The organism is Streptomyces fumanus, assembly GCF_014655295.1.
GTDB lineage: Bacteria > Actinomycetota > Actinomycetes > Streptomycetales > Streptomycetaceae > Streptomyces > Streptomyces fumanus.
The window spans coordinates 171,062-226,992 of sequence record NZ_BNBI01000003.1; the positions used below are offsets into that span (position 1 = coordinate 171,062).

At 73.6% G+C, this 55,931-nt stretch carries 51 protein-coding genes (1 of these 51 cut by a window edge); 25 read left to right on the forward strand and 26 right to left on the reverse strand.

The genetic code is table 11. From position 1 onward, the window contains the following. Nucleotides 1-66 precede the first annotated feature (66 nt). From IE316_RS07920 to IE316_RS07935, 4 genes are all read left to right on the forward strand, one after another. Nucleotides 67-828, forward strand: coding sequence for a ZIP family metal transporter (locus IE316_RS07920; protein WP_190203432.1), 762 nt, complete (start codon nt 67-69; stop codon nt 826-828). A gap of 194 nt (nt 829-1,022) precedes the next feature. Then, entirely contained in the window at nt 1,023-2,297 is a 1,275-nt protein-coding gene (locus tag IE316_RS07925; protein WP_190203433.1) for a carboxylesterase family protein, read from the forward strand. A 433-nt stretch (nt 2,298-2,730) separates the two neighbouring features. Then, on the forward strand, nt 2,731-3,543 hold the full coding sequence (locus IE316_RS07930) for an SAM-dependent methyltransferase (protein WP_190203434.1): 813 nt from the start codon (nt 2,731-2,733) through the stop codon (nt 3,541-3,543). A 40-nt stretch (nt 3,544-3,583) separates the two neighbouring features. Further along, entirely contained in the window at nt 3,584-6,268 is a 2,685-nt protein-coding gene (locus IE316_RS07935) for a non-ribosomal peptide synthetase (protein ID WP_190203435.1), read from the forward strand. A 42-nt stretch (nt 6,269-6,310) separates the two neighbouring features. Here IE316_RS07935 and IE316_RS07940 read toward each other — a convergent pair whose 3' ends face one another. Continuing rightward, nucleotides 6,311-7,867 carry a hypothetical protein gene (locus IE316_RS07940; RefSeq protein ID WP_190203436.1) on the reverse strand — a complete coding sequence of 519 codons (1,557 nt, stop codon included), beginning with the start codon at nt 7,865-7,867 and terminating at the stop codon, nt 6,311-6,313. Between the two features lie 574 nt (nt 7,868-8,441). Between IE316_RS07940 and IE316_RS07945 the strand changes: the two genes are divergently transcribed. After that, nucleotides 8,442-9,815, forward strand: a complete 1,374-nt coding sequence (locus IE316_RS07945) for a cellulase family glycosylhydrolase (protein WP_190203437.1) — start codon at nt 8,442-8,444, stop codon at nt 9,813-9,815. A gap of 161 nt (nt 9,816-9,976) precedes the next feature. Here the strand turns inward: IE316_RS07945 and IE316_RS07950 are convergent, their stop codons facing one another. Both IE316_RS07950 and IE316_RS07955 read right to left on the reverse strand, forming a co-directional pair. Then, nucleotides 9,977-10,717 (reverse strand): dienelactone hydrolase family protein, encoded by a 741-nt coding sequence (locus tag IE316_RS07950; RefSeq protein ID WP_190203438.1) that lies wholly within the window; start codon nt 10,715-10,717, stop codon nt 9,977-9,979. Between the two features lie 171 nt (nt 10,718-10,888). Continuing rightward, on the reverse strand, nt 10,889-11,317 hold the full coding sequence (locus tag IE316_RS07955; protein ID WP_190203439.1) for a RidA family protein: 429 nt from the start codon (nt 11,315-11,317) through the stop codon (nt 10,889-10,891). A gap of 101 nt (nt 11,318-11,418) precedes the next feature. Between IE316_RS07955 and IE316_RS07960 the strand changes: the two genes are divergently transcribed. Continuing rightward, a complete protein-coding gene (locus IE316_RS07960) occupies nt 11,419-11,802 on the forward strand; it encodes a winged helix-turn-helix transcriptional regulator (protein WP_190203440.1) in 384 nt (127 codons plus the stop codon). Nucleotides 11,803-11,836: 34 nt separating this feature from the next. Here IE316_RS07960 and IE316_RS07965 read toward each other — a convergent pair whose 3' ends face one another. The 5 genes from IE316_RS07965 to IE316_RS07985 form a co-directional block, all read right to left on the reverse strand. After that, entirely contained in the window at nt 11,837-13,048 is a 1,212-nt protein-coding gene (locus IE316_RS07965; protein ID WP_229910266.1) for a PP2C family protein-serine/threonine phosphatase, read from the reverse strand. A 124-nt stretch (nt 13,049-13,172) separates the two neighbouring features. Further along, the gene (locus IE316_RS07970; protein WP_229910267.1) at nt 13,173-13,460 is read right to left on the reverse strand and encodes a hypothetical protein; all 288 of its coding nucleotides are present in this window, start codon (nt 13,458-13,460) and stop codon (nt 13,173-13,175) included. Further along, a complete protein-coding gene (locus IE316_RS07975) occupies nt 13,460-13,897 on the reverse strand; it encodes a hypothetical protein (protein ID WP_190203443.1) in 438 nt (145 codons plus the stop codon). The genes IE316_RS07970 and IE316_RS07975 overlap by 1 nt, the downstream gene beginning before the upstream one ends. 374 nt (nt 13,898-14,271) lie before the next feature. Further along, the gene (locus tag IE316_RS07980) at nt 14,272-15,693 is read right to left on the reverse strand and encodes a non-reducing end alpha-L-arabinofuranosidase family hydrolase (protein WP_190203444.1); all 1,422 of its coding nucleotides are present in this window, start codon (nt 15,691-15,693) and stop codon (nt 14,272-14,274) included. Nucleotides 15,694-15,756: 63 nt separating this feature from the next. Continuing rightward, nucleotides 15,757-17,400 (reverse strand): glycoside hydrolase family 43 protein, encoded by a 1,644-nt coding sequence (locus tag IE316_RS07985; RefSeq protein WP_190203740.1) that lies wholly within the window; start codon nt 17,398-17,400, stop codon nt 15,757-15,759. Between the two features lie 392 nt (nt 17,401-17,792). On the opposite strand from IE316_RS07985, the gene IE316_RS07990 reads away from it, so the two are divergent. Next, nucleotides 17,793-19,439 (forward strand): glycoside hydrolase family 27 protein, encoded by a 1,647-nt coding sequence (locus IE316_RS07990; protein WP_190203445.1) that lies wholly within the window; start codon nt 17,793-17,795, stop codon nt 19,437-19,439. 43 nt (nt 19,440-19,482) lie between these two features. Here the strand turns inward: IE316_RS07990 and IE316_RS07995 are convergent, their stop codons facing one another. Further along, nucleotides 19,483-20,382 (reverse strand): restriction endonuclease, encoded by a 900-nt coding sequence (locus IE316_RS07995; RefSeq protein WP_190203446.1) that lies wholly within the window; start codon nt 20,380-20,382, stop codon nt 19,483-19,485. Between the two features lie 152 nt (nt 20,383-20,534). Further along, nucleotides 20,535-21,509, reverse strand: coding sequence for a GlxA family transcriptional regulator (locus IE316_RS08000; protein ID WP_190203447.1), 975 nt, complete (start codon nt 21,507-21,509; stop codon nt 20,535-20,537). 135 nt (nt 21,510-21,644) lie between these two features. Between IE316_RS08000 and IE316_RS08005 the strand changes: the two genes are divergently transcribed. Together IE316_RS08005 and IE316_RS08010 are read left to right on the forward strand one after the other, a co-directional pair. Beyond that, nucleotides 21,645-22,283: an HD domain-containing protein gene (locus IE316_RS08005; protein WP_190203448.1), complete on the forward strand. Its 639-nt coding sequence runs from the start codon at nt 21,645-21,647 to the stop codon at nt 22,281-22,283. Between the two features lie 40 nt (nt 22,284-22,323). After that, nucleotides 22,324-23,244, forward strand: coding sequence for an NADP-dependent oxidoreductase (locus tag IE316_RS08010; RefSeq protein WP_190203449.1), 921 nt, complete (start codon nt 22,324-22,326; stop codon nt 23,242-23,244). Between the two features lie 24 nt (nt 23,245-23,268). On the opposite strand, the gene IE316_RS08015 is transcribed toward IE316_RS08010, so the two are convergent. Further along, entirely contained in the window at nt 23,269-23,916 is a 648-nt protein-coding gene (locus IE316_RS08015; protein WP_190203450.1) for an HD domain-containing protein, read from the reverse strand. A 192-nt stretch (nt 23,917-24,108) separates the two neighbouring features. Then, nucleotides 24,109-24,492: a winged helix-turn-helix transcriptional regulator gene (locus tag IE316_RS08020; RefSeq protein ID WP_190203451.1), complete on the reverse strand. Its 384-nt coding sequence runs from the start codon at nt 24,490-24,492 to the stop codon at nt 24,109-24,111. Between the two features lie 122 nt (nt 24,493-24,614). Between IE316_RS08020 and IE316_RS08025 the strand changes: the two genes are divergently transcribed. Continuing rightward, nucleotides 24,615-25,451 (forward strand): enoyl-CoA hydratase/isomerase family protein, encoded by an 837-nt coding sequence (locus IE316_RS08025; protein WP_190203452.1) that lies wholly within the window; start codon nt 24,615-24,617, stop codon nt 25,449-25,451. Between the two features lie 96 nt (nt 25,452-25,547). Continuing rightward, nucleotides 25,548-26,096: a putative immunity protein gene (locus IE316_RS08030; RefSeq protein WP_190203453.1), complete on the forward strand. Its 549-nt coding sequence runs from the start codon at nt 25,548-25,550 to the stop codon at nt 26,094-26,096. 111 nt (nt 26,097-26,207) lie between these two features. On the opposite strand, the gene IE316_RS08035 is transcribed toward IE316_RS08030, so the two are convergent. Continuing rightward, nucleotides 26,208-26,657 carry a spore-associated protein gene (locus IE316_RS08035; protein WP_190203454.1) on the reverse strand — a complete coding sequence of 150 codons (450 nt, stop codon included), beginning with the start codon at nt 26,655-26,657 and terminating at the stop codon, nt 26,208-26,210. 108 nt (nt 26,658-26,765) lie between these two features. Next, nucleotides 26,766-27,164 carry a VOC family protein gene (locus IE316_RS08040; protein ID WP_190203455.1) on the reverse strand — a complete coding sequence of 133 codons (399 nt, stop codon included), beginning with the start codon at nt 27,162-27,164 and terminating at the stop codon, nt 26,766-26,768. A gap of 95 nt (nt 27,165-27,259) precedes the next feature. Between IE316_RS08040 and IE316_RS08045 the strand changes: the two genes are divergently transcribed. Next, on the forward strand, nt 27,260-28,234 hold the full coding sequence (locus IE316_RS08045; RefSeq protein ID WP_190203456.1) for a helix-turn-helix transcriptional regulator: 975 nt from the start codon (nt 27,260-27,262) through the stop codon (nt 28,232-28,234). A gap of 49 nt (nt 28,235-28,283) precedes the next feature. Here IE316_RS08045 and IE316_RS08050 read toward each other — a convergent pair whose 3' ends face one another. Further along, on the reverse strand, nt 28,284-29,246 hold the full coding sequence (locus IE316_RS08050; RefSeq protein WP_190203457.1) for a zinc-binding dehydrogenase: 963 nt from the start codon (nt 29,244-29,246) through the stop codon (nt 28,284-28,286). Nucleotides 29,247-29,343: 97 nt separating this feature from the next. Here IE316_RS08050 and IE316_RS08055 point away from each other — a divergent pair, with 97 nt between their 5' ends. The 3 genes from IE316_RS08055 to IE316_RS08065 all read left to right on the forward strand — a co-directional run bounded on the left by IE316_RS08055 (nt 29,344) and on the right by IE316_RS08065 (nt 32,107). Next, the gene (locus IE316_RS08055) at nt 29,344-29,988 is read left to right on the forward strand and encodes a TetR/AcrR family transcriptional regulator (protein WP_190203458.1); all 645 of its coding nucleotides are present in this window, start codon (nt 29,344-29,346) and stop codon (nt 29,986-29,988) included. Between the two features lie 117 nt (nt 29,989-30,105). Next, a complete protein-coding gene (locus IE316_RS08060; protein ID WP_190203459.1) occupies nt 30,106-31,293 on the forward strand; it encodes a winged helix DNA-binding domain-containing protein in 1,188 nt (395 codons plus the stop codon). A gap of 10 nt (nt 31,294-31,303) precedes the next feature. Beyond that, entirely contained in the window at nt 31,304-32,107 is an 804-nt protein-coding gene (locus IE316_RS08065; protein ID WP_190203460.1) for an SAM-dependent methyltransferase, read from the forward strand. A 32-nt stretch (nt 32,108-32,139) separates the two neighbouring features. Here IE316_RS08065 and IE316_RS08070 read toward each other — a convergent pair whose 3' ends face one another. The 6 genes from IE316_RS08070 to IE316_RS08095 form a co-directional block, all read right to left on the reverse strand. Next, nucleotides 32,140-33,867, reverse strand: coding sequence for a PP2C family protein-serine/threonine phosphatase (locus tag IE316_RS08070; protein ID WP_190203461.1), 1,728 nt, complete (start codon nt 33,865-33,867; stop codon nt 32,140-32,142). After that, on the reverse strand, nt 33,864-34,898 hold the full coding sequence (locus IE316_RS08075; protein ID WP_190203462.1) for an ATP-binding protein: 1,035 nt from the start codon (nt 34,896-34,898) through the stop codon (nt 33,864-33,866). The genes IE316_RS08070 and IE316_RS08075 overlap by 4 nt, the downstream gene beginning before the upstream one ends. After that, nucleotides 34,898-35,341: an ATP-binding protein gene (locus IE316_RS08080; protein WP_190203463.1), complete on the reverse strand. Its 444-nt coding sequence runs from the start codon at nt 35,339-35,341 to the stop codon at nt 34,898-34,900. The genes IE316_RS08075 and IE316_RS08080 overlap by 1 nt, the downstream gene beginning before the upstream one ends. Then, a complete protein-coding gene (locus IE316_RS08085; protein ID WP_190203464.1) occupies nt 35,341-35,751 on the reverse strand; it encodes an STAS domain-containing protein in 411 nt (136 codons plus the stop codon). Before IE316_RS08085 ends, IE316_RS08080 begins: the two co-directional genes overlap by 1 nt. Next, nucleotides 35,748-36,647, reverse strand: a complete 900-nt coding sequence (locus IE316_RS08090) for an STAS domain-containing protein (protein ID WP_190203465.1) — start codon at nt 36,645-36,647, stop codon at nt 35,748-35,750. The genes IE316_RS08085 and IE316_RS08090 overlap by 4 nt, the downstream gene beginning before the upstream one ends. Nucleotides 36,648-36,799: 152 nt before the next feature. Continuing rightward, nucleotides 36,800-37,948: a PP2C family protein-serine/threonine phosphatase gene (locus IE316_RS08095; protein WP_229910268.1), complete on the reverse strand. Its 1,149-nt coding sequence runs from the start codon at nt 37,946-37,948 to the stop codon at nt 36,800-36,802. 162 nt (nt 37,949-38,110) lie between these two features. On the opposite strand from IE316_RS08095, the gene IE316_RS08100 reads away from it, so the two are divergent. The 8 genes from IE316_RS08100 (at nt 38,111) to IE316_RS08135 (ending at nt 46,163) form a co-directional block, all read left to right on the forward strand. Further along, nucleotides 38,111-38,596, forward strand: a complete 486-nt coding sequence (locus IE316_RS08100) for a MarR family winged helix-turn-helix transcriptional regulator (protein ID WP_190203467.1) — start codon at nt 38,111-38,113, stop codon at nt 38,594-38,596. Between the two features lie 505 nt (nt 38,597-39,101). Further along, nucleotides 39,102-40,142 carry a helix-turn-helix domain-containing protein gene (locus tag IE316_RS08105; protein WP_190203468.1) on the forward strand — a complete coding sequence of 347 codons (1,041 nt, stop codon included), beginning with the start codon at nt 39,102-39,104 and terminating at the stop codon, nt 40,140-40,142. A gap of 119 nt (nt 40,143-40,261) precedes the next feature. Continuing rightward, the gene (locus IE316_RS35910) at nt 40,262-40,696 is read left to right on the forward strand and encodes an effector-associated constant component EACC1 (protein WP_190203469.1); all 435 of its coding nucleotides are present in this window, start codon (nt 40,262-40,264) and stop codon (nt 40,694-40,696) included. Between the two features lie 2 nt (nt 40,697-40,698). Then, nucleotides 40,699-42,864, forward strand: coding sequence for a caspase, EACC1-associated type (locus IE316_RS08115; protein ID WP_190203470.1), 2,166 nt, complete (start codon nt 40,699-40,701; stop codon nt 42,862-42,864). Nucleotides 42,865-42,927: 63 nt separating this feature from the next. Continuing rightward, nucleotides 42,928-43,701 (forward strand): SDR family NAD(P)-dependent oxidoreductase, encoded by a 774-nt coding sequence (locus IE316_RS08120; protein ID WP_190203471.1) that lies wholly within the window; start codon nt 42,928-42,930, stop codon nt 43,699-43,701. 102 nt (nt 43,702-43,803) lie between these two features. After that, on the forward strand, nt 43,804-44,511 hold the full coding sequence (locus IE316_RS08125; protein ID WP_190203472.1) for a VanZ family protein: 708 nt from the start codon (nt 43,804-43,806) through the stop codon (nt 44,509-44,511). A gap of 80 nt (nt 44,512-44,591) precedes the next feature. Then, complete coding sequence (locus IE316_RS08130) at nt 44,592-45,257, forward strand: response regulator transcription factor (RefSeq protein WP_190203473.1); 666 nt, start codon at nt 44,592-44,594, stop codon at nt 45,255-45,257. Nucleotides 45,258-45,302: 45 nt separating this feature from the next. Continuing rightward, entirely contained in the window at nt 45,303-46,163 is an 861-nt protein-coding gene (locus tag IE316_RS08135) for a glycoside hydrolase family 16 protein (RefSeq protein WP_190203474.1), read from the forward strand. Between the two features lie 64 nt (nt 46,164-46,227). Here IE316_RS08135 and IE316_RS08140 read toward each other — a convergent pair whose 3' ends face one another. Continuing rightward, complete coding sequence (locus IE316_RS08140; protein ID WP_229910269.1) at nt 46,228-46,911, reverse strand: pyridoxine/pyridoxamine 5'-phosphate oxidase; 684 nt, start codon at nt 46,909-46,911, stop codon at nt 46,228-46,230. Between the two features lie 227 nt (nt 46,912-47,138). Between IE316_RS08140 and IE316_RS08145 the strand changes: the two genes are divergently transcribed. Further along, nucleotides 47,139-48,374: a cytochrome P450 family protein gene (locus tag IE316_RS08145; protein ID WP_190203475.1), complete on the forward strand. Its 1,236-nt coding sequence runs from the start codon at nt 47,139-47,141 to the stop codon at nt 48,372-48,374. A gap of 9 nt (nt 48,375-48,383) precedes the next feature. Here the strand turns inward: IE316_RS08145 and IE316_RS08150 are convergent, their stop codons facing one another. Continuing rightward, entirely contained in the window at nt 48,384-49,301 is a 918-nt protein-coding gene (locus tag IE316_RS08150) for an NADP-dependent oxidoreductase (protein ID WP_190203742.1), read from the reverse strand. Nucleotides 49,302-49,471: 170 nt separating this feature from the next. Between IE316_RS08150 and IE316_RS08155 the strand changes: the two genes are divergently transcribed. Next, nucleotides 49,472-50,767, forward strand: coding sequence for a helix-turn-helix transcriptional regulator (locus IE316_RS08155; protein WP_190203476.1), 1,296 nt, complete (start codon nt 49,472-49,474; stop codon nt 50,765-50,767). 106 nt (nt 50,768-50,873) lie between these two features. Here IE316_RS08155 and IE316_RS08160 read toward each other — a convergent pair whose 3' ends face one another. The 3 genes from IE316_RS08160 to IE316_RS08170 all read right to left on the reverse strand — a co-directional run. Then, nucleotides 50,874-51,974, reverse strand: a complete 1,101-nt coding sequence (locus tag IE316_RS08160) for a glycosyltransferase family 4 protein (protein WP_229910270.1) — start codon at nt 51,972-51,974, stop codon at nt 50,874-50,876. 147 nt (nt 51,975-52,121) lie between these two features. Beyond that, a complete protein-coding gene (locus IE316_RS08165) occupies nt 52,122-54,266 on the reverse strand; it encodes an amylo-alpha-1,6-glucosidase (protein ID WP_190203477.1) in 2,145 nt (714 codons plus the stop codon). Nucleotides 54,267-54,392: 126 nt separating this feature from the next. Then, a protein-coding gene (locus IE316_RS08170; protein WP_190203478.1) for an amidohydrolase crosses the window boundary here: on the reverse strand, nt 54,393-55,931 show its 3' portion. It continues 33 nt past the right edge of the window; the window shows 1,539 of its 1,572 coding nt (coding positions 34-1,572); the start codon falls outside the window, past its right edge; its stop codon occupies nt 54,393-54,395.

The window sequence follows — 55,931 nt, forward strand, 5'->3', positions numbered from 1 at the left end:
GCCCGCGCGGCACACGGTGCCGCGCGGCCGGCCGATGACCTGGCCGATGGCGGGTACTGATCGGGCATGGCTGAAGTGGTGCAAGCAGGTCTGTGGGGACTGGTGGCGGGTTCGGCGCTGCTCCTCGGTGCGGCGGTCGGGTACGGGCTGCGGGTCCCGCAGAAAGTGGTCGCGACGGTGATGGCCTTCGGGGCCGGGGTGCTGCTGTCGGCGGTCAGTTTCGAACTGGTCGGCGAGGCGTACGAGCAGGGCGGGCTGGCTCCCGCGGCGATCGGTACGCTCTCCGGCGCCGTGGCCTATACGGCGGGCAACATCTGGCTGGCCCGCCGCGGCGCCCGGCACCGCAAACGCTCCGGCCACCACCCGGGCCGGGCGCAGCCCTCCGAGCAGCAGCAGAGCGGTTCGGGTCTCGCGATGGCCTTCGGTGCGCTGCTCGACGGGGTCCCGGAGTCGGCGGTCATCGGTGTGAGCCTGCTCGACGGCGGAGCGGTGAGCCTGGTGACCGTGGCGGCGGTGTTCATCAGCAATGTGCCCGAGGGCCTGTCCAGTTCGGCCGGGATGAAACAGGCGGGCCGCGGCAAGGCGTACGTCTTCGGGGTGTGGGGTGCCATCGCCGCGGCGAGCACCCTGTCGGCGGTCCTCGGCTACACGGTGGTCGGCGGCTTCTCCCCCGCGGTGATCGCCGCCGTGACCGCGGTGGCGGCCGGGGCGATCCTCGCGATGGTCGCCGACACGATGATTCCCGAGGCGTTCGAGGACGCGCACCTGGCCATCGGACTGGTCACGGTCAGCGGCTTCCTGGTCTCCTTCGCCCTCTCCCACACCTGACGGAAGCGCCGGAAGGCGAAACGGCGGACGGGTCGAGGGGCCCTCTGGTGCGACCTGGGTCGAGAGGGCCCTCTGGTGTGACCTGCTCATGACATTCATCCTGTACGTGGTGGGCCGCGGCCGGCTGTCCGGCGGCGGCCCGCCGAGTGCGACGCACAGTCCGCGATGAAGTCTGCGCACCCAAGGGAGCCCGCATGGCCACACGTATCAGCCGCCGCACCGTTCTGGCCGCAGGCGCGGGCGCCGCCGCCGGCCTGTCCCTGCCCGGCGTCGACGCGTATGCCGCCGACCGGAGGACCACCCGCGTGGGATACACCCTGAACGCCCAAGTGCTCGACGGCGGCGAACAGGTCACCTCGATCACCCTCAGGACCGCCCGGCTCGGCCCGGTCGACCCGGCCGGCCTGACCACCGGCACCTTCGGCGTGCACGCCCGGGCCACCAGCCCGATACCGCTCGGCGACGACGTCGTCTCCGGCACGTACGACGTCGACCGGACGGTGACCGCCGTCCGGCTCGACCACCGCGGCGACATCGTGCTCGACCTGAGCCACGGCGAGGGGCGGACCGGGGGCGGCACGCTGGGCTACCTCGCGGGCCGGGGCCGCAACGTGCTGCTCGACCTGGACTACACCCTCACCCAGCACGCGCCGATCCCCCTGCGCGGCCACCGGTCGGTCGTCATCGGCGAGTTCGTGCGGGAACCCGGGCTGTCCGACCGCGAGGTGGACGCGTTCAGCTCCCACGTCTCCGGCTCGGGCATGAAGTACCGGCTGTACTCACCCGCCCGCGCCCACTCCTCCCGGCGGAGCGGGCACCCGCTGATCGTCTGGCTGCACGGCGGGGGCGAGGGCGCCTCACTGCCCGACCACTACTACGACAACGAGACCACGCTGCGGGCCAACCGCGGCGCCCTGGGCTTCGCCACCCCCGAGGCGCAGCGCGTCTTCGGCGGCGCCTATGTCGTCGCCCCGCAGAGCACCTCGTACTGGATGGAGGACGGCCCCCGCTTCGCCCCGCTCATCCACGAGATCGTCCGCGAGGTCACCCGCGCCCACCGCGTCGACCGCGACCGGATCTATGTCGCCGGGTGCAGCAACGGCGGCTACATGAGCCTGAAGATGACCACCGTCTATCCCACCCTGTTCGCCGCGTCCGTGCCGATCTGCGGCGTCGTCACCTCGTTCCCGGCCGGGGGCGCGCCGCTGATCCCCGACCCCGAGCTGGCCCGGATCACCACCCCCACCTGGCTGGTCACCTCCCGGGACGACACCACGGTGGACCCGCGGGCCAACACCGTCCACGCGCACGAGCTGATCCCCGGCTCGCTGATGACGCTCTACGACGACGTGACCTGGAACGGCTACCGCTTCCCCGGCCACTGGTCGTGGATCTACGTCGCCCGCAACGACCCCCGCGTCGACGGCACCCGCATATGGCAGTGGATGGCCGCCCAGCGCCGGCACTGAGACCTCGGCGGACGGGCCGGCGGGTGACACACGGTGTCGCCCGCCGGCCCGTCCGTCGTTGCGGCGGCCACGGATCCGGCGCACGACGACGGTCGGCCGGCGGCCCCGCCAGTGCGCCGGTCACGCGCTCCGCCGACCGGATGCCCGCGGGCCCGTTTCCGGGCCGCGCGCCGGGAAGGGCGTGCCAGAGTAGTCCCGGACAATCCACCTCAAGGTGCTCGGCTCGTGCGGAATGCCACGCGGAGGACGACATGGCGGCAGCGGAAGACCCGGTGGGCGACACCCTCACCCGCGGGGACCGACGGCGCGAAGACCTCGCCGTCCACCACGGGACGTCAGGCGTCCGCCACGGGACCCCAGACGTCCGCCATGGAACCTCAGGCGTCCGCCACGGAACCTCAGGCGTCCGCCACGGGACCTCAGGGGAGCGTCGATGGACGTGACGGCTGTGGCCGTGGCCGCCTCGCGGGCCATCGAGACCGACGGGAACCATCCGCTGTTCGAAGACGACTTTGCCGCGGAGTTCGTCCGGGCCGCGGGTCTGTCCGAGGTGTTCCCGGTCAGCCACACCCAGATCGGGCGACGCGAGGACGCCGAGAACCTGCGGGCCCTGGCCCGGGTCACCGCGTTGCGCACCCGGTTCCTGGACGACTACTTCGCCGAGGCCGCGCTGGACCAGGTGGTGCTCCTGGCGGCGGGGCTGGACACCCGGGCGTTCCGGCTCGCCTGGCCCGCCGGGTGCACCGTGTTCGAGATCGATCACGGCCCGGTGCTGGACTTCAAGCAGACCGTGCTCGACGACGCCGACGCGCGCGCGAGGTGCGACCGGCGCCCGGTGCCGGTCGACCTGCGGACGGACTGGGGCGGCGCGCTCCTCCGGGCCGGGTTCAATCCACGGCGGCCCACGGCGTGGCTGGCCGAGGGCCTGCTGCCCTTCCTGCCGCCGGCCGCCGAGGAGAAGCTGCTGGACCGGACGGACGAACTGTCGGCGCCCGGCAGCACGATCGCGGTCTGGGCGACGGCCGCGGACATCCGCGGCGCCGACGCGGCCGTACGGTCGACGATCGCCGGCTTCGGGATCGACATCGACCGCATCACCCACACCGAACCACGCCGCGACGCCCGCGCACACCTGGCGTCCCTCGGCTGGACGGTGACCGAGTCCACCGTGGACGAACTGGGTGAACGCTACGGGCGCCCGCAGCGCCACCACCCGGTCACCTTCTTCACCGCGACACTGGCGTGAGGCCGGCGCGGACCAACCGGCAAGCACGAAGCGGGGAACCATGCAAACGCGGAACATCGGCCGGCTGCTGGCAGACGCGGCGCGGTCCCACCCGACCGCCACGCTCCACTACCACGGCGCCACCGGCGTGCGGCGCAGCGGCTACCCGGAACTGCTGGACGAAGCGCTCCGCGCGCTGACCGGCCTGCGCCGGCACGGTCTGCGCCCGCACGACACCGTCCTGCTGCTCCTGGACGAGGCCGGGTCGTTCCTCCCGGCGTTCTGGGCCTGCGTGCTCGGCGGCTTCGTCCCCTGCCCGCTCCCGCCCGGCGCCAAGGACGCCGACCGGGACCACCACCGGCACCTGCACGAACTCCTGGACCGGCCGCTGCTCGTGGCCGACGAGCGGCACCCCCTGCCGGACGTGCGCGTCGCCCCGTACGAGGAGCTGGCGCGCCACGAACCGGCGACCGGCACCTACGACGCCGGTCCGGAGGAGGTGGCCGTCCTGATGCCGACCTCCGGATCGACCGGCCGGCCCAAGGCGGTGATGCTCACCCACGGCAACCTCCTGGCGTCGATGCCCGCCAAGAACGGCTTCCACCGGTTGACGCCCGCCGATGTCTCGCTCAACTGGATCGGCTTCGACCACGTCGCCGCGCTGCTGGAGTGCCATCTGCTGCCGCTCTTCGCCGGGGCCTCGCAGGTGCATGTGCCGCCGTCGGCGATCCTCGACCAACCGCTCGACTTCCTGCGTCTGATCGCCCGGCACGGGGTGACGGTCACGTTCTCCCCCAACTTCCTGCTGGGCCTGCTCAACGCGGACCGGTACCGGCTCCCCGACGACGTGGACCTCTCCTGCCTGCGGCACATCGTCAGCGGCGGCGAGGCCGTGCCGCTCGCGACCGGGACCGCGTTCCTGGAGAAGTTCGGGCTGCCCCACGGCGTGCTGTGGCCCGCGTTCGGCATGACCGAGACCTGCGCGGGCAGCGTGTACTCGCTCGACTTCCCCGACGCGGACCGAGGGCAGGAGTTCGCCGCGGTGGGCCGTCCGGTGGAGAACCTGGACATGCGGATCTCCGACGACGGCGAACTGCAGCTCCGCGGGCCGATGATCACGCCCGGCTACTACCGGAACGAGGAGGCCACGAGGGCGGCGTTCACGGCGGACGGGTGGCTGCGCACCGGCGACACCGGGCGGATCGACGACGGGCGGCTGACGCTGCTCGGCCGGAACAAGGACAGCATCATCGTCAATGGCGTCAACTACTACAGCCACGACATCGAAACGGTGCTGCACCAGCTCGACGGCATCGTCCCGTCGCACATCGCCGCCTTTCCGATCCGGCCGCCGGGCAGCGACACCGAGCAGCTCGTCGTCGCCTTCCACCCGGCCACCGACGACGACCGGGCGCTGTTCGGCCTGCTGACCGCCGTCCGCAGCACCGTCGTCATGCACTGGGCGTTCCGGCCCGCGCTCGTCCTGCCCCTGCCCCGCGAGGAGTTCGTCAAGAACAGCCTCGGCAAGATCTCCCGGTCGGCGCTGCGGGCCAAGGTGGAGGCCGGCGAGTACGCCGACGCCATCGCGCGCGCCGCGGACCTGGTGCGGCGCCACCGGGGGGCGTACGCGCCACCGCGCACACCGACCGAGGAAGCCCTCGTCGGGATCTACGCCGAGCTGTTCGACATGGCACCGGACGACATCAGCGCCACCGCCGACTTCTTCGACCTCGGCGGCACCTCACTGGACGTGCTGAAGCTGCGCCGCGCCGTCAGCAGCCGTCTCGGGGTGCCGGACCTCGAGACCAGCACGCTGCTGACCGCGCCCACCGTACGCGCGCTCGCCGAGCACCTCACCGGCGGCGCCCGGGGCTACGACCCCGTCGTGCCGATGCGCGACGACGGCGACCGGACGCCGCTGTTCTGCGTGCACCCCGGCGCGGGCGAGGTGCTCGCGCTGCTGGACCTGAGCCGGTACTTCGCCGGCGACCGGCCCTTCCACGCGCTGCGCGCCCGGGGGTTCGGCGAGGGCGAGGCGCCGTTCACGTCGCACGCCGAGCTGCTCGCCACGTACACCGCGGCGATCCGGGCCCGGCAGCCGCACGGCCCGTACGCGCTCGCCGGCTACTCCTCCGGCAGCATCGTCGCCTTCGCCCTGGCGCAGGAGTTGCAGTCCCGGGGCGAACGGGTGGCGTTCTTCGGCGCGATCGACTTCCCGCCGCTGCTGCGCCCGCTGCTGCCCGGCCTCGACTTCCCCGTCACGATCTCGGTGCTGGCCCTCTTCCTCGGCCTGATCACACCGGAGCAGTCACGGGCACTGCCCGACAAGCTGCGCGGCCTGCCGCCCGAAGACCAGCTCGCCGAGGTGATCGGCTCGGCGTCGGAGCGGCGGCTGGCCGAACTCGACATGGATCTCCAGAAGTTCACGGACTGGATGATGCTGGCCGAGTCCCTGAAGGCGGTCCGGGCCGAGTACGAACCGAGCGGGACGGTACCGGAGATCACCGTCTTCCACGGCGCCGAGCCCCCGCCGCTGCCGATGTTCGACAAGCTGCCGGCCGAGGAGGCCCGGGCGCTCTGGCTCGACCTCCTGCGCGACTGGGACAAGTTCTCCGACCGGCCCGTGCGGTACGTCCAGGTCCCCGGCGAACACCACATGCTCACCACCCGACCCCATGTGATCACCCTCCAGGCCCGACTGCGCCGAGCGATCGACCGCTGCCTGGGCGACACTCCCCCGGCCTGACCCCGGCCCGCATCGGCATCCTTCCCGCGGCGGGGTGAGGCCCTAACGTCGCCTGCGCTGTCCACTCTGCTGCTGGGGCCACTGCGAACCGGACGGTCCATGGTGCCCCCGGGTGCCAACGGCGCCCTGCAGCGGGCCACTGGGGTTGTAACTGCCGGCGCCCTGCGAGCCGACGGGATTCATGGCGGCGGGGCCCGGCTGGTCGGTGGGCCCGTAGGACTGGGCGTACTGGGCGTACCGAACATCCTGGAGGCCGTAGCTCGGGGTGAACTGGATGTGGCCAGTACCCCATGACGTGGTGGCGGACGAGGTGCCGTAGGGATTGGGCGCGTACGAAGCGGTACCCGCGTACGAAGCGGTTGCCGGGTACGACGCGGTTCCCGGGTACGACGCGGCGCTGAAGTCCGAAGCGGAAGCCCCGTACTGCTCGTCCGACGGGTGGTGCGTGTCGGCCGACGAGTCGGACGAGTACGCTGCGGAGGTCGGTGACTGTATCGCGGATTCGGGTTGGATCTGGAAGCCGTTGTCGAGGTGGGCGGTGAACGCCGCCGGGCTCAGGGGGTGGCCGTAGCCCTGAGTCACGTCGTCGCTGTCACTGTCGCTGTTGGGAACGGTGCTCGTGCTGGTGATGTGGTAAGTCTCCTCCCCGACTCCTTCGAGTCGCATCCTCTCCATGGCCGCGTCCAAGCTGATGGGGTCCCGGAGGGGGGGAGCGTCCGGGAGCGGGTGGCGCAAGGTCTCCATCGCCTCCCTGCGGAGGTCCCGCCCGTCGGCGATCTGGCTGTAAGTGACGGAGCCGGTCTGGATGTTGTCGAGCCCATAGGTCTGCGGGTTCGTGACCCTGGCCTGCAGCGGCCACGTGTCGATGTGTGCTGACTCGGGACGGTTCGGCGGTCCGATGATGACCATCGCATGTCCGGGCTCAAGGTCCGCACGCGTCACCTGGGTTCCCTCGAGCCTCATGTTCGCTTCCGTGAAGGCGTAGGCACTCTGGTCGTCGCAGGCGCCGGCTTTGGCGTGTGCCGCGAGCACCGCGGTCTGGCCCAGCCACGTCGGCATGTCGGCGGTGGGCACCCTGATGTCCTCGTTGAACAGGACCTCCAGCGCGTCATAGCTTTGACCACCGCTGTTGGCGATGTCGCTGATCTGGTTGGACGCGAACGGAACGGCCTCCATGGTGTCTTCGGTGATACTCCTGGCGTATTCGCGGCGCGCCCGGTACAGCTCCTTTTCCTGTTTCGGTATCGACTTGAGAAGCCGACGGTCCGCACTCAGGCTCTCCCGGTCCCTGCTGCTGCGCGCTCTTCCCTCGGCGTTGCGGAGGATCTCGAGCACCGTCTCCCGGTCGGTCTTCTGGCCGGCTCTCAGCTCCCGGAACCTCTGGTCACCCTCCGGATTCCCCTTGGCCCAGCCGATTCCCCTCTGCTCGAAGGCGTCCAGCTCGATGAGCCTGTCGATGGCGGCGGTGAAGTTGGTCCTCTCTTCCGGGCGGTTCCTGAGCCGGTCCCGTACGCGCTGCCGGATATGCGGAAGCTGAGCACGGTCTTGATCCAGCTTCCGTTGCATCTCGACCATCTGAGCCGGGGTCGCGTTCGGCACAGCCGTCTCCTTTCATCCCCATCTGGTCCTAGAACTACGGTGGGGGCCACCGAGGGGTTCAACGCGACGCGTGTTGTTCTCGCCGAGCCTCTGTGGGCGGCTACGGCGTATGCCGTCGTTCCTGGGAGGCATGCCGCAAGCGTGTGGCTGCCATTCGTGTCCCGGGCGATGTCCGCCCTGATTCGCCCTCATGTGCCCTGCGTGGCGGTCCCGCGCCGCTCCGCCGGTTTCCGCTGACTTCCTCCGCGGCCCGGTCGACCGGGAGGGCCTGACCACCGCCCGCGCCTTCACCGAGTCCGGGGCCGCCGTGGTCCTGGCCAACTGTGTCCACGACGGCGTCGCCGACGGCGGACACCGGGCGCAGCGGCCCGCCGGGTCGCGAACGCAACGGAAGCGCGCCCGACCCGCTCCCGGCCCCCGGGCGCGCCGGCCGGCTGAGCTGGGGCCGTTCGTATCGCTGCGTGGTTCCTCTGTCGGATGCCTGTACGGGAGCCGACGCGCCGGTGTACGGTCTCGGGCCGACGCCTTTTGGGAGCGCTCCCAAAAGGATTCCGCTTCGTCGAGGAGAGATGCTGTGAAACGCATGCTGGCGTTACTGGCGACCTGCGCGACGGCCCTGGGCCTGACGACGCTGGCCGTCCCGCAGGCGGTGGCCGCCACCGGCTGCAAGGTGGACTACACCGTCACCAGCCAGTGGGCGGGCGGCTTCCAGGCCGGGGTGAAGATCACCAACCTGGGCGACCCCGTCAGCAACTGGACGCTGAAGTTCACCCTGCCGGACGCGGGACAGAAGCTCACGCAGGGCTGGAACGCCACCTGGTCCCAGTCCGGCTCCACGGTCTCCGCCACCAACCTGGACTGGAACCGCACCCTGGCCACCGGCGGCAGCACCGACCTGGGCTTCACCGGCACGTTCACCGGCTCCAACCCCAAGCCGAGCGCGTTCACGCTCAACGGCGTGGCCTGTACCGGTGACATAGGCGGCGAGGATCCCACCGACCCGGGCGACTCGACGCCCGTCGGCACCAACGGGCAGCTCCACGTCTGCGGCGTGAACCTGTGCAACCAGTACAACCGGCCCATCCAGCTCCGGGGCATGAGCACGCACGGCATCCAGTGGTTCAGCAAGTGCTACAACAACGCGTCCCTGGACGCGCTGGCCAAGGACTGGAAGTCGGACCTGCTGCGCATCGCCATGTACGTGCAGGAGCAGGGCTACGAGACGGACCCGGCCGGCTTCACCAGCAGGGTGAACAGCTACGTCGACATGGCCGAGGCCCGCGGGATGTACGCCCTGATCGACTTCCACACCCTGACGCCGGGCGACCCGAACTACAACCTCGACCGCGCCAAGACGTTCTTCGCCTCCGTCGCCGCCCGCAACGCCGCGAAGAAGAACGTCATCTACGAGATCGCCAACGAGCCCAACGGCGTGAGCTGGACCGCCATCAAGAACTACGCCGAGCAGGTCATCCCCGTGATCCGGGCCGCCGACCCGGACGCCGTCATCATCGTCGGCACCCGCGGCTGGTCCTCGCTGGGCGTCTCGGACGGCTCCAACGAGACCGAGGTGATCAACAACCCGGTCAACGCCACCAACATCATGTACGCGTTCCACTTCTACGCGGCGAGCCACAAGGACAACTACCGCGCCGCGGTGAGCCGGGCGGCCTCCAAGCTCCCGCTGTTCGTCACCGAGTTCGGCACGGTGACCGCCACCGGCGGCGGGACGTTCGACCGGACCAGCACCACGGCCTGGCTGGACCTGCTCGACCAGTTGAAGATCAGCTACGCCAACTGGACCTACTCCGACGCCAACGAGAGCAGCGCGGCCTTCAAGCCCGGTACCTGCAACGGCACCGACTACAGCAGCAGCGCCGTACTGACCGACTCCGGGGCACTGCTGAAGAGCCGTATCAGCACCCCTGACTCCTTCCCCACCTCCTGACCGCCCCACCCGCGACTGGGAGCGCTCCCGAAAACGGGGCGCTCCCGGTCGGCTCGGTCACCGGGCAGTGACCGTGCTCGCCGGCGCCCTGGCGGCGTCGCTGGTTCCGGCGGGCACGGTCCGAGCCTGCCGCCCGCCGGTGACCCGGCGGGCGGCAGGTGTCACTTCAGGTGCCGGGTGAAGAACCGGGCCGCGGCCTCGCCCGCGAAGGGCGGTACGCCGGTGTGTCCGCCCATGTTGGCGTGCAGCGTCTTCTCCGGGGAGCCGAAGGCGTCGAACAGGTCCAGGGCCGCCTGCCGGTCGTTGCCCTCGTCGTCCCACTGCAACAGGACGTGCAGCGGGATGGTGACCCGGCGGGCTTCCTCGAAGCTGGCGCGCGGGACGAAGCTCCCGGCGAAGAGCACCGCGGCCGAGATGCGCGGCTCGACCACCGCCAGTCGGGTGCCGAGGGCGATCACTCCGCCCGAGTACCCGACCGGGCCGCCGACCTCGGGGAGCGCCAGGAAGGCGTCCAGGGCGGCCCGCCATTCCGGGGCGGACGCGTCGACCAGGGGGAGGACGAGCGCGTCGATGATCTCCTCGCCGACCGGCCGGCCGGCCTCCATGGCCCGGCGCAGGTCGGCGGCGGCCCGCTCGGCGGCGGGCCACCGCGGCCGGTCGCCCTTTCCGGGGAGTTCGATGGTGGCCGTGGCGAAACCGTCCGCCGCGGACCCCCGGGCCCGCTCCACCAGCCGGGGATACACCCTGCGCAGCCCGAGCGGAGGAGGGCTGAGCAGGATCAGCGGCACCGGCGCGGCGGCGGACGCGGACACGGGCGTCCACAGGAAGCCGGGGATGTCACCGAGGGTGAACGCGCGCTCGAGAACGGTGTCGTCGAGCCGCCGTTCGGAAGTGAATCGCATGGTCGTGCCTTTCGGGAGGGCCAGAAGACGGCGCTCCCGGACGACCTACCGCCCGACCGTGACCCCGGAGGAGAGCACCCCTGTCGATACGTTCACGGGTACCACCTCCTCCTGACGCGCACGGCCACCGGAAACCTAGCAGCCGCTGCCGTGGGTGCGTCAACGGTGCCGTCACCGCCGCCCGGTTCCCCGCGCGGAGAGCCGGGGCAGTTCCGTGTCGACGACGAAGCCGATCTCGACGACCTGGCCCGGCAGGGTCAGGTCGGTGACGCCGAGGACCGTACTGGCCGGGCGGTGGTCGCCGAAGTACGCCAGGTTGGCCTCGGCCAGGGCAGCGGCGTGCTGCCGCAGGTCCACCACGTACAGGGTCTGCGAGACGATCTGGTGCCGGGTGGCGCCGTAGTGGTCCAGGACCTTGTCCATGTTGGCGTGGGTCCGCCGGAGCTGGGCCGCGAAGTCGCCCGCGTGGCGGAACTCGCCCGCGTCGTCGAACGAGAGCTGACCGGAGACGTGGATCAGTTGACCGGACCTGATCGCCTGGGCGTAGCCGAAGTCGCTCTCGGCCGGGATGCCGAAGGCGAAGACATCGATGGGGGCCATGGTGGCCGTCCTTCCGTCGTGCTCTCTTGTGGTTACTCGGGAACTGTAGGAGAGTGACGGTTGACCTGGAAGAACGCACTTTTCGGTGACTGGGGAACCAGATGGTGACCAAGCGACTGCTCAAGGGACTGCCCGAGGACGCCGACCTGCGGCGCGCGGACTCGCTGGCGCGGGAGATCTTCTCGGACGTGGCCAACAAGTGGGCGCTTCTGATCATCGAGGCGCTCGGCGAGCGCACCCTGCGCTTCAGCGAACTGCGCGACGAGGTGGAGGGCGTCAGCCACAAGATGCTCACCCAGAACCTGCGCATGCTGGAGCGCAACGGCCTGGTCGACCGGAAGGTGCACCCCACCGTGCCGCCGCGCGTGGAGTACACCCTCACCGGGCCGGGCCGGGGCCTGCTCGCCGCGGTCGACGCCATCTGCGGCTGGACCCACCAGCACCTCGGTCACATCGAGGGCGCCCGCCGCCGCTTCGACGCCTGACGGCCCGGGGCGACCGCCACGGGCGCCCGCCGCGTCACGGGACGAGGACGTCCTGGTCCCCGCCGCGCCACTCGGCCAGCAGGACGGTGGCGTCGTCGTCCATGGGCCCGGGGTGGTGGTCCAGTACGGCCTGCATCAGACGGCGCAGGGTCTCGTGCAGGGTGAAGTGGCCGGAGTGGTGACGCAGCACGAAGTCGACGAAGCGGTCGCGGCCGAACTCGTTGCCCTCCGCGTCACGGGCCTCCACCACACCGTCGGTGTAGAGCACCAGCCGGTCACCGCGCTGCAACTGCTCGCGGCAGACGGTGATGGGAAGCCCCAGGCCGGTGCCCATGGGGCCGGCCGGCGGACAGGTCAGGGTGGTGCTGCCGCGCTGGTCGCGGATGAGCAGGGGCAGGTGGTGGCCGCGGTTGATCCAGGTCAGTACGCCGGTGGTGGTGTCCAGGTCGGCGAGGATGCCGGTGACGTAGCGCCTGGCGCCGAACTGCTCCATCAGGGTGCGTTCCACCCACCGGCTGGCATCGGCCAGGGAGGCGCCCTGGCGGCGGGCGTTGCGGCAGGCGGAGACGGCGACGTTGGCGGTGATGCCGGCGGCGGTGTCGTGTCCCATCGCGTCGAACACCGCCAGGTGCAGGGTGGTGCCCGCCAGCGCGAAGTCGAAGGCGTCGCCGCCCAGGTCGTAGGCGGGTTCCAGGACGGCGCCGACGGTGACGTTGTGACCGGCGTACGCCGGGGGCGGCATGAGGTTCGTCTGCATCTCCGCCGCCACGTTCATCGGCGCGCTGCGCACCAGCCGCGCGTAGGAGTCGCTGAAGGAGCGCTTGCTCAGCAGCAGCAGCGCGATCACCGACGCCACCTCGCTCAGCACCTGCTGCGGCTGCTCGCCCTCGGCGACGTCCGTGCGCAGCACGCCCAGCCGCTCCACCCCGTCGGTGATCGGTGTCCACCACCGCCGCCGGCCCTGCCGGGTCCCGGATTCCGCGATGCTCTCGACCCGCTGCCAGGCCCGGCCCGGCAGCGTGCCGTCGACCCGCACCTCCTCGCCGCCCTCCCCCGCGTCCAGTCCACGGCCGGTGACCTCGCGCATCACCTTGTCCTGGAGGTCCACCAGGAACATGGCGCTGTCGTGCAGTCCCACGGAGGCGGTGCGCTCGGCCACCAGGCGGGGCAGCGCCTCCAGGTTGGTCGTGTGGGAGAGCTGGACCAGGTCCACCAGCATCTCGGCCGTGCGTCCGCGATCGGTCACATCCACCAGTCTCCCCCGTGCCATCCGGATCAGCTTCCCCCTTCGGGGTGACGGGCGGTTCTTCGCCGGCCGGGGCCGGCGAAGAACCCGAGAGGCTGTCTCCCCAACCTCTCGTCCGCCCGAGTCACCCTTCCTCCTGCGTCCACACACCCGGCTTGCGGCCGGCGGTGGTCGTCCCGTGGCCAGTGCCCTCCTGGCGGGGTACGCGGGACGCGCCGGGTTCCGCGGTGCCGTCCCGCCTCGGTGTCGGCGGGGCGGGTGCCGGGGGTGTGGTGCCGCCGGCGAGGCCGAGACGGAGGTGGACGAGCCTGGCGATGTCGGTGAGGGTGCCGTTGGCGCTGCGGAGCGGTTCCATGGGCGGGATCTCCACCTCGTAGCGGGTCTGGAGGGTGACCAGGAGTTCCGTGGCCATCAGTGAGTCCAGGCCGTAGCCGTCCACGCGCTGGTGCGGGTCGATCTGGTCCGGGTCCAGGGGTCGCGGCGGCCCCGGAGGATGCCGGGGAGCTGGTGGGTCTGGTGGGCGAGCAGTGTCTGCCCGTGCACGAACGCCGATGCCTCGGTCGAGGCCCGTGCCGTCACCTCGGGATACCGTACCGGCGTCGCCACCAGGCGGAACCGGCCGTCGGGTTCGGGCCGCAGGGCGCCGCTGCGGCGCAGTGCCGGGGTCAGCAGTTCCACGAACCTGACGTGCCGTTCGTCCAGTCCGTGGGCGACCAGGTCGGGCCTGCTCCAGGGACCGGAGTGCGGGACCGGCTCGGCCAGCGCGGTGCCGAACATGGCGGTGATGGCGTCGGTGACGAGTTCGACGCCGGCCCGGTGCAGGGCCGGGTAGGAGCCGTTGGACAGCATGACCCGTTCGCAGCCGAACCGATGGGCCGGGACCAGGCGGGCGCGCAGGCCCCGCTCGGAAGCCCGGCGCCGATGACGACGACGGTGTACTCCTCCGCTGACGCGCCCCGCCCTGGGTGCGGCGCGTCGGGGGCGGGGGTGGACGGGTCCATGGGCGAGCTCCGGTGCGAGGGTGCGAGGTCCGCGGGGTGGGGCCGGCGCGGTACGGGGCGCCCGCGACCACGCTATCCGGCGGCACCCGCGTCACCGGCCCGGTTCGCCCGTCCGGGGAGGCGTCCGGGGCACGGGAGTCGACCGCGCGGACCGACCGGGCCGGACGCGGAGGGAACCCCGGCCGTGGCACGGCCGGGGTTCCCCGGGGAGGTGGACGCCGGTCAGCGCTGCAGGGTGAGCACGCCCGGCCGCCACGGCAGTTGGTCGTAGGGACCGCCCGCGCTGGGGGACTTGCCCTGGTAGAGGAACTGCAGGTTGCAGGGGTCGATGGTCATGGTCTGGTCGGGGTTGGTGCGGACCAGGTCACCGTGGCTGATGTCGTTGGTCCAGGTGGCACCGCTGTTGGCCTTGCCCGCGAAGGGGTTGCTCTCGCTGGTGGCCTGCGGGGTCCACGTACCGTTCAGGCTGGAGGCCGTGAACGAGCGGAAGTAACGCCCGTTGGCGCCGATCGCCTCGACGATCATCAGGTACTGGTTCTGGCCCTGCACCTTGTAGACCTGCACCGCCTCGAACAGGTTGTTCGTCGAGTCGCTCATGATCGTCGTGTACGAGGAGCCGAAGTTGCCGGGGAAGTTCCCGATCGGCATGCTCGCCCGGTAGATCTTGCCGTTGTCACCGGCGAAGAACAGGTACATGTTCTGGCCGTCGGCGATCAGCGTCTGGTCGATCGGCCCGGTGCCGGAGCCGGAGATGCTGCCGGTGAACAGCGGCTGCGGCGCGGACCAGCCGTTGGGGTTGGTGGGGTCGCTGGAGGTGCGGTAGATGAACGGCCACGAACCCCACTGGTACGCCAGCACCCAGATGTTCTTGGGCGCGAAGTAGAACAGCGTGGGCGCCACCGCGGCCTGGTTCATGCCGGTCTGCCGGGCCGAGGCCATGTCCGACCAGTTGGTGAAGGGGGCGAACGCCATCGAGCCGTACGACGATCCCGACACGTTGGTGCCGTAGACCAGGTGCTTGCCGTTGTAGACGACGTTGGTGAAGTCCTTCAGCGCGGCCCACCCGTTCGCCGGCTGGGCCAGCGCGCCGGTGGACGACCAGCGGTACGTCGACGGCAGGGCGCAGGTGCCGTTGCCGCCGCCCGAGGACAGGCCGGTCCACTTCTGGTTGCTGCCGCCGTTGCAGGTCCCGATCTGCACCGCCGTGCCGTTGGCCGTGCCGGCGCCGGCGGCCTCCAGGCACAGTCCGGACTCGACGCCGACCACCGTGCCGTCGGAGTTGATCCGCCACTGCTGGTTGGCGCCGCCGGAGCAGCCCCAGATCTGCACCCGGGTGCCGGCCGCGGTGGCGTGGCCCGGGACGTCCAGGCACTTGTCGCCGTACACGGTGAGCTGGTTGCTGTCCGTCGACGTCCACTGCTGGTTGGTCCCGCCCCAGCAGTCGTAGAGCTGCAGGGCCGTGCCGTCGGTCTGGCCGCCGCCGACCACGTCGAGACATCTGCCGGAGCCGGTGCCGCGCAGGGCGCCGGTGGCGGCCGCCTGGGCCGGGGTGGCGACGAGCATCGCCGCCAGCGCGGCCAGGACCGCGCCCACGGTGGCGACCACCACGGACGCGTGTCTGCGGCTGACATGTCGTTTGCGCATGGGACCTCATCTTTCGTGTGTGAGCGGTCCGGTCGGTTCCGTCGGGGGCTGTTCCGACCGGGTTCAGGGCGTGGCCAGTTCGAACCGCGTGACGCGGACCGAACCGCCGAGCGCCCGGGTGGCGTAGGAGAAGAGGGCGAAGCGGTAGCCCATGAAGAACCGCCAGTCGTTGCCCATGGAGAAGTCGGGGCCCAGGCGGGTGAACGTGACGCCGTCGGTGCTGTAGGAGAACCTCCCCGGGCGGGCCGATCCGGGGCGGATGTCGGCGCTGGCGCGCAGCCAGACGCGGGTGCCCGTGACGGGCGCGCTCGCGGCCTCGTAGCCGGTGCCGGTGGTGTTCCAGTTGGTGTCCATGGTCAGCCCGTTGACCATCACCAGCCGGGTGGTGCCGCCCTCGCGTTTGAGGCCGATCCAGGCCGAGGAGTCACGCAGCAGGGCGAGTCCGGCCCGGTCGCCGTCGGTCATCGCCGAGTGGTCGAGCTGGACGGTGGCGGTGGAGGTGGGACCCTGGATGCGGTGCGTGAGGGTGTTGCGGGCCCAGTACAGGTCGTTGGTGACGGTGGCGGTGCGCAGGGTCAGGCCGTTGCCGAGCGACCACTTGGTGTTGTCCGGGTTGTGGTTCCACTCCCACCTGGGTTTGAGGGAAGTGCCGTCGAAGGCGTCGACACCGGTCATGGGGGTGACCTGGCGGGGCGGGGCCGGTACGGCCGGGCTGGGGTAGGTGGTGCCCCAGGCCCCGTTCACCGTCTGGACCACCGGCCAGCCGTCCGAGGTCCAGGTGACCGGGGCCAGCGCGGGCATCCGGCCGCCGGGGTAGGCGTCGACGAAGGCGAGGTAGTACCAGGCGCCGCTCTGCGTCTGCACCAGGCCGCCCTGGTGCGGGACGCCGCCGCCGGAGATGGGCCCGCGCAGGTCGAGCAGCACCTGCCGCAGGGTGTACGGGCCGAAGGGGCCGCCCGACGACTTCAGGATGTACTGCCCGTTGGCGGGCCGGGTCAGGAAGATGTAGTACTGCCCGTTGATCTTGTAGAAGCGGGAGCCCTCCAGGGTACCGATGCTCGACGGGGTGGTGAACACCTGCTGGGTACGAACCTGGCTGCGGCCGTCCGGGGACAACTGGGCCACGCTGATCGTGGTGTTGCCGTACGCCACGTACAGGGTGTCGTCGCTGTCGACCAGCAGTCCCGCGTCGTAGTACGGCGTGCCGATGGTCGTCAGCCGGCTCCAGGGTCCCTCGGCGGCCGTCGCGGTGTAGACGTACGTCCGGGCGAAGTCGATCTGCCCCAGCCAGTAGAACGTCCTGTTGCTCGGGCGGTAGGCCAAGGAGGACGCCCAGATGCCCCGGACGTAGCCGCGGGCGCCGTTCAGGTCGTACTTGGCGCCGAAGTCCAGGACCGGTACCGAGTGGCCGGCGATCTCCCAGTGCACCAGGTCGTACGAGCGCAGGACGGGCGCGCCCGGCGAGTAGTGCATGGTCGAGGCCGAGGCGTAGTAGGTGTCCCCGACCCGGATGACGTCGATGTCCGCGAAGTCCTGCCAGATCACCGGGTTCGTGTACTCCCCCGCGGCGAGGGCGGGCTCCCCGACGGGGGCGGAAGCGGCGCGGGAGGCGCCCGCTAGCGGGAGGACGGCGCCGGCGGCGAGACCGGTGGCGGCCGCCAGGGCACGGCGGCGCGAGAAGGACTGCTCTGGCCATGGCCATGACATATGCATCGTACGGCGCACCCCTTGCGGCTCGGCGGTTGCGGTGGATGTGCGGACGTGCCGGTGGTTTTGTTCGAGATGTCGAACGCAAGTCGAGGTATCGAGCAACTTGGATGGTAGGCAATCAGTGAACGGCGTCAATAGTTTTCGCATGGATCGCCGGTACAGCCGAAACATTCGTCGTCATGGAAGTGGCGTTCCCGCAGGTGGGGGCCGTGAACGACCGCCCGTACAGGCGCGATCACCGCGTCGGCGGCGGAAACGGGCGGGTTACGCCGGTGGTGTTGACACGGCAGGTCGGCTCCTTGAGTATCTGCGGGCACCTACGCATTTCCGAACGGCGTCCGAAATTTCGACCCCCGGGTCAGGGGGTTCCTCCGGAGAAGGAGTTCTCGGTGCCCAGACGAACAGGCGGACGACTCTTCCGCCTTCTCGCGACCGCCGTCCTGACGGTCACCGCGTCCGTGACAGCCTCCGCCCACTCCCCCGCCACGGCGGCGCCGGGCAGCCCGGCGCTCACCCCGCCGCTGGGGTGGAACAGTTGGAACAGCTTCGGGTGCGGCATCACCGAGGCCCAGGTGCGCCAGGCCGCCGACGCGATGGTGTCCTCGGGCATGCGGGACGCCGGTTACCGGTACGTCGTGGTCGACGACTGCTGGTTCGACCCGCAGCGCGACGCGGCGGGGAACCTGCGGGCCAACCCGACCAAGTTCCCCAGCGGCATGAAGGCGCTCGGGGACTACATCCACGGCAAGGGCCTGAAGTTCGGCATCTACCAGGCGCCGAACGAGCGCACCTGCGCCCAGGCCACGGGCGGTTACCCGGGCGCCACCGGCAGCCGGGGCCACGAGGCGCAGGACGCGGCCACCTTCGCGTCCTGGGGTGTCGACTACCTCAAGTACGACTGGTGTTCGTCGAGCGGCACCCGTGACGAGCAGGTGGCGCGGTTCACCCTCATGCGGGACGCGCTGCGCGCCACCGGGCGGCCGATCGTCTACAGCATCAACCCCAACAGCCTGCACGCCATCACCGGCGCCACCTACAACTGGGGCGAGGTCGCCGACCTGTGGCGCACCACCGAGGACCTGCTCGACATCTGGCAGAACGGCAACACCAACAGCTATCCGATGGGCGTCGGCAACGTCCTGGACGTCACCGCGCCACTGGCCGCGCAGAACGGGCCGGGACACTGGAACGACCCCGACATGCTCGTCGTCGGCCGTCCCGGCCTGACCCTGACCGAATCCCGCGCGCACTTCGCGCTCTGGGCGCTGCTGGGTGCCCCGCTCATGGCCGGCAACGACATCCGCACCATGTCCGCGGACGTGAGCGCGATCCTGCGCAACTCCCGTCTGCTGGCGGTGAACCAGGACACGCTGGGCGCGGGCGGACGCCGGGTGCGCGACGACGGGAACACCGAGGTGTTCGCCAAGCCGCTGTCCGACGGTTCGGTCGCGGTGGGCCTGTTCAACCGGGGCGGCGGCACCGCGACGGTCACCACGACGGCCGCGCAGGTCGGCCTGTCCGGCGGGCCGTTCACCCTCACCGACCTGTGGACCGGTGGCACGTCGAGTACGTCCGGGCAGATCTCCGCGAGCGTCCCCGCGCACGGCGTGGCCGTGTTCCGGGTCACCGGCGGCACCCCGCTGGCCGCCACCACCGCACGGCTGCGCGGCGGCGCCTCCGGCCGCTGCGCGGACGTGGACAACGCCTCCACCGCCGCCGGGGCCACCGTACTGCTGTGGGACTGCCACGGGGCCGCCAACCAGTTGTGGACCACCTGGGCGGGCGGTGAGATCCGGGTCTACGGCGACAGGTGCCTGGACGCCTACGACCAGGGCACCGCCAACGGCACCCGGGTGATCACCTGGCCCTGCAACGGGCAGAACAACCAGAAGTGGACCGTCGGCTCCGACGGTTCGATCCGCAACGTCCACGCCGGGCTGTGCCTCGACACCGAGGGCGCCGGCACCGGCAACGGGACGCGGCTGGTGCTGTGGAGCTGCACCGGGCAGGCCAGTCAGCGGTGGAGCCGCGCCTGAGCGTCCGCCGTACACGGTGGTGGCGGCGCCGGTCGTCCGTGGCTCAGCGCCGGGGCCCTTCGGGGACCGGCGCGGTCCACGGGGCCGGCGCCGTGCCGTCGCTCCAGGCCCGCAGGGCCGCCCCGTCCACGCAGACGATGCCGCACTGTTCGGCGTACTCGACGGCCGGGGCCGTGAAGTCGCTGGTGGTGACGATGACGGCGACATCGGCCTCGTGGACGGTGTAGCAGGTGCCCCCGAACCGCTGGAGGTCCTGGGAGCCGACGCGGTTGCCGTCGCCGTACCGCTTGCACTGGATGACGATCCGCCGCCCGTCCGGCGCGACGGCCAGGACGTCGGCGCCGAGGTCTCCCGCGCCGCCCACCACCTCGGCCCGGGAGCATCCGTCCCGTTCGCACAGCGCCGCGATCGCCTGCTCGAACTCGTCGGGGTCCAGGGTCGCGTAGTCGAGCGTCTCGCCGAGCGTTTCGCCGAGTGGTTCGTCGGGTGCTGGCTCGGAGACGAGCGTCGCGGAGGCGTCGGCCGCCGCTCCGCCGCCCGGCAGCGGGACGGTCGGTTCCGCCGCGGTGTGGCCGGTGCGGGGCGCGGGCACGGCCGGGGACCCGGCCCCGCCGGGCGCCGCGGTGGCCGGGGCCGGGGTCTCCAGTACGTCGAGCGCCGTGTGCGTCGCCTCCTCCAGCGCCACCGCGGCCTGGTGCGCGGCCCGCTTGGCGGAGAACCCGCGCCGGTGCCGCCGCAGACACAGGTGCAGGACGGCCGCCGTCACGACGAGGGCGAGGACGATCCCCCACCCCGGGCGGTGCCGCAGGGCGGCGGCCGCCCAGCGGACGGCGAAGCCCATGATGATCACCAGGAGCGCGAGCAGACCGAAGAACACGGCGGTCGCCCGCAGATCGAAGGACCGTCGGCGCTCGCTGAGCCGTATGCGGCGTGTCCGTGACATCACGCGAGACTCCCTCCCCTGGTCATCGGCAAGATCACAGAACCGCCTGCCCCGAGATCACCGACTTGATCGCTTTTCCGGCGACCGGGCCGGGAGCCGACGGGCTGGGCGGTCGCTTCACGAGGCCGTGCGGGGCGGGTCCTCGGTGGCCGTCACCCGGGCTGGTCGCGGCGGGCGGTGGCGAAGCGGCGCTGGTAGGCGGTGGGGCTGAGGGACAGTTCCCGGGCGAAGACGCGGCGCAGGCTCTCGTAGCTCGGGAAGCCCGCCAGGGACGCCGCCCGGGTCGCGGTGTGCCCCTGGTCCAGCAGCGACTTGGCGATGTCGAAGCGGATCGACTCCACGTACCGGGCGGGTGTGGTGCCCATCTCCTCGCGGAACAGCCTGGTGAGGTGGCGCGTACTGACGTTGAGCCGCCCGGCGAGTCCGGTGAGGGAGTGGTCGCCGGCCGGGTCCGCGGTGACCAGGTCGACGATCCCGCGCAGGGCGGGTGACCGGGGCGGCGGGCCCTGCAGCGGGGCGGAGAACTGCGACTGGCCGCCCGCCCGTTGCAGGTAGACCACCAGGGAGCGGGCCACCTCGCGGCTCAGGTCGGGACCGTGGTCCTCCTCGACGAGGGCGAGCGCGAGGTCGATGCCCGCGGTGACGCCCGCCGATGTGTAGGTCGTGCCGTCGCGGACGTAGATGGCGTCCGGCTCGACCCGGACCTGGGGGTGGCGGGCGGCGAGTTCGCCGGTGATCTTCCAGTGGGTGGTCGCCCGTTTGCCGTTCAGCAGGCCCGTCGCGCCGAGGACGAAGGCACCGGAGCACACGGAGGCGACCCGCCCGGCCCGCGCCGCCAGGTCCCTGGTCGCCTCGGCCAGGTCGGGCGCGACCGGCGTCCTCGGATAGATGTCCCCGCCCGGCATCAGGAACGTGCCGGGGTCCGGCTCCCGGGCGGCGCTGCCCTCGACGGCGATGCGCATCCCGATCGAGGAGGTGACGTCGGCGCCCGACGCCGACACCAGGGCGATGCGGTAGTCGGCGCCGAGCAGGTTCGCCTCCCCGAACACCTCGCCGGGGCCGGCGACGTCGAGCAGTTTCACACCGTCGTAGACGAGGACCGCGACCCGGTGCGAGCCGGCGTTCACCGGACCGTCCCGGGGTGGCCGGATTCGAGGGGTTCGTGGCCGGACCGAGGCGGCGCCGGGGGCCCTGTGATCGGCATCGTGGGAAACGTACGCACGGTCCACTCGCAGCACATCGCACCGGGGAGCACGGACATCATGACCGACATCATCGCAGGGGTGGAACTGCCCGATACCCCGGCCGTCGCGGCGGCCACGGAATTCCTCACGGAGCGGACGAATCCGCTGATCTTCCATCACTCCCGGCGGGTTTTCCTCTTCGGTTCCCTGCACGCCCGGGACCTGAACCTCCGGGCCGATCCCGAGTTGCTCTACGTCTCCGCGGTCTTCCACGACGTAGGTCTTCTCGTGCCTTTCTCCGGCACCCCGCAGCGTTTCGAGCTGGACGGCGCGGACCACGCGCGGGAATTCCTGCTCGCCCGGGGTTTTCCCGGCGCTGCCGCCGAGGTGGTCTGGAGGGCGATCGCGCTGCACACCACCCCGGGCGTGCCCGGCCGGATGGAACCCGAGGTCGCCGCCACCCACTACGGCGTGCTGACCGACGCGGTCGGCTGGGGGCTGGACAGGCTGGCGGGCGACCGGGTGGAGGAGGTCGTCGCCGCTCATCCGCGCGGTGATTTCAAGAGGGAATTCCTGCGGGCATTCGTCGACGGTCTCAAGGACCGCCCGGACACGACGTACGGGACCGTCAACGCGGACGTCCTGGAACACTTCGTCCCCGGATTCCGGCGTACCTCCATGGTGGAACGCGTCCTCGACGCTCCCTGGCCCCGGTAACCGTCGCCACGGCAGCACACCACGACAGAAAGGCAATACCATGCGCGCCCTCACCGTCCGCGATCGCGAGGCCGGGACCGCCGGACTGACCCTCGAGGAACTCCCCCGTCCCCATGCCGCCGAGAACGACGTCGTCGTGCGCGTGCACGCGGCGGGCTTCACCCGGGGCGAGCTGGACTGGCCCGCGACCTGGACCGACCGCGCCGGCCGCGACCGCACCCCGAGCGTGCCCGGCCACGAGGTCTCGGGGGTGGTCGCGGAACTCGGCTACGGAACGACCGGCCTCACCGTCGGCCAGCGGGTCTTCGGGCTGACCGACTGGGCCCGCGACGGCTCGCTCGCCGAGTACGTCGCCGTGGAGGCCCGCAACCTCGCCCCGCTGCCCGCCGACGTCGACCATACGGTGGCGGCGGCGCTGCCGATCTCCGGGCTGACCGCCTGGCAGGGCCTGTTCGACCACGCCCGGCTCGCCACCGGCCGGACCGTCCTGGTCCACGGTGCCGCCGGCGGGGTCGGCTCGATCGCCGTCCAGCTCGCCCGCGAAGCCGGAGCCCGGGTGATCGGCACGGGCCGCTCCGCCGACCGGGACACCGTCCTCGGCCTGGGCGCGCACGCCTTCCTCGACCTGACGGCCGACGGGTGGGCGGAGACGGACCAGGTGGACGTGGTGTTCGACGTGATCGGCGGTGCCGTCCTCGACCGCTCGGCCGCCCTGGTCCGTCCCGGCGGCACGCTCGTCACCATCGCCCATCCGCCCACCGTGCGCCCCGAGGACGGGCGGGCCCTGTTCTTCGTGGTGGAACCCGACCGCGCCCGCCTGACCGACCTCGCCGCACGCGTGCGGGACGGCCGGCTGCGGGTCCGGGTCGGCGCGGTGCGGTCACTGACCGAGGCGGCCACCGCCCTGGCCTCGCGGCAGCGCGTCCCGGGCCGCACCATCATCCGCGTCACCGAAGGCTGAGGGCGGGCCCGCCCCGCGGCCGTGTCACTCCGCCCACGGCGAGTCGAGGACGGTGCGGACGAAGTCCCCCCGCCGGAAGCCGGGCACATAGTGCTCCAGCACATCGGCCTTGACGTTGCCGAAGGTGGTCTCCGGCCGCGGGCGGACGCCGTCGGTGAAGGCGGTGAGGATGCGCCGCTTGAAGTCGGGGCGGGGGTGCAGGGCGACGATGTCCTGCCGGTCCGCGTCGGAGACCGCCGCGTACCCGATGCCGAGGACGTCGTACTCGACGCCCGCGGTGACGAGCGCGACCTCCGGCTCCATGAACTCGGGGATGCCGGGGGTGGTGTGCAGGGCGATCGCCGTCCACACCCGCCGCACGCTGTCCTCGGGCACGCCGTGCGACTGCAGGAAACGCCGGGCCTCGTCGGCGCTGTCGACCTCGAAGCGGCGTCCGCTGGAGCGGAACTCCTCGTTGAGGCCGAGGTCGTGGAACATGGCCCCGATGTACAGCAGTTCCGGGTCGAAGCCGAGGTCGCGGTTGCGGCCCTGGAGGCTGCCGAAGAAGTACACGCGGCGGGAGTGGTGGTAGATCAGCTCGCTGGTGCGGTCCCGGACCAGTTCCGTGGCCTCGCGGGCCAGCCTGGTGTCGGGCACGGGGATTCCGGCCACCAGGGTCGCGTCCTGGGTCATGGCCTCTCACCTCATCCTTCTGCGGCTCCCTCACGGAAGCCCTCTCGGGAGCGTCCCGGGCCTGATCCCGGGTCCGGCACCACCGCAGTCTGCTCCGCCGGGCACCGCGCCCACCACGTCCGTAAGGCCATGTCTCCCACGCATACGGACATCACCCGGACGGTCAGGAGCCCCCCGGCGGAGCGCGCGGGCTCAGGGCGAGGGCCGGTCGGTGCGGCGGTCGTACTCCCGCTGGTGCGCCTGGATCTCGTCGGCGTGGGCGACCGTCCACGCGTACAGCGCGCCGAACGGCTCCCGCAGGGACGCGCCGAGCGGGGTCAGGGAGTACTCCACCCCGACCGGCGAGGTCGGCAGTACGCGGCGCACGATCATCCCGTTGCGTTCCAGGCGGCGCAGGGTCTGGGTGAGGACCCGCTGGGTCACGCCCTCCAGGCGGCGCTTGATCTCGTTGAACCGGCGTGGCTCGTCCAGGACGGCCATCACCATCATCGACCACTTGTCGGCGATCTGGTCGAGGATCGGGCGGCTGGGGCAGTCGACGCGGTAGACGACGCCGCGGGTGTCGGAAGCGGTCATGCAGGTATCCTCCGCGATCCTTGAGATGCCGAAAGTGCGTTATTGACGCTGGTCTCCGGTGACCGCACGGTGAGTATGCATCAGGAACCTAGATGCCTACCAGGTACCGATCGGAGACCCCCATGAGCCAGGACACCCGCGCCTACCCGACCCTGCGGGTGACGCGCGAGGACGGCGTCGCCCGTGTCACCCTCGACAACCCGCCCGTCAACGTCCTGGACGTCGCCCTGATGGCCGACCTCCGGCATCTGCTGACCACGCTGCGGGACGACGGTTCGGTCCGGGTGATCGTGTTCGAGAGCGCCGACCCGGAGTTCTTCATCGCCCATGTCGACATGTCGCTCGTCGACGCGCCGCACGCCTTCGACGAGCCGGCGGCCGAGGTGCCGGACGGCGTCAACGTCTTCCAGGGCCTCGGGGAGCTGCTGCGGCACCAGCCCCAGGTCACCATCGTCAAGCTCGCCGGGCTGGCGCGCGGCGGCGGGGCGGAGTTCGTCGCGGCGGCGGACATGGCGTTCGCGGCGATCGGCCGGGCCGGGATCGGCCAGATCGAGGCCCTCATGGGCATCGTCCCCGGCGGCGGAGGCACGCAGTACCTCGCCCAGCGGGTCGGCCGCAACCGCGCCCTGGAGGTGGTGCTCGGTGCCGACCTGTACGACGCCGAGACCGCCGAGCGCTACGGCTGGGTCAACCGGGCCGTCCCCGCCGGTGAACTGGACGCCGTGGTGGACAGACTCGCCCGGAACATCGCCGCGCTGCCCGAGGGCGTGATCGCGGCGGCCAAGCGGGCCCTCGCGCCGGCGGACCTGGCGGAGGGGCTGCTGCGGGAGCACGACGCCTGGGCGGGCCAGATCGTCCGTCCGGCGGCCGAGCGGCTGATCCGCGGCGGCCTGGCCCACGGCGCCCAGACCCCCGCGGGCGAGCGCGACCTGGAGGGCCTGCTCCGCGCACTGGCCTGAGCCGGCGGGCCCGTTCACCCGGGACGCGCCGACCCGATGGGCCGGTACCGCCCCACCCGTACCGCCCTGTCCGCCTCCTCGCCGAGAATGGCACGCATGACAGCCGAAGCGAGCGAGGTCGCTCTGAGCAAACAGGAACTCCGCGCGGTGACCGCCTTCGCGGCGGCGTGTGCCGAAACCGTGCTGGAGGTGTTCGAGGCGGATCAGCCGGACGACCCACGGCCCCGGGCGGCCATCGACGCCGCGTGGGCCTTCGCCCGGGGCGGGGAGCGCGGCAGGGCGCTGCGCGACACGGCGTCGGCGGCGCTGAAGGCGGCCAGGAGCGCGCGTACGCCCGCCGCGCGCGAGGCGGCCTGGGCGGCGATGTCGGCGGCGGGCGCCGCCTATCTGCATCCGCTGGCCAAGGCCACTCAGGTCAGGCACATCCTCGGGGCCGGTGCCTACGCGGCCAGGGCGGCCGAGCTCGCGGCCGGTGACGATCGCGGTGCCGGTGCCGGGCACCTTCGGCGGGCGGTGGCGTGGGCGACGCCGGTCGTCGTGGACGTGCTGCGGCGCTTCCCCGCGGCGCCGGACGGGGGCGGGCGGGTCGGCGAGCTGACGCGCGTGCTGGACGCGGACCTCCGGTCGCTCACCTTCACCGGGTAGTCCCGCGGCGGCCGTCGCCCGCCGCGTCACCGTGTGCGCGGCCGTCCGCACGGCACACCGCCCCGGCGCGGACGCGGCTGCGTCCGGCCGGGGCGAGCGCGCTGGTGCGGATCAGCGGATGGAGGTGGTGCGGTGTTCCTTCATCGCGGCGCAGTTGGAGCCGGTCACGTCGACGGAGACGTTGCCGATGCTGCCGCCCCAGTCGACGCAGTGGCCCTTGCCGTAGGCGTAGGCGGGACCCGCGTAGGACGTGTACTTGCCGTAGTCGCCGTCACCCTTGTCGGTGTCCGGGATGTAGAGGTAGGCGGACATGTCGACGGCCGTGCCCGTGGTCTTGCGGATGGTCACGACGCAGTTCTTGCCGTTGGCGGAGTTGTAGGTCAGGTAGACGGTCCCCTTGGTGCCGACGGGTACGGAGTTCACCGTCTTGTAGCCGCTGCCGCAGACGGTCCCCGGGGTGACGCTCGCGGCGGCCGAGGCGGGCGCGGCGAGCACGGTGGTACCGGCGAGCGCCGCCGCCGTGACGGCGACCGCGACGAGCGTGGAACGGATCGATGCCATGTTTCCCCCTACTACGGTCCGGGAGCCGGTCATTGCTCCTGTTTGGTGTGACCCGTGGGGTACGCAAAGGGTTGTGCGGAAATCAGCCGGGATCGCGCCCGGCGTCCGTCAGCGGCCGAATTTGGCGATGGCGGCCGGGGTGACGGGCGTGAAGAAGTTGACGAGATGGCCGTCGGGGTCACGGACCAGGAGCGAGCGGTTGCCCCAGGGCATGGTGGTGGGCTCGTTGAGGATGTCGGGGACGAAGCCGGTCAGGTGTTCGTGCACGCGGTCGACGTCGTCGACCAGGAACTCGATGATCACGCTGCGGTTGTCGGCCGGGTGCGCGGAGCCGGGCGCGAACAGCGGGACGGTACGGGTGCCGGCGACGGCGAGGGTGGCGTGGGGGGTCCTCAGTTCGGCGAAGTCCTCGGTGGACCAGGTCGCCGGAGTCCCGGTGGCCCTCTCGTAGAACGAGACGAGGCGGGCGACATCGCCGGTGATGATCCGGATCGAGACGAAGTCCATGGTGCTGTTCTCCTGAAGACGTGAGGTCGTTGCCCTGCGCACGTTAGAACGATTACTGGACAGAACCCGCCCGGTATTCGCGTTAGTCTCGCCGCATGTCCCGACCCACCGGCCGCGTCCTCACCCTCCTGGAGCTGTTGCAGTCGGGCGGCACCCGGACCATGGCCGAACTCGCCGACCGGCTCGGCGTCGACGGGCGTACCGTGCGCCGGTACGTGGATCACCTGATCGACCTCGGTGTGCCGGTCGAGGCCGTGCGCGGCCGGTACGGCGGCTACCGCCTCGCCCCCGGCTACCGCCTGCCGCCGCTGATGTTCACCGACGACGAGGCGCTCGCCGTACTGCTCGGACTGGTCGCCGGCCGCCGGGCGGGGCTCGTGCCCACGGCGGCGACCGCGAGCGAGACGGCGGCGGCCAAGATCCGGCGGGTCCTGCCCGAGCGCCTGGCCCGCAGGCTCGCCACCGTGCTGGAGACCCTCGCCTTCACGGAACCGTCCGATGAGTTCCCCGCCCCCGACGCGGGCGTCCTGCTCACCCTCGCCGACGCGGTGCGCCACCGCCGGCCGGTCTCGCTCCGGTACACCGACCGCGACGGCCGGCGCACCGACCGCACGCTGCACCCGTACGGGGTGGTGGCGCACGCGGGCCGGTGGTACGTCACCGGTGCCGACCCCGGGGCCGGTGCGGACCGGACGTTCCGGCTCGACCGCATCGCCGATGCCCGGGCCCTGCCCGGCGAGTTCGCGGCGCCCGGCGGGCCGGATCCGGTGGAGCGCGTGCTGACCGGGTTCGCCACCGCGCCGTACCGGCACGAGGTGACCGTGCGGGTCCAGGGGACGGTCGAGCAGATCCGCGCCCGGCTTCCGGCCGGGATCGCGAGCGTCGAGGAACCCGCGGCCGGGGCGGGCGAGGGCTGGCCGCGGGTCGAGATCCGGGCGGAGCGGCTCGACTGGCTGCCTCCCCTCCTCGCCTCCCTCGACCGGCCCTTCGTCATCGAACGCCCCGGCGAACTGCGCGACCTCGTCATCGCCTTCGCCGACCGCCTCGCGGCCCGCGCCCGCGGTTCCTGACCGGCCCGGGCGGTGGCACCGGCGAGGCGTCGTACCGTCTCCGGCGGGCTCAGGGCACCAGCACGATCCTGCCGAACACCCTGCCCGCGTCCATCTCCCGGTGGGCCCGGGCCGCCTGGTCAAGGGGCAGCACCTCGTGCACGACCGTGCGCAGCTCCCCGCGGGCGGCGTCGGCGAACTGCGCCGCCCGGACGGCCTGCCGGTCGGGGCCTGGCACGGTGTCGGCGCTGAACGCGGCGAACGACGGGGACCTGCGGAAGTTGGCGACGAGCCGGGTGCCGAAGTCGGCCGGGGGCTGCCCGCCGACCACGCCGACCGCCACGTACCGCCCGTTGGGGTTCAGCCTGTCCACGAAGTCGGGGAGCCGGGGACCCCCGACGACATCGAGCACCACGTCGACGCCGGCCGGCGCGTCCGGGCCGCCGTCGCCGGAGCGGTCCAGGACGTGGGTGGCGCCCAGGTCCCGCAGCCGGGCGCCGCGTTGTGCCGAGGAGGTGGTGACCAGCACCGCGCCCGCGCCGGCCCGGGCCGCGAGCTGGACCGCCGTGATCCCGATGCTGCCGGCCGCGCCGCGCACGAGCACCGCCTCACCGGGCGCCGTACGGGCGCGCTCCAGGGCGTAGTGGGCGACCACGCCGGAGCCGCCGAGCGTCACCGCGTCGGCGGCGGTCAGGCCGTCGGGCAGCGCGAGGACGTCCCCGAGCGCGGCGACGGCCTGCTCGGCGTAGCCACCGGACAGGCCGGTGAACGCCCACACCCGGCGGCCGATCCACGAGGTGTCGACACCGTCTCCCACGGCGGTGACGCTTCCGGCGACCTCGCTGCCGAGAAGGTGGCCCTCCCGGAAGCCGTGGGCGGCCAGCGTGCCCCGGCGGATCACGGCGTCCACGCCGCCGACGCCGATCGCCTCGGTGGTGACGCACACCTGCCCCGGTGCGGGGACGGGCGCGGGCAGATCGGCCACCTCCAGTCCGGCGGGGTCTCCGAACGCCTTGATCACGACGGCTCTCATCTCTGCTCCTCGGGTCGGGCCGGTGCGGGCGACGGACCGCGCCACCGCCATGGGACCGTAGGAGAAACTCCCGTCCGTCCGGCCGAAGTGAGACGTGATGACCGTCCCTTTGACTCGCCCCTCGCGCTCCGACGCCCGCGACAACCGGGCCCGCATCCTGGAGGCGGCCCGCACGGTCTTCGGCGAGGAGGGGCTGAGTACGCCCGTGCGCGAGATCGCCCGGCACGCGGGCGTCGGCCCCGCCACGCTGTACCGGCACTTCCCGACCAAGCGGGACCTGATCACGGAGACCTTCGCCGAGCAGCGCCGCGCCTGCCACGCCGTGGTCCGCGACGCCCTCGCGGACCCGGACCCTTGGCGCGGGTTCCGGGGCCTGGTCGAGCGGATCTGCGAACTGCACGCGCGCAGCCGGGGGTTCGCCGACACCTTCATGGCCGCCTACCCGGAGGCCGTCGACTTCGCCGCCGACCGGGAGCGGACGCTGCGCGCGGTGGCCGAGCTGGCCCGCCGGGCCCAGCGGGCGGGCGCGCTGCGGAGCGGTTTCGTCGTCGACGACCTGGTGCTGATGCTGCTGGCCCACCGGGGCGTCCAGGACATTCCGCGTGCCGACCGGCTCGCGGCCTCGCGCCGCTTCGCCGCCTTTGTGATCGAGGCGTTCCGCGCCGCCCCGGGCGCGGAGGCGCCGGCACCGCTGCCGCCGGCTCCCCGGCTGGGTCTCGCGCACCCGCCGGTCGCGCCGTAGGCCCGGCCCGCGTCCGGGAGGGGTCCGCCTGGTGGCCGGTTCCCCGCCCTGTCGCGGGGCGCGTTCTCGTCTTGGTAGAGGACACGACCTGACCTCGACTGCCGCCATGGTGAGGGCATGACCGTCCTCGACCAGCGCGCCCTCAACCGCGCCACCCTCGCCCGTCAGCACCTGCTCACCCGCGCCCGGACCTCCGTACCCGAGGCGGTGGCCCATCTGTGCGGGCTGCAGGCGCAGGAGCCGCAGGAGCCGTTCACCGGGCTGTGGTCCCGGCTGGCCGGCTTCCGGCCCGCGGACCTGGACGACGCCCTGACCGGCCGTACGGTGGTGCGCACCCACCTGATGCGCCGCACCGTGCACCTGGTCACCGCCGACGACGCGCTCGCCTGGCGGGCCCGTCACGACTCCATGCTGCGCGGGCGCGTGCTGGCGACCTACCGGCGGGAACTGGCCGGCCTGGACCTGGACGAGATCGCCGCCGCCGGCCGCGCGGTCATGGCCGACCAGCGGCCCCGCACCATGAGCGAACTCGTCCAGGCCCTCGAGGACCGCTGGCCCGGCCGGCCGCGCCGCGCCCTGGGCGAGCTGCTCGTCGCCGCGCTCGTCCCCATGGCCCAGCTCCCGCCGCGCGGCCTGTGGCAGCGGACCGCCGGGGTACGCAACCTGCCGCTGGCCAGTTGGCTGGGACGGGACATCGCGCCCCTGCCCGCGGCCGGCCGCGATCCCGTCGGGCAGCGGATGCTCCGCCGCTACCTCGCCGCCTTCGGGCCCGCCAGCAGCTCGGACCTGCGGGCCTGGTGCGGTCTCACCGGTCTGCCGGCCGCCGTCGAGGCCGCCCGGGACGACCTGGTCGTGTTCCGTGACGAACGCGGCCGCCGGCTCCTCGACCTGCCCGACGCGCCCCGCCCCGACCCCGACACCCCCGCCCCCGTCCGGTTCCTGCCGGCCTTCGACAACGCGATCCTCGGCTACCACGACCGCGGTCGCGTCATCGACGCCGCCCACCTCCGGCTGTCCGTCGAGGGCCACCGCACCGTCCTGGTCGACGGACGGGTCACCGCCACCTGGACCGTACGGGACCACCGCCTGGAGATCGGTCCGCTGCGCCCGCTCACCGCCCCGGAGCGGGAAGCCGTCCACACCGAGGCCGAGGAGCTGGCCGCCTTCCTCGACGCGGGCATCGAGGACATCCGCCTCCATCCGGACCGGACGCGCGCCGCGTCCTGCGCCGGGCCGTCCGGCGGGCGGGGCCCGAAGGGTGGGAAGATCACGGAAATTGACCCGTCAACGATCAACTCTGTGTGAGGCTTTGCCCATGACTCAACCGCATGACGACGTCCGAGCCAGGCTCCAGACCGACCGGCCGCACTCCGCCCGGGTCTGGAACTACCTGCTGGGCGGCAAGGACAACTACCCCGTGGACAGCGAGGCCGGTGACGTCATCCTCTCGACGTTCCCGGAGTTCGCGGCCGTCGCCCGGCAGCAGCGGCGGTTCCTCGCGCGTGCCGTGCGCTTCCTGGCGGGCGAGGCCGGCGTCCGCCAGTTCCTCGACATCGGCACCGGACTGCCCACCGCCGACAACACGCACGAACTGGCTCAGCGCATCGCCCCGGAGAGCCGCATCGTGTACGTCGACAACGACCCCCTGGTCCTGGTGCACGCCCAGGCGCTGCTCACCAGCAGCCCGGAGGGCGCCTGCGCCTATGTCGACGCCGATGTCCGGGACCCGGAGCGGATCCTGGCCGAGGCGGCGAAGACCCTGGACCTCAGCCGTCCGGTCGCCCTGACGATGCTGGGCATCGTGGGGCAGATCTCCGACGCCGACCGCCCCGCGGAGCTGGTGCGCACCCTGCTGGACGGTCTGCCGGCGGGCAGCTACCTCGCCCTGAGCGACGGCACGAACACCAACGAGGCGCTCAACAGGGCGGTCGAGGCGTACAACGGGCAGTCGGCCAACACCTATCACCTCCGGTCGCCGGAGGAGATCGCCACCTACTTCGCCGGGCTCGACCTGGTGGAGCCGGGGGTCGTGGCCACGGCGACCTGGCGTGCGGAGGACGGCCGGCCCGAGGAGACCGCGGCCGACGTCTCCGTCTGCGGGATCGCCGTCAAGCGCTGAACGCGGGGCCGGGCCGCGCCCGTGACGGCGGGTCAGGGCCGCGGCCGGGCCTTCGCGGGCACGGCCGCGGTGTGGCACAGCAGCAGGCAGACGTCGTCGTCGCGCTCGGAGTCGTGCAGCGTCTGCTTGAGCAGCGACTCGGCCGCGGCGTCCAGGTCCTGCTCCAGCTCCGCCGTGCTCAGCACCCCGAGCGCCCCGGTGAGCAGGCGCGTTCCGGCGTCGACGCCCTGAGCGCGGCGTTCGACCAGCCCGTCGGTGTAGAGCACCAGGGTCGAGCCGGGCGCCAGGTGGACGGTGTGGTCCCGGTACTCGTACGGCACCGGCACGCCCAGCATGACGCCGGGTTTGGTGTCCAGGGTGCGGACCGCTCCGTCGGGGGTGCGCACGACGGCGGGCGGGTGCCCGGCGCTGGCCCAGTGGACCCGCGGGTCGCCGGGGCGGAAGCGGGCGATGACGGCGGTGGCGTACAGGTCGGGCTGCTGGTGGTGGAGCAGCCGGTGCAGGCGGGTGAGGAGCTGGGCGGGGCCCTCGCCGTCGACGGCGTAGGCGCGCAGCGCGGTGCGGAGCCGGCCCATCATGACGGCGGCCCGCAGCCCGTGGCCGGTGACGTCCCCCACGACGGCGAGCAGGCTTCCGTCGGGCTGCGGGAAGACGTCGTACCAGTCGCCGCCGATGTTCAGGCCCCGGGTGGCGGGCAGGTAGCGGGCGGCCAGCAGCAGGCCGGGGGCGGCGGGCAGCTCGGTGAGCTGGGCGCGTTGCAGGGTCTCGGCGGTGTCGCGGTGGTGGGCGTACAGGCGGGCGTTCTCCAGTGCGGTGGCGGCCCGGTGGGCCACCTCGACCAGCATGACCGTCTCGTCGGGGTGGAAGCGGGGGCCGGGCGCGGTGAGGGTGAGCACGCCCAGTGTGCGGCGCCCGACGAGGGGGATGCACAGCAGGGCGCGGCCGGGGGCGAGGGCGGAGGGCGGCTGGTCGTCGACGCCGGGCAGACCGCCGGCGTGGGCGGCGGCGTGCTGGGGCCGGCCGCTGCGGGCGGCGACGACCGCGGCGGCCGGGCGTCCGTCGCGGACCGGGGCGGTGTCGTCGTCGAAGAGCCAGACGTCGATCCGGTGGGCGTAACGGGGGACGAGGAGTTCGGGCAGTTGGCGCAGCACGTCCTCGGGGTTGAGGGAGGCGGTGACGGCGGCGCTGGCGTCGGCCAGGAAGGTGAGCAGGCGCCGCGCGTTCTCGGCCTCGGACCGGGACGCCCGCTCGGCGCGCAGCAGTTCGCGCTGGGCCAGCGCGGCGGCGTCCAGTTCGGCGTGCAGGGCCAGGACGCCCTGGTTGGTCTGGTGGAGTTCCTCGCGGTGGAAGCGGACCAGTGCCTCGGCGTCGGCCAGCTCGGCGAGGATCCGCGCGGTGTCGTCGCCGGTGGCCGACAGGGCCTCGGCGCGCGCCCCGTCGTCCAGGGCGGTGAGCGGCCGGTCCGGCTCGGGGACGGGGAGGGAGCGCCGCCACGGCGGTGTGCCGTCCGCCCCGCTCCGGGCCGGTCGCACGGTGACCTGGAGGTATCCGCCGCCGTCCGCCGTCCGCCCGCGGCGGACCACGGCCCGCCAGGTGCCGCCCTGGTCGAGGCAGTGGCGGAGCCGGGCCGTGAGACCGGCCACGAACCGGGTGCGGTCGAGCAGCGGCGCGCCCGCGTCCGCGGCCAGCCCGGCCACGGCGGTGCGGACCCGGGCGGCGTCCGCGACCGAGGCGACCGTCCAGGTCCCGGCGGCGGTCATGGGCGCCGGTCCGCCGCTCGGGGGGCCAGTACGGCCACGCTGGTGTCGTCGCGCGCGGGGCGGGCGGCGCTGCCGGCGTCCCGCAGGAGGGCCACGGCCACCACGGCCGGGTCGCGGGCGAGGAGTCCGGCGTCGCCCGGCGGGGTCCAGCGGCCGGGCAGCCCGTCGCCGTGCCGGACCGGGACGCTGTTCCGCCCCCACGGGCACTGCTGTACGGGCACGGCGGCCGGCCGGTGTCCGCCGACGAGGCCGGGACGGGACTCCAGCGGCCGCCGGGCGCCGTCGGTGCGGAGCCGGGCGCCGACGGTGCCGACTCCGGCGAAGGCGAGCCGGCCGGTGTCCAGGCCGAGTTGGGCCACGGCGACGGCCGCGCCCCGGGTGGGCCGCGGCGCCGTGTCCAGGTGCCGGAGGAGGCCGGCGGGCGGCATCCGGGCCGCGTGGCGCGGTTCCCGTTCCGCGGCGGTGGAGGCCCGGGCCGCCCGGGAGCCGTGGCCGAGACCGTCGGCGAGCATCAGGGTCGGGCGCGCGCCCGCCCGGACCAGGCTCCAGGCGTCACCGGACTCCTCGGCCCGGGCCAGGGGCACGGTGACGCCGCCGGCGCGCCGGGCGGTCGGCGCCTCCCGGCCGGAGCGGGCCACGGCGACCGTTCCCCGGCCCGGCGTGCCGTGCAGGTCGAAGTCGTCGGCTGTCCGTCGGCGGGTGCCCGGTCCCGCGCCCAAGGAGCCGGTGCTGCAGCCGTGGCGCAGCGCGGCGGGCACGTCCGCGATGCCCGGGCCGTGGTCGGGGGAGGCGCCCCGCAGGCACCCGCCGGGGAGGCCGGAGCCGGTGTCCGCGCGGTGCACGAGGTCTATCACCGTGCGGCCGCCGCCCGTGTGCCGGAGCGGATCGGTGGCCGGTTCGGTGGCGACGAGCGCGGCGTCCGCGGTGCGTTCCGGTGCGCGCCCGGCCCCGGCGCAGGCGGCCTCGGCCGCGACCCGGACGTCCCGCACGCGCGTGGCGCCGAGCACCGGGGTGTCCCGGACCCGGCTCATCAGGGTTCCGCGCGGGGCCGCGGCATGTCGGTGGCCCAGACGACGATGGTGACCGTGGTGCCCTGGCCGGGGCGGGTGTCGACGGTGAGGTCGTGGACCAGGCGCCGGGCCCCGCTCAGGCCCAGGCCGAGGCCGCCGCCGGTGGTGTAGCCGTCGGTCATCGCCTGGTCGAGGTCGCGGATGCCGGGGCCGGTGTCGACGAAGGACAGGCGCAGCCCGTGGGCGCTCCCGTCCTCCAGCGCGGTCACCTCGACATGGCCGCCGCCCCCGTGGATCAGGGTGTTGCGGGCCAGTTCGCTGGCCGCGGTCACCAGTTTGGTCTGCTGTACGAGGCCGAACCCGGACTCGGCGGCCACCCGCCGCACATGCTGGCGTACCCAGGCCAGGTCGGAGTCCGAGCCGATCGGCAGGCAGGCCCGGACGGTGTGGTGGGAGACACGCATCACGCGCCCCCCTGACGCGCGCGCGGACCGGAGGGGGTCCGGCCGAGGAGGGCCAGGGCCTGTCCGACGTCCAGGACCGTGGTCAGTTCCGGCAGGGTGAGGCCGAGTTCGACCAGGGTGACGGCCACGGCGGGCCGCATCCCGGCGAGGACGGTCCGGGCCGCCAGCAGTCGGGCGGTGGAGGCGATCTCGGCCAGGACGCGGGCCAGGAACGAGTCGACGACCTCCACCCCGGAGATGTCGATGACCACGCCGGCCACGGGCTCGCGCGCGACGCGTTCGGCGATGTCGTGCTGGAGCCGCTCGGCCGCGCTGTCGTGCAGGTCGCCCTGGAGGGTGACCAGGAGGACGTCCCCCAGGGCCAGGACCGGCACCGGGGGCGGAGGGGGTTCCGCGAGGGGTGGGTTCACCGCGGGACCGCACCGACCGGCGCCCCGGCGGAGACCGCGATGCCCTGCTGCCGCAGGACGTGGGCCAGGGCGTCGGCGAGGCTGTTGCGGGTGGGGATCGTGCCCAGGTCGATGCCGAGGTGGACGATGGTCTGCGCGATGGCGGGCCGGATACCGGAGACGATGCATTCCGCGCCCATCAGCCGGGCCGCCGCCACGGTCTTCATCAGGTGCTGGGCGACGAGCGAGTCCACGGTGGGTACGCCGGTGATGTCCAGGATGGCGTACCGGGCCTGCTGGGTGACGATCGCGTCCAGCAGGTTCTCCATCACGACCTGGCTGCGGGCGCTGTCCAGGGTGCCGATCAGCGGCACGGCGACGATGCCGTGCCACAGGTTGATCACGGGGGTGGCCACTTCCAGCAGTTGCTGGCGCTGGCGCTCGATGAGCTGCTCCCCCTCGCCGAGGGCCGTCTCCATCACCACCAGGCGCAGGGTGCCCATGAGTACGGTGAGGGCGAGTACGCACTCGTGCGCCTGTTCACTGGAGGGGTCCTCGAACTCGCCGCGCAGCAGGGCGGTGGCGGGTCCGCGCAGGGCGGCCACCTCGTCGGCGACCCGGGCGGGGCCGGCTCCGGCGCGGGAGCGGGAGCCGGCCATGCGGCCCAGTTGGTCCCGGACCGGGCCGAAGCCGGGTGCCGCGACGTTCTCCAGGGCTCCGTGGGCGGCCACCGCCGACAGGGCGTCCAGCACCGCCTTGCACGCTTCCACGGCCTCGTCCCGGGAGACGGTGAACACCGTACGGAACAGTTCGGCGTCGGCCCAGCGCTGGGCGATCTGCTCCTGCCTGCGCCGGAGGAACTCACCGACCCATCGCGCCGCCGACTCCGGGACCGTGTCCTGCTCCGGCACTTGCATCGTCTCCCTTGGTCGGGGGGGGGCCGGGTCGGCCCGTCGAGGGCGGCAGGCGGTCACCCGATCATTGCCGCATGACAAACATTAGCCCCGGGGGCGCGGCGCAAACAACGGATGATCGCCAGGGGCCACGAAACCCACACGATCCGGCACCGTCACCGCCCGTGCCAGTCCAGGCACAGCACCAGGGCGTCGTCGTCCGGGACGGAACGGCCCCGGTGGCCGGTGAGTTCGCGCAGGACGGCCCTCGGGACCTCGGCCGCCGGCAGCAGCCGCGTGGCCGCGATCGCCCGGGTCAGGGCCGCCTCCCCGTAGGTCTCCCCGCCCGGGGAGGCGACGGCGTACACCCCGTCGCTGACGAAGACGAGACGGTCGCCGGGCTCGACCTGGAACTCCTGTGCGACGTAGTCGGTCTCCTCGAACATGCCGAGCGGGAGCTGGGCGTCGAAGCGGATGCGCTCCACGGTGCCGCCGCGCAGCCGCAGCAACTGGGGGGAGCCGGCGTCCACCACCCAGGCCCGCCCGGTGGCCAGTTCGAAGTCGAACATCAGCACCGACAGGTAGCAGCGTCCCCGGTAGTGGGCGTAGACCGCCTGGTCGGCCAGGGCGGCCTGGTCGGCGATGGGGATTCCGGCGCGGCGGGCGTTGCGCAGGGCGTTGATCGCCAGGTTGGTCAGCAGGGACGCCTCTATGCCCTCGCCCATGCCGTTGGTGACGTAGAGCATGAGGTGGTCGGCCGTCGCGGACCAGTCGAAGTTGTCGCCGAAGATCGCGTAAGCGGGCTCCAGTTGCGCGGCCAGTTCGTACTCGGGGCGGACGCAGGAGCGGCCGGGCAGGAGCTGCCACTGCATCTCCGCGGCCAGGGTCAGCCGGTCCCGGCGGCGGGCCTGGAGGTACAGGTCGGTGTCCCGTTCGGCCACGACCACCTCGTGGGCGAGGATCTCGGCGATCTCCGCGAGTTCGCCCAGGCAGGCGTCGGCGTGCTCGCCGTCGTCGAGGGTCACCGACAGCACGCCGAGCCGGTCGCCGCGCACCGTGACGGGCAGATGGAGGCGGACCATGCCGTCCGGGGCGCGCTCCGTGAAGGGCCGCTGGGCGCCGAACGCCCGTCCGGCCGGGCTGTTGTGCACCGACACCGGTTCCAGGGTGTGCGGCAGCACCGACACCGGCTGCAGCACGGTCAGGCCGTAGTCGGCCATGAACAGCTCGACGGACTTGGCCGCGTACTGCTCGGCCAGCACGCGGCGGACGGCGTCGAGCAACTCGTGGGGTGCCGCTGTGCGGAGGGCCCGCTCAACGGCCACAAATCTGTTCACAATGGGTGACACACCGTCCTTTCGCTGGGTGGGCGCGAGCCCCGTCCGGGCGGCGGAAACGCCCCGGATCGGCCACGGCGGTATGGCCAGTCATCTTTTATCCGCCCGCGCGGCTAGTACGCTGACAGCCGTCCTGATTCCTGCGAGAGTATGACTGTGACTGACTTCCGCCCCCGCCCAGAGCCGAACGAGGTCGCGCGCGTGACCTCCACGGCCGCGGAGCTGCTGGAAGTCCTGTGGAGCCGGGCCTCCACGGCGCCCGCTTCCGCTTCGCAGCTTCGCGTGCTGTTCATCCTCGAACACCACGAGGGCATCAACCTGCGCACCCTCGCCGACGCCCTCGCCTCGACACCGCCCTCGACCAGCCGGCTGTGCGACCGGTTGCAGGCCGCCGGGTTCATCGAGCGCGAGGGGAGCCCGTCCGACCGGCGCGAGGTGCGGCTGCACCTCAGCAGCCGGGGCCGCGCCTTCCTCGCCGATCTGCGCGGACGCCGGGAGCGGGCGCTGCAGACGGTCCTCGACCAGATGCCCGCGGCCCGGCGGACGGCGCTGCTGCAGGGACTGGAGGCGTTCTGCGCCACGGCGGCGGCGCAGATATACGACGCGGCGGAGGACTCGGACAGCCGGACCGCCTGAGCGGCACGGCGCCGCGTCCGGCCGCTCGCCGTTCGCGGGGGCCGGTGCCCGGCGCGCGGAACGGCCTGAGCCCACCGGCACATTCCAGATCCTTCCCCCGGTCGCACACGTCCGACATCGTACTTTGTTGCCTGACGACTATCGTTGTCAAATGGCAACTTTCCCGCTCCCGGTCCGCCCCCGCCGGTGCGCGCCGAGGACGGCTCGGTCTCGTCGGCGGGCATGACCGAGGGAGGGTGCCGGTCGCCGGACCGGCACCCTCCCCCTCCCCGGCTCCCCCCGGTCGAACGGTCGCCGCGGGCGGGTCCTTCCCCCTGGGACCGGCCCGCGGCGACACCACCGAGCCTGGCCCATGGGATCTTGTCCGGCAACGGCCTGCCCCGTCCGGGACAGCGGCCGGGCTGTCCGGGCTGGTCCGGGGGTCGTCCGGAACGGCCGAGGCGGCGCGTCCGACGTGGCCGGGACGGGCATTGCCGGGTGTGAAACGGGTGACGACAATGACGTAATGGCGATCATGGATGGCGCAGAGCCCGGTGCGGCGCGGACTCCGGCCGACTACGTCGCACTGCTGCGGCGGCTCAAGGAGCACAGCGGCCTGACCTACCGGCAGTTGGAGGAACGGGCCGCCGAACGCGGGGACGTGCTCGCGCGCAGCACCCTGGCGGACGTCCTGCGCCGGGAGGCGCTGCCCCGCGCCGAGCTCGTCGCGGCACTGGTCCGGGCCTGCGGCGACGAGCAGCACCTCGACGCGTGGCTCGCCGCCCGGGAACGGCTCGCCGAACGGGAACGCCTCGCGGGGACGGACCGGCCGGAGGCCGACCAGGAGGCCGATCGCCGCCCGGAGGACGACCGCGCCCCGGGACCGGACCGCCCCGCGCGGGCCGGGGCCGGTGACGGCCGTTCGCGTACCGTCTCGCTCATCGCGCTGGCCTCGCTCGGTACGGTCCTGCTGCTGGCGCTGACGGTGATCCTGCTGCCGCGCGACGACGAGCCGGACCGCTCCGGCGGCGGCGACGCGGACGCCTCCATCGGAGCGGCCGTCACCCCCGTGGCCGCCGGACCGGAGCCCGGCTGGTCCCGGATACGTCCGCTGCGGGCGCCGACGCTGTGCCTGACCGACGGTGAGGCCCGGGTGAAGGGCGAGTCCAAGGTGGTCGCGGTGCAGCGGCCTTGCGCGGAGGCGGTGCCGCCGCGCACGTACCTCCAGCGGGAGTCCGACGGCCTGTACGTCATCAAGTGGGAGAACCCGAAGGAGGGCACCGGCTGTCTCACCGTCCTGGACGAGGGACCGTTCCGGGGCATGCTCGAACCGTGGAACTGGGTCCAGTGCCAGGACGGCAGCGGTGCCCAGCGGTTCCTCATCGAACGCGCCCCCGGCGGCGCGCGGGACCACTGGCGGATCCGCTCGACCCAGGACCCGGACCGCCCGTGCGTCACCCTCCGCACGGCCACCGGGGAGGCCGGCGAACCGGGCGCGCCGGCCGTCACCCGGCGGTGCGCGACGCGGGACGCCGACGATCAGGTGTTCGTCATCGGACCGGAGTGACGCCCCGGTTCCCCTGCGGTACGTCTGCCGGGTCGAGTCGTGCGCGAGGGCTGCCGTCGGGCGCCCGGGGCCGCCACACTGTGGGGTGCGGTTCTGCACGACTCAGCGACGGGGAACGCATGCGCGACGACGACGTTGACGACGACGTTTCGACGGGAGGCCGCGCCGGGGACGGCACGGTGGAGGTGCTGCTGGTCGTCGTCCCCGACCCGGAACTGGACGCGGAGGCCGCCGAGCGCCCGGTGCGGCGGTTGCGGTCCGAGATCGCCGCCCTCGACGTGGACGCGGTCCGCCCGGTCCCCGCCGGCCCGGTGCCGGACGGTGCGAAGGGCGCCGACCCGGTGACGGTGGGGGCGGTCGTCGTGGCGCTGAGCGCGTCCGGCGGGGTCTTCACCGCCCTGATCGACACCGTACGGGACTGGCTCGCCCGGTCCGCCGCCCGGCACCGCGTCTCGCTGACCATCGACGGCGACACCATCGAGCTGGAGCACGCCTCCGGCACCGAGCGGCGGGACCTGATCGACGCGTACATCCGCCGGCACTCGGGCGGCTAGCGATGGGACGCCGGCTCGCCCTGCTGATCGCCACGTACCGCTACCAGGACGCCGGGCTGCGGCAGTTGACCGCGCCCGCGCACGACGCGGAGGCGCTCGCCGCCGTGCTGAAGGACCCCGACATCGCGGGGTTCGAGGTCACCACGCTGATCAACGAGCCGCAGCACCGGGTCGGTGAGGCCATCGGCGACTTCTACCGCGACCGGCGCCGCGACGACCTGACCCTGCTGTACTTCACCGGCCACGGACTGAAGGACGACGACGGGCAGTTGTATCTGGCGATGACCGACACCCGCCGGGACAGCCTGCTGTTCACCGGGCTGTCGGCCGAGCGGATCGACCGGGCCATGTCCGGTTCGATGTCCCGGCAGCAGGTACTGATCCTCGACTGCTGCTACAGCGGGGCGTTCCCCGCCGGACGGATCGCCAAGGCCGACACCGCCGTGCACACGCTGGAGCGCTTCCAGGGCCGCGGCCGTACGGTGCTGACCGCCTCGGACGCCACCCAGTACTCCTTCGAGGGCGACCGCGTGCACGGCGAGGCCGCCCGGTCGGTGTTCACCCGCCATCTGGTGGCGGGCCTGCGCGACGGCAGCGCGGACCTCGACGGCGACGGCGACATCACCGTCGACGAGCTCTACCGCTACACGCACGAACGCGTCGTCCAGGAGATGCCGCGGCAGCGGCCCAAGAAACAGGACGACGTCGAGGGCCGCACCGTCATCGCCCGGAACGTCAACTGGACGCTGCCCGCCTACCTGCGCCACGCGATCCGCAGCCCGATCGCCGGTGACCGGCTGGCGGCCCTGGACGGACTCGGCCATCTGCACCGGATCGGCAACGACACCGTGCGCCGGCGGGTCCTGGAGGAGCTGCGGCGGCTCGCCGACGACGACAGCCGGCTCGTCTCGGCGGCGGCGACCGCGCGGCTGCGGTCGGTGCGGTCCGGGGAAGCCGGGGGCGAGGAGACCCGGGGCCCCGCGGAGGACGCTTCCGCCGAGGCGCCGCGCCCGGCCCCGCGTGAGGTGCCGGCGCGTGAGGCGCCGGCGCGTGAGGTGTCCCGGCCTCCGGTCGGCGCCCCCGCGCCCCGGGTGCGGCGTGGCGTGCGGCGCCGTACCGTGCTGCTCGGCGGAGTCGCCGCGGCCGTCGCCGCCGCCGTCCCCACCGCGATCGCCCTGTACGGCTCCGGCTCCGACGGGGAGTCCGGTGGGTCCGGCTCGTCCTCGGCGCCCGCGCCCGACCCGGTCACCTCGGTGCTGTTCAGCCCGGACGGCGGGACACTGCTGACGGCCGGTTACCTCGACCCGGTCGTCCAGCTCTGGGACCCCGCCACGGGCCGGCGGACCGGCACCGTCACCTTCGGTGAAGGCCCCACCGGGGTGTACGCGATGGCCCTCGGCCGGGACGGCGAGGTCCTCGCCGAGGGCGACGGGGACAACGCGATCCGGCTCCTCGCCCTGCGCACCCGGCGCGTCGTCCGGACGCTCACCGGCCACACCGAGCACTTCGCCACCGACGGCACCGGCGGCAGCGCGGTCTTCGCGGTGGCGTTCAGCCCGGACGGCAAGACCCTCGCCAGCGGCGGCGTGGACGAGACGGTCCGGTTGTGGGAGAGCGCCACCGGGCGCGCCACCGCCGTGATCACCGCTCACACCGGTGCCGTCCGCTCGGTGGCGTTCAGCCCGGACGGCAGGACGGTCGCCAGCGGCAGCGACGACCGGACCGTGGGCCTGTGGAAGGCGTCCGACGGCCGGTCCGTCACGACGGTCGCCGGTCTCGACGGCGAGGTCAGGTCGGTGGTGTTCAGCCCGGACGGCAAGACCCTGGCCATCGCCCACGGCGGGCCGCCGACCCTGTGGGACGTGGCCACCGAGCGCGGCACCTCCCTCGGGAGCCTCCGCGACGGAGCCGAAGCGGTGGCCTTCAGCCCGGACGGCGAGACCCTGGCCGTCGGCACCTACGGCGGCGCGGTCGTCCTGTCGGAGGTGGCCACCACCCGTACCCGGGCCACGCTCGAAGGCCACACCGGGGAGATCGCCGACCTGGCGTTCAGCCCGGACGGGACCACCCTGGCCAGCGCCGGCTACGACGGGACCGCCCGGCTGTGGGACCTCACGACCCGGCGCACCGCCTTCACGCTCACCCCGCCCACGCCCACCCCCTCCTGACGCGGCGGTCCGGCGGCCGGCCGGGTGCCCGCACGCCCCGCGCGGGCGCCTATCGTTGCCGCCATGACATCCGCAGCCACCGCCACCACCCCCGACACCGCCGGTACCGCCCTGGTCACCGGGGCCTCCCGGGGCCTCGGGGCCGTGATCGCCCGGCGTCTCGCCGCCGAGGGACATCCGGTCGCCGTCAGCTACCGGTCCGGGGCCGAGGCGGCCCGAGAAGTGGTGGCGGACATACGTGCCGCGGGCGGCACCGCGGAGGCGTTCGCCGCCGACGTGACGGACGAGACCGCCGTCACCGGCCTGGTCGCGGACGTGACCGCCCGCCTCGGCCCGGTCACCACCCTCGTCGTCAACGCCACCGGCCCGCAGCCCGAGTCCGACCCGACGACGGTGACCTGGGACGACCACCTCGCCCAGCTCACGTTCTTCGTCAAGAGCCCCACCTTGCTGATGCGGGCGGTGCTGCCGGGCATGCGGGAGCGCGGTGGCGGCCGGATCGTCCAGATCGGCTCGGACATAGTGGAACGCTTGCTCCCCGACATGTCGGCGTACGTGGCGGCCAAGGCCGCCCAGCACAGCCTGACCGAGTGCTGGGCGCGCACCCTCGGCCCGTACGGCGTCACGGTGAACACCGTCGCGCCGGGCTGGATCCCGGTCGAACGGCACGCCTCGGCGACCCCCGAGTCACTGGCCTCCTACGCCGCCGACGTACCGCTGGGGCGCATCGGCCGGCCCGAGGACGTCGCCGCCGCCGTCGCGTTCCTCGTCTCGCCGGAGGCCGCCTTCGTCACGGGCGAGCGGATCAAGGTCAACGGCGGCCATACGCTGGGCTAGTCGGCGGGCGGCCGTCGTCCGGGCCCGGGCGACGGCCGTATATCGCGGGCGTATGCGAAACGGCATACGGTGTCGCAACCGGCCGCCGTCTGCAATGGGCGCATGAACCGCGACGTTTCCCCGCCGGCACCGTCCCGCCCCACGGGCGGAACCGTGCTCCCCGTCCTGATGGTCCTCGCACTGGCGGCGGCCGCCTTCGTGCTGCGGCGGCCGCTGCTGATGTCCGCCCCGGCGTGCGTGTCGGGGCGGTGGCACGGCTGCCTCGACACGTTCAACGGCGTGCTGTTCGTCATGCTGGTCACGCTGCCGCCGGCCGCGCTGGTGGCGTGGGCCCTCGCGCGCCGGCGGCGGGCGGCCGGGGTCGCGTCGGCGTGGCCGCTGTCGCTGGCCGACGTGGGCCTGGTGCACGGGACGGTGCCGTTCCTGTGGCTGACCCTGATGCCGGGCGCCGAACCGGGGGCCGCCCCGGCCCAGGTGAGCCTGGTGCCGCTGCGGGACCTGGTCACCATGGGTCCGCTCGGCATCGCCGGCAACCTGCTGGTCTTCGCGGCACTGGGGTGCTTCGCCCCGGTGCGGTGGGCGGCGCTGGCGTCCGTGCCGCGGGTGCTGGCGCTCGGCGCGGGCTGCTCGGTGCTGGTGGAGACCGCGCAGTACGTGCTGCGGCTGGACCGGGTGTCCTCCGTGGACGACGTGCTGGTCAACGCCGCCGGTGCGGTGCTGGCCGGGCTGGCCTCGCGCCGCTGGTGGCGCCCCCGGGCGGCGGCGCCGTCGGACCGCCGGCCGAGCCCCGCGCCGGCGGCGGCCCGCTGAGCCGCGTACCCGGGGAGCGGGAGGCCGGGCGGGCGGCATCGCATACGACGGCGATATGCCGTCCTGCCTAGGCTGCACCCATGCGCGTACTGATCGTGGAGGACGAGCCCTACCTCGCGGAAGCCGTCCGGGACGGACTGCGGCTGGAGGCGATCGCCGCCGACATCGCCGCCGACGGCGACACCGCCCTGGAGCTGCTCGGTGTGCACTCCTACGACCTCGCGGTCCTCGACCGTGACATCCCCGGCCCGTCCGGCGACGAGGTCGCCCGGCACATCGTCGCCTCCGGCAGCGGCATCCCGATCCTGATGCTCACCGCCGCCGACCGGATCGACGACAAGGCGTCCGGGTTCGAGCTGGGCGCCGACGACTACCTCACCAAGCCGTTCGAGCTGCGGGAGCTGGTGCTGCGGCTGCGGGCGCTGGACCGCAGACGCGCCTACGCCCGGCCCCCGGTCCGTGAGATCGCGGGGCTGCGGCTCGACCCGTTCCGCCGGGAGGTGTTCCGCGACGGACGCCATGTGGCGCTCACCCGCAAGCAGTTCGCCGTGCTGGAGGTGCTGGTCGCCGCCGAGGGCGGGGTGGTCAGCGCCGAGGAGCTGCTGGAGCGGGCCTGGGACGAGAACGCCGACCCGCTCACCAACGCCGTCCGCATCACCGTCTCGGCGCTGCGCAAACGGCTCGGCGAGCCCTGGCTCATCGCCACGGTGCCCGGCGTCGGCTACCGCATCGACACCGGCGCCTAGAGTGCGTACGGCACCGATCCGCACGACCCCCGCAGGAGCACCGTGATGAACCTCCGTACCCGCCTGGCCCTGCTGTTGGCGCTGGGCGCACTGCTCAGCGGATGCGGGGCCGCGCCGGATCCGGGCCCCGGCTCCGGTCCGGGCGGGGAGAAGCCGTTCTGGCGGGCCGAGTTCGGCGGGGCGGCGGGCACCCGGCCGCCGGAGAGGTCCTGGAACACCGAGATCGGCAACCGGGACGCCGAGGGCTGGGGCAACAACGAGTTGCAGTACTACACGGACGACCCGGCCAACTCCGCCCTCGACGGCGACGGACACCTGCTGATATCGGCGCGGCCGGCCCCCGCCGGTTCCGAACTGCCCTGCTACACACGGAAGTTCTGCCCTTGGACGTCGGCCCGTCTGACCACCGAGGGAAAGGTCGCGCTCACCCAGGGACGGGTGGAGGTCCGCGCGAAGCTGCCCACCGGCACGGGGCTGCTGCCGGCGATCTGGATGCTGGGCGACAACGGGGTGGAGTGGCCCGGCCAGGGCGAGATCGACATCTGCGAGGTGGTCGGCGGGGAACCGCGCACGGTGTACGGCACCGCGCACGGGCCGACCTACTTCAACGAGCACGGGATCGGCGGTTCCACCACTCTCCCGGCCGACGCCTCACGGGCGTTCCACACCTACGCCGTCGACAAGCGGCCGCACCGCATCACCTGGTCGGTGGACGGCAAGCCGTACTTCACCCTGACCCCGAAGAAGCTGCCCGCCGCCCGCGACTGGGTCTTCGAGGAGGACCTGCACCTGCTGCTCAACGTGGCCGTCGGCGGCGACTGGCCCGGTCCGCCCGACGCCTCCACACCGTCGCCCGCGACGATGACCGTCGACTACGTGCGCTTCTACGGCGAGGGCCAGGCGTGACCGTGCCCCGCGCCGGGTGGGCGTCGCCCGCCCGGTGCGGGCGGCGGGCCGCCGGTGCGCGGGGCTACGGCCACAGCAGGTGGCGCTGCCACTCGGCGGCGGGGTGGGGGCGTTCGTACCGCAGCCGCTGGTGCCGGCGGCCCTTGTCCGCCTGCCAGAACTCGACGTGTGCCGGGACGACGGTGTAGAGCGTCCACTCGGGGCTGACCGCCCCGGGGTCCGACTCGACGCGGGCCAGCGCCTCCCGGAGGACCCGGTCGCGTTCCTCGATGCCCGGCAGGTGGCGGCTCTGGCGGCCCAGCAGCGCCTCGGCGCGGGCCGGGGCGGACCGGGCCAGCAGGTCGGCGGCGCTCTCCTCCGGGGAGGCGGGCTCGACGGTGCCGCGCAGCCGCACCTGGCGGCCCAGCAGGGGCCAGTAGAAGGTGAGGGCCGCGCGGGGGCGGGCGGCGAGCTGGCGGCCCTTGGGGCTGCCGGCGTGCGCGGCGAACTGCCAGCCGCCGCCGTCGACGTTCTTGAGGATGAGGACCCGGGCGTCCGGGCCGCCGTCCTCCCCCACGGTGGACAGCGTCATCGCGTGCGGGTCGGGCACGCCCGCGGCGACCGCCGCCCGCAGCCACTCCAGGAACAGCTCGACCGGGTCGGCGGGAGCGTCCTCGGGGTCGAAGTGCGCCAGCGGGCCCGCGAACACGTCGAGCCCCCGCAGCCACTGCCGTACGTCCTCGACCCGCCCCGCCGCACCCTCGGCCACCGTGCCGCCCCCTCGATCAGTCGTTCGCCTCTGGTGTCTCCCACCTTATCGGCGCCGTCGTCCGGCCGTGGGTGCCGCGGACGGCGGTGCGGTGCCGTGACCGGGGTCGCCCGGGGTGTCGGCGCGTCCGTGTCTTCCCCCGTGCCCCGGCGGGCGGGGAAGCTGTACCGCGTCGGGCCGGCTCGTGTCCGGCCCGGATACGTCCCGCGACCGCCAGAGGAGTCCCCGTGCCCGAGCAGCAGCCGATCCTCGTCCTCGACCCCACCGGCTCCGACCACCACGCCGAGCACGAGGCGTTACGGGCCCGGGGGCCGGCCACCCGGGTGGACATCCTCGGGGTCACCGCCTGGTCGGTGTCCGATCCCCGGCTCCTCAAGCGGCTGCTGACCAGTCCGCAGGTGTCCAAGGACGCGCGGGCCCACTGGCCCGGTTTCGCCGAGGCCGTCTCCCGTTGGCCGCTGGCCCTGTGGGTCGCGGTGGACAACATGTTCACCGCCTACGGCGACGACCACCGCAGGCTGCGCCGGATGGTCGCGCCGGCCTTCGCCTCCCGCCGGATCGGCGCCATGGCACCGGTGGTGGAGGCCATCGTCACCGAACTTCTGGACGGGCTGGCCGCCCTGCCGCCCGGGGAGCCGGTGGACCTGCGCGAGCGGCTCGCCTACCCGCTGCCCATCGCGGTGATCGGCCGGCTCATGGGCGTGCCCGAGAGCCGCCGGGAGGGCTTCCGGGCCATGGTCGACCGGGTGTTCTCCACCACCCTCACCGCCGAGGAGAGCGCCGCGAACACCACGGACCTGTACGCGTCCCTGGACCGGCTGATCGCGGCCAAACGCGCCGAGCCCGGCGACGACATGACCTCCCTGCTGATCGCCGCCCGCGACGACGAGGGCGACGGCGGCGGCTTCACCGACGGCGAACTGCGCGACACCCTGCTGCTGATGATCAGCGCCGGGTACGAGACCACCGTCAACGTCATCGACCAGGCGGTCACCGCGCTGCTGACCGACCCCGAGCAGCTCGGTCACCTCCGCGCCGGCCGCGCGGGCTGGGGCGATGTCGTCGAGGAGACCCTGCGCCACGAACCGTCGGTCAAGCATCTGCCGCTGCGCTACGCCCTGGCCGACATCCCGCTGCCGGACGGGCGGACGATCGCCCGGGGCGAGGCCATCCTCGCGTCGTACGCCGCCGCCAACCGCCACCCCGACTGGCACGGTGGGACCGCCGACCGCTTCGACGTCACCCGCGCCTCCAAGGAGCACCTCGCCTTCGGCCACGGCGTGCACTTCTGCCTCGGTGCCCCGCTGGCCCGGCTGGAGGTGGCCACCGCGCTGCGCATGCTGTTCGACCGCTTCCCCGGCCTCCGGCTCGCCGTACCGGCCGAGGAGCTGCGGCCCCTGCCCACGCTGATCAGCAACGGTCATGTGACGCTCCCCGTCCATCTGGGCCCGGAGGCCGGCTGACCCCTGCCGTCAGGGGGCCAGCAGCACCAGCTTGCCCCGCACATGCCCCGCCTCGCTGACCGCCTGCGCCTCGGCGGCCGCCGCGAGCGGGTACGTCGTCACCGGTATGCGCAGCCGTCCCGCCACGGCGAGGCGGGCGTACCGGGCCAGGTCCTCGCCCGCCCGGTCCGACGCGGCGCCGCCGGCCGACAACCGCACCCCGTGCAACTGGGGCGCGTCGGTGTCGGCGATGGTCAGGACACGGTCCGCCGTACCGCCGCGCAGGGCGATGGACTCCGGCAGCCCGCCGCGTCCGGCCACGTCGAACACCGCGTCGATGCCCTGCGGTGCCGCCTCCCGGACCCGCTCGACCAGGCCGTCCCCGTACGCGACCGGGACGGCGCCCAGGGAGCGGAGGTAGTCGTGGTTGGCCGGGGAGGCGGTGCCCACGACGGTGGCGCCGAGGGCCCCGGCCAACTGCACCGCCGCCGAGCCCACCGCGCCGGAGGCCCCGTGCAGCAGCAGGGTCTCCCCCGCGCGCAGGCCCAGTTCGGCCAGGACCCGTTCCGCGGTCGCCCCGGCGACGGGCAGCGCGGCCGCCTGCGCCCAGTCCAGCTCCGCCGGTTTGGCGGCGAGGTCGCGGACGATGGCGTACTGCGCGTAGGCGCCGGTCCGGGTCCGGCCGAACACCTCGTCGCCGGGCCGGACTTCGGTGACGCCCTCCCCCACCTGGTCGACGACGCCCGCGAACTCGCTGCCCGGGACGGCCGGGAGGGCGGTCGGGAACCGGTCGCGCATCGAGCCGCTGCGGATCCGCCAGTCGATCGGGTTGACCGAGGCCGCGACGATCCGCACCCGCACCTCCCCGGGCCCGGCCTGCGGTTCCGCGACCTCGCGCAGTTCCAGAACCTCCGGGCCGCCGAACCGCTCGTGGACGATCGCCTGCATGGACATGTGCCGGTGCTCCTTGCTCGTTCTGGTCTCCGGACGCCCCTCGTGCGACGGGCGCCGGACTCCAGCCTCGGTTCCCGAGCGGGGCGCGCGGCCCGGTCGTTCGGACGGTTCCGCCCCGCCGAACGGCCGGGTGCCCCCGGGCCCGCCCGTCGTAGGCTCGGGGCATGGCCGCCGCAGACCGCTCCACCGCCGACTCGCCCCTCCTCGGCGCGGTTCCCGCGCTGCTGCTGGTGAGCGAGGTGCTCCGGGCCCCGCTGGGCGACATCCTGAGCCGCCTGTCCGAGGTCCTGGACGCCGTCGTACCGCACCCGGCCGCGGCCGAGCTGGCCACCGACTGCGCGTTCGCGCCGTTCCGGACGGCCGGCCGGGAGGAGGTGGCCGCCCGGATCACCAGCGCCGAGCTGGCGCCGCTGTTCGCCTCCGTCCCCGCCGGCCGGCCCTGGCAGGGCACGGCCGCCGTCGGCGGCACGGAGCGCCCGGTGCTGGCGGTGCTGAGCGACGTCACCCCGCGCAAGGCGCTGCTGGTGCTGGTCCGGGACGACGCGACCGCGCTGCCCGAGGAGACGACCGGGGCCGTGCAGGCGCTGTGGGACCTCGTGACCGCGCACCGCAAGCGGTTCTCCGCCGAGGCGGCGCCGGGACCGCTGGCCCGGTCGCGGGCGATGGCCGGTGAGCGGGCCCGGGTGATCGCGGAGCTGGGCGACGCGCACACCGCCGCGCTGACGGGGCTGCTGTCCGTGCTGCGCGCCCGGGACCTGGACGACGCGGTGGCCCGGGAGCGTGCCATCGACCTCGCGGTGACCGCCCTGGCCGAGCAGCGCGCGGCGGCGGCCCGGGACAGCGCGGCGGCGGAGGAACCGGCCGGGGAGGCGTTCGATCAGCTCGCCGCCACCTTGCGGCCGCTGCTCGGGCACGGCCCGGTACAACTGGAGCTGGCGCCGCCGGAGCCCGGTCAGCGCGACCGCGCGCTGGCGGCGGGGGTGGCGCACGCCGCGCGTGCCGTGGTCCGCGCCACCGTCCTCGCGGTGCTGGAGCAGGACCCGGTCCACCGGGTGCACGTGAGCTGGCGGGTGAGCCCGACCGAGCTGCGGGCGACCGTGCGCGACGACGGCCCCGGCGATCTGACGTCCGCGGCGCTGGCGGCCCGCCGGGTCGGGGAGCGCCTCGACGCGCTGGACGGCCGCCTGGACGTCGACGCGGTCCCGGGCTGGGGGACGACCGTCACCGCGACGATCCCGCTCGCCCCGCCGCCGGTCGCGCTGCCGGACCCGCTCGGTCCGCTCGGCGAGCGGGAGGTGGAGGTGCTGGCGCTGCTGGCGCGCGGCCACCGCAACCGCGCGATCGCCCGGGAGCTGCACATCAGCGAGTCCACGGTGAAGTTCCACGTGGCCAACATCCTGGCCAAGCTGGGCGTGACGACCCGCGGCGAGGCGGCGGCCCGCTTCCACGCGGCGGCCTGAGACCGCCGGCCGCGCGGCCGGAGCACCGGGCTCCGGGCCGCCGCCGGGCGGGGGGGCATCCCCCGATGAGGACGTACGGCCCCCCGCCCGGCCCGGCGCGCGGGTGTCAGGCCACCGGGGCCATGTCCCGCTGGGTGGGGATGGCGCCCGTCAGCGGAGTCGGGTCCGGGGTGGCCGCCAGCACCCGGCGGTAGACCGCCTCGTACCCGGCCGCCATGGTGTCCGGCTGGAAGTGCTCGATGACGTGGTCGCGGCAGTCGCGGGGCTCGATCGCGGACGCCGCCTCGATGGCCGCGGGCACTTCGGCCACGTCGTCGCGGACCAGCCCGGTGACGCCGTCGACGACCACCTCGGGCACCGAGCCGCGGCGCAGGGTGACGACCGGGGTGCCGCACACCATGGCCTCGATCATCACCATGCCGAACGGTTCCTCCCACTGGAGCGGGAAGAGCAGGCAGTGCGCGCGGGACAGCAGCCGCTTCTTGCGGTCGCCGGTCACCTCGCCGAGCCACTCCACGCCGGGGCCGAGCCGGGGCTCGATCTCGGCCTTGAAGTACTCCTGTTCGGCGGGTTCGCTGCACTTGGCGGCCAGCTTGATCTCCCGGCCGGCGGCGCGGGCGGCGTCGATGGCCAGGTGCATGCCCTTGTCGGGGGTGCAGCGGCCCAGGAAGAAGACCCAGTCCTCCTTCTCCCGCCGGTAGGGGAAGTCGCCGGCGCGCAGCGCGTTGTGCACGGTGCCCGCCCAGTTGAGGTCGGGGGCCTGGGCGCGCTGCGAGCGGGAGATGGCCACCAGGTGCACGCTGTCGCCGAGGTACCGGTAGTAGTCGCCGGGTTCGCCGTCCAGCGGGCCGTGCGTGGTGACGACCGTCGGGACGCTCCGGCCGCGGGCGAGCAGCGGTCCGGCCAGGGTGTGGTCGTGCACGACGTCCACGTCCAGGTCGGCCAGGAGGTGGCCGGTGGCCGCGGTGTGCAGCACCTCCGGCAGCGGCTCGCCCAGGCGGGGGCCCTGCGGTACGTCGTAGGCGCGCAGGATGCGCTGGGCGCGGGTGCCGTTGCGGCCCGCCGCGATCAGGGTGACGTGGTGGCCGCGGGCGACCAGCGCGTCGGTGAGGTCGGCGCACATCGCCTCGATGCCTCCGTAGCCGCGGGGCGGAAGCTCGAACCACGGCGGCGCGACCATGGCGATACGAAGCGGCCGGTTGCTCAACGCAGCTCCTTTCCTTCAGTCGTCCGCCCGCCGTGCCCGCACGGGGGCGCGGGCACGGGGGGATGCGTGGGGCCGGCCGCGGGCGGCGTCGGCCGCGGCGGCGCTCCGGAGCAGAGGTCTGGTCGGGGCGCTTGCGGGCGGTGCCGGTCAGCCGGCGTCCGGCGGGTCCACCGCGAGGCACCCGCAGGGCGTGCCGGACGTGCGCATGCCGGACGGCAGGCCGGTGACGGTGACCGCGCCGTCGGCGTCCACGGCCACGCCCACCCGGGCGTCGCCCACGGGCACGTCGGTCAGCTCCAGCGGCCCGTAGCGGCCCGGCAGCGCGGGGTCGAGGCGGAGCACGCCGTGCGGCACGCACACCTCGGCGCCGAGGAGCACCCGCAGAAGGTGCACGGGGGTGGCCGACGCCCACGCCTGCGGGGAGCAGGCCGCCGGGTAGGGCACGGGCCGGGCGTACTCGGCGCGGTCGAAGCCGCACAGCAGCTCCGGGAGCCGTCCGCCGAAGGCCGTGGCGGCGTCGAGGACGGCCTCGGCGACCCGGCGGGCGTGGCCGGTGAAGCCGTAGCGCCGCAGTCCCGCGGCGGCGATGCCGCTGTCGTGCGGCCACACCGAGCCGTTGTGGTAGCTCATCGGGTTGTACGCGGCCATGGAGGCGGCCAGCGTGCGCACGCCCCAGCCGCTGAACAGCTTCGGGGAGAGCAGGTGTCCGGCGACCGCGGGGGCCTTGTCGGTGTCGACGATGCCGGTCCACAGGCAGTGCCCCATGTTGGAGGCGAGCGCGTCCACCGGGCGCTTGTCGCCGTCCAGGGCGTGCGCGTACCAGCCGCGTTCGGGGAGCCAGAACCGCTCGTTGAAGCGTTCCTTGAGGCGGGCCGCCCGGTGCCGCCACTTCTCGGCGCCGGACGGGTCGCCGGTGTGCTCGGCGAGCAGCGCCCGCGCGCGGTAGGCGGCGTAGACGTACCCCTGGACCTCGGCGAGCGCGACGGGGGGTTCGGCGAGGCGGCCGTCGGCGCTGTTGACGCCGTCCCAGGAGTCCTTCCAGCCCTGGTTGGCCAGGCCCCGGTCGGTGGAGCGGCGGTACTCCACGAAGCCGTCGCCGTCCCGGTCGCCGTGGGTCTCGATCCACTCCAGGGCGCGGTCGGCGTGCGGCAGCAGTTCCCGTACGGCAGCGGGCTCGACGCCCCAGCGGCACAGTTCGCCGAGGAGCATCACGAACAGGGGGGTGGCGTCGATGGTGCCGTAGTAGACGGTGCCGCCGAGGGCGAGGGACGCCTCGACGCCGAAGCGGAGCTCGTGCGGGATCTTGCCGGGTTCCTCCTCGGTCACCGGGTCGGTCTTCGTGCCCTGGTACCGGGCGAGGGTCTGGGCGGTGCCGAGGGCCAACTGCGGGTCCAGGGGCAGCGCCATCCACGCGGTGAGCAGGGAGTCGCGGCCGAACAGCGCCATGAACCAGGGGGCGCCGGCCGCGACGACGGGGGTGTCGGGGCGGCCGGGGTCGAAGATGCGCAGCGCGCCGAGGTCCTGGCGGCTGCGGCGCAGGGTGAGCGCGAGCGCCTCGTCGCCGACGCTCAGGCGCGGCCCGGTCTCCCGCCACTCCATGCTGCGCACCGAGGGCGCGGCCTGCTCGACGGGCCGTTCCAGCGGGAACGAGGTCGGGGTCTCGACGCCGTCGATCTCCGGGGTCACCAGCACGGAGGTGCGCCAGGTGCCGCGGGGCGGCACGACCGCGCGGAAGGTGAGCTGGCCCGGGGAGCAGATGGCCTGGTCGGCGGCGATCCGCACGCCCCGGCTCTCCCCGCGCCACTGGCGGCTCATGGCGAGCGTGCCGTCGCCGTAGTCGACGCCGTACTGCCCGCGCGGGCGGACCCGGCCCTCCTTGACCTCGAAGAGGTCGGCGAAGTCGGCCTCGACGCGCAGGGTGAGGACACAGGCGGCGGCCTCGTTGCCGAGGTTGCGCAGCACGATGTCCTCGCGCATGCCCGCGCCGACGAAGCGGCGCCGCTCCACCAGGACGGTGGCCTCGCTCTGCCCGGGGCGCGGCCGGGCCCGGCCGAGGAACAGGGCCTGGTAGGGCTCCTCGGCGATGACGGAGAGCGGGTCGACCTCCTCGTCGTCCAGCCGCAGTTGCCACCCGGACAGGATGCGGGTGTCGCGGTGGAACAGCCCGTGGGCGGTGCCGGGCGCCAGGTCGCCGCCCCGCTCGGAGAGGCAGAACGACGACCCTTCGATCAGTGTCACCGCGTCGCCGCCGCCCTGGGTCGCTTCCCCGGCGAACGTCCAGCCCTCGCCCATCGATCACCTTCCCGTCATGAGAGTCGTACGGACGAAACCCGTGAAGAGGTTTGATCGATCACTTTTTATACGATGGTGCTCAACTTTCCTGCAAGTGGGGGCAGGTGGGGCGGCGGGGCGGGCGGGTCAGCCGGCGCGGTGCACGATGTGCCCGCCGGTCACCGTCAGCCGTACCGGCGCCTCGGCCACCTCGTCGGCGGGCGCCTCGACGGGGTCGACGCCGAGGGCGGTCAGGTCGGCGCGGCAGCCCGGGGTGACGCGTCCGGCGACGGCGGTCTCGCCGGCCGCGACGGCCGCGTGGCTGGTGCAGCCCTCCAGGGCCTGGAGCCCGGTCAGGCCCGCCCGGTCGGCGGCGGCGCCCCGGGGGGCCCGCGCGGTGGCCAGGACGGACCGGGCGTCGTAGTGGGCGATGGGCCAGTCGGAGCCGAGCGCGACGATCGCGCCCGCGTCCCGCAGGTCCCGCATCCGCCAGGCCCGCGCCGCCCGGGCCGCGCCGAGCCGCTGGGACCACTCGTCGGTGCGGTCGGCGCGGGTGTAGTCGGTGTGCGGGGGCTGCATGGAGGCGATGACGCCGAGCCGGGCGAACCGGGCGAGGGTGTCGTCCGGCACCGACTCGATGTGCTCGACGCGGTGGACGAGCCGGGCCTCCGGGCCGAGCGACTCCACGGTGTCCAGGACGTGGCGGACGCCCGCGTCACCGATGGCGTGGGTCGCGGTGCGCACCCCGGCCCGGTGCAGGGTGCGCACGGCCTCGCTGTAGGCCCGGGGGTCGGGCCAGAACGCCTCGGTGCCCTGGCCGTGGCAGTCGGGCTGTTCCAGCCAGGCGGTGCCGCCCTCGACGGTGCCGTCGATGAAGAACTTCACCCCGCCCACCCGCCAGTGCCGTCCGGCGCGGCTCTGCAGGGCGATCAGTTCGTCCAGGGCGGCGGTGTCGTCGCCGGGCATGCACCAGGGGGCGAAGCGCAGGCGCAGCGGCAGCACGGTGTCGCGGGCCACGGCGGAGACGAGGTCCAGGTCGCCGAGGTCCATCACATGGGCGCCGGTGAGCCCGGTGGCGGCCATCGCGGACAGCAACTCGACCAGCCGGACGCGCCGTTGCTCGTACGAGGGGCGGGGGGCGACCGCGGCCACCAGGTCCATCGCCGCGTGCTCCACCAGGTGCCCGGTGAGCCGCCCGTCGGCGTCGGTCGCCAGGTGGGAGCGCTGGGCGAAGGCGCGCGGGCCGCTGACCCCGGCGGCGGCGAGCGCGGCGCCGGTGACGAGGGCGGAGTGCCCGTCGTACAGGCGCAGGAAGGCGGGGGCGCCGCCGAGGACGTCCTCGATCAGGGCCCGGTCGACGGTCCGGCCGCCGAAGACGTTGTGGTCGAGGCCGTGGCCGAGGACCCAGCCGTCGATGCGCTCGGCGCCCGCGAGGACGGCCCGCAGCTCGTCGAGACCGGTCACCTCGGAGAGGTCGGTGCCGGTGGTCATGTCCAGTCCCCACACGGGGTGGCTGTGCCCGTCGACCAGTCCCGGCACGAGGGTGGCGCCGGCCAGGTCGACGACCTCGGTGCCGGTGCCGCGCCAGTCGCGTACGTCGGTGTCGTCGCCGACGGCCGCGATCAGACCGTCGCGCACGGCGACCGCGGTGGCGTGCGGGCGGCGGGGGTCGAGGGTGCGGACCTC

Excerpts from the sequence above, each read along its gene's own strand:
- IE316_RS07920 (WP_190203432.1), top strand. The coding sequence starts at position 67 with ATGGCTGAAGTGGTGCAAGCAGGTCTGTGGGGACTGGTGGCGGGTTCG.
- IE316_RS07925 (WP_190203433.1), top strand. The coding sequence starts at position 1,023 with ATGGCCACACGTATCAGCCGCCGCACCGTTCTGGCCGCAGGCGCGGGC.
- IE316_RS07930 (WP_190203434.1), top strand. The coding sequence starts at position 2,731 with ATGGACGTGACGGCTGTGGCCGTGGCCGCCTCGCGGGCCATCGAGACC.
- IE316_RS07935 (WP_190203435.1), top strand. The coding sequence starts at position 3,584 with ATGCAAACGCGGAACATCGGCCGGCTGCTGGCAGACGCGGCGCGGTCC.
- IE316_RS07950 (WP_190203438.1), bottom strand. The coding sequence starts at position 10,717 with ATGCGATTCACTTCCGAACGGCGGCTCGACGACACCGTTCTCGAGCGC.
- IE316_RS07955 (WP_190203439.1), bottom strand. The coding sequence starts at position 11,317 with ATGGCCCCCATCGATGTCTTCGCCTTCGGCATCCCGGCCGAGAGCGAC.
- IE316_RS07960 (WP_190203440.1), top strand. The coding sequence starts at position 11,419 with ATGGTGACCAAGCGACTGCTCAAGGGACTGCCCGAGGACGCCGACCTG.
- IE316_RS07970 (WP_229910267.1), bottom strand. The coding sequence starts at position 13,460 with ATGGCCACGGAACTCCTGGTCACCCTCCAGACCCGCTACGAGGTGGAG.
- IE316_RS07975 (WP_190203443.1), bottom strand. The coding sequence starts at position 13,897 with ATGCTGTCCAACGGCTCCTACCCGGCCCTGCACCGGGCCGGCGTCGAA.
- IE316_RS07980 (WP_190203444.1), bottom strand. The coding sequence starts at position 15,693 with ATGCGCAAACGACATGTCAGCCGCAGACACGCGTCCGTGGTGGTCGCC.
- IE316_RS07985 (WP_190203740.1), bottom strand. The coding sequence starts at position 17,400 with ATGTCATGGCCATGGCCAGAGCAGTCCTTCTCGCGCCGCCGTGCCCTG.
- IE316_RS07995 (WP_190203446.1), bottom strand. The coding sequence starts at position 20,382 with ATGTCACGGACACGCCGCATACGGCTCAGCGAGCGCCGACGGTCCTTC.
- IE316_RS08005 (WP_190203448.1), top strand. The coding sequence starts at position 21,645 with ATGACCGACATCATCGCAGGGGTGGAACTGCCCGATACCCCGGCCGTC.
- IE316_RS08010 (WP_190203449.1), top strand. The coding sequence starts at position 22,324 with ATGCGCGCCCTCACCGTCCGCGATCGCGAGGCCGGGACCGCCGGACTG.
- IE316_RS08015 (WP_190203450.1), bottom strand. The coding sequence starts at position 23,916 with ATGACCCAGGACGCGACCCTGGTGGCCGGAATCCCCGTGCCCGACACC.
- IE316_RS08020 (WP_190203451.1), bottom strand. The coding sequence starts at position 24,492 with ATGACCGCTTCCGACACCCGCGGCGTCGTCTACCGCGTCGACTGCCCC.
- IE316_RS08025 (WP_190203452.1), top strand. The coding sequence starts at position 24,615 with ATGAGCCAGGACACCCGCGCCTACCCGACCCTGCGGGTGACGCGCGAG.
- IE316_RS08030 (WP_190203453.1), top strand. The coding sequence starts at position 25,548 with ATGACAGCCGAAGCGAGCGAGGTCGCTCTGAGCAAACAGGAACTCCGC.
- IE316_RS08035 (WP_190203454.1), bottom strand. The coding sequence starts at position 26,657 with ATGGCATCGATCCGTTCCACGCTCGTCGCGGTCGCCGTCACGGCGGCG.
- IE316_RS08040 (WP_190203455.1), bottom strand. The coding sequence starts at position 27,164 with ATGGACTTCGTCTCGATCCGGATCATCACCGGCGATGTCGCCCGCCTC.
- IE316_RS08045 (WP_190203456.1), top strand. The coding sequence starts at position 27,260 with ATGTCCCGACCCACCGGCCGCGTCCTCACCCTCCTGGAGCTGTTGCAG.
- IE316_RS08050 (WP_190203457.1), bottom strand. The coding sequence starts at position 29,246 with ATGAGAGCCGTCGTGATCAAGGCGTTCGGAGACCCCGCCGGACTGGAG.
- IE316_RS08055 (WP_190203458.1), top strand. The coding sequence starts at position 29,344 with ATGACCGTCCCTTTGACTCGCCCCTCGCGCTCCGACGCCCGCGACAAC.
- IE316_RS08060 (WP_190203459.1), top strand. The coding sequence starts at position 30,106 with ATGACCGTCCTCGACCAGCGCGCCCTCAACCGCGCCACCCTCGCCCGT.
- IE316_RS08065 (WP_190203460.1), top strand. The coding sequence starts at position 31,304 with ATGACTCAACCGCATGACGACGTCCGAGCCAGGCTCCAGACCGACCGG.
- IE316_RS08070 (WP_190203461.1), bottom strand. The coding sequence starts at position 33,867 with ATGACCGCCGCCGGGACCTGGACGGTCGCCTCGGTCGCGGACGCCGCC.
- IE316_RS08075 (WP_190203462.1), bottom strand. The coding sequence starts at position 34,898 with ATGAGCCGGGTCCGGGACACCCCGGTGCTCGGCGCCACGCGCGTGCGG.
- IE316_RS08080 (WP_190203463.1), bottom strand. The coding sequence starts at position 35,341 with ATGCGTGTCTCCCACCACACCGTCCGGGCCTGCCTGCCGATCGGCTCG.
- IE316_RS08090 (WP_190203465.1), bottom strand. The coding sequence starts at position 36,647 with ATGCAAGTGCCGGAGCAGGACACGGTCCCGGAGTCGGCGGCGCGATGG.
- IE316_RS08100 (WP_190203467.1), top strand. The coding sequence starts at position 38,111 with ATGACTGTGACTGACTTCCGCCCCCGCCCAGAGCCGAACGAGGTCGCG.
- IE316_RS08105 (WP_190203468.1), top strand. The coding sequence starts at position 39,102 with ATGGCGATCATGGATGGCGCAGAGCCCGGTGCGGCGCGGACTCCGGCC.
- IE316_RS35910 (WP_190203469.1), top strand. The coding sequence starts at position 40,262 with ATGCGCGACGACGACGTTGACGACGACGTTTCGACGGGAGGCCGCGCC.
- IE316_RS08115 (WP_190203470.1), top strand. The coding sequence starts at position 40,699 with ATGGGACGCCGGCTCGCCCTGCTGATCGCCACGTACCGCTACCAGGAC.
- IE316_RS08120 (WP_190203471.1), top strand. The coding sequence starts at position 42,928 with ATGACATCCGCAGCCACCGCCACCACCCCCGACACCGCCGGTACCGCC.
- IE316_RS08125 (WP_190203472.1), top strand. The coding sequence starts at position 43,804 with ATGAACCGCGACGTTTCCCCGCCGGCACCGTCCCGCCCCACGGGCGGA.
- IE316_RS08130 (WP_190203473.1), top strand. The coding sequence starts at position 44,592 with ATGCGCGTACTGATCGTGGAGGACGAGCCCTACCTCGCGGAAGCCGTC.
- IE316_RS08135 (WP_190203474.1), top strand. The coding sequence starts at position 45,303 with ATGAACCTCCGTACCCGCCTGGCCCTGCTGTTGGCGCTGGGCGCACTG.
- IE316_RS08150 (WP_190203742.1), bottom strand. The coding sequence starts at position 49,301 with ATGCAGGCGATCGTCCACGAGCGGTTCGGCGGCCCGGAGGTTCTGGAA.
- IE316_RS08155 (WP_190203476.1), top strand. The coding sequence starts at position 49,472 with ATGGCCGCCGCAGACCGCTCCACCGCCGACTCGCCCCTCCTCGGCGCG.
- IE316_RS08165 (WP_190203477.1), bottom strand. The coding sequence starts at position 54,266 with ATGGGCGAGGGCTGGACGTTCGCCGGGGAAGCGACCCAGGGCGGCGGC.